At 71.1% G+C, this 56927-nt stretch carries 51 protein-coding genes and 1 riboswitch (2 of these 52 only partly in view); of the genes, 33 read left to right on the top strand and 18 right to left on the bottom strand.

The annotated features are described in order from the left end of the window. Positions 1-1067 carry the end of an efflux RND transporter permease subunit gene (locus ACGFNH_RS01725; RefSeq protein ID WP_393650975.1) on the top strand. 2155 nt of this gene lie to the left of the window's left edge, so the window shows 1067 of its 3222 coding nt (coding positions 2156-3222); its start codon lies off the left edge, out of view; its stop codon occupies positions 1065-1067. 272 nt (positions 1068-1339) lie between these two features. Here ACGFNH_RS01725 and nadA read toward each other — a convergent pair whose 3' ends face one another. After that, positions 1340-2518, bottom strand: coding sequence for a quinolinate synthase NadA (gene nadA, locus ACGFNH_RS01720; protein ID WP_393651468.1), 1179 nt, complete (start codon positions 2516-2518; stop codon positions 1340-1342). A gap of 283 nt (positions 2519-2801) precedes the next feature. Here nadA and ACGFNH_RS01715 point away from each other — a divergent pair, with 283 nt between their 5' ends. After that, positions 2802-3158, top strand: a complete 357-nt coding sequence (locus ACGFNH_RS01715) for a HesB/IscA family protein (RefSeq protein WP_393650974.1) — start codon at positions 2802-2804, stop codon at positions 3156-3158. Between the two features lie 154 nt (positions 3159-3312). On the opposite strand, the gene ACGFNH_RS01710 is transcribed toward ACGFNH_RS01715, so the two are convergent. After that, positions 3313-4953 carry a hypothetical protein gene (locus tag ACGFNH_RS01710; protein ID WP_393650973.1) on the bottom strand — a complete coding sequence of 547 codons (1641 nt, stop codon included), beginning with the start codon at positions 4951-4953 and terminating at the stop codon, positions 3313-3315. 94 nt (positions 4954-5047) lie between these two features. Continuing rightward, on the bottom strand, positions 5048-5263 hold the full coding sequence (locus ACGFNH_RS01705; protein WP_393650972.1) for a hypothetical protein: 216 nt from the start codon (positions 5261-5263) through the stop codon (positions 5048-5050). Positions 5264-5478: 215 nt separating this feature from the next. Here ACGFNH_RS01705 and ACGFNH_RS01700 point away from each other — a divergent pair, with 215 nt between their 5' ends. After that, complete coding sequence (locus tag ACGFNH_RS01700; protein ID WP_393650971.1) at positions 5479-6453, top strand: carbohydrate kinase family protein; 975 nt, start codon at positions 5479-5481, stop codon at positions 6451-6453. Between the two features lie 140 nt (positions 6454-6593). Here the strand turns inward: ACGFNH_RS01700 and ACGFNH_RS01695 are convergent, their stop codons facing one another. After that, a complete protein-coding gene (locus tag ACGFNH_RS01695; RefSeq protein ID WP_393650970.1) occupies positions 6594-8108 on the bottom strand; it encodes a cysteine desulfurase/sulfurtransferase TusA family protein in 1515 nt (504 codons plus the stop codon). A gap of 397 nt (positions 8109-8505) precedes the next feature. Between ACGFNH_RS01695 and coxB the strand changes: the two genes are divergently transcribed. From coxB to ACGFNH_RS01675, 4 genes are all read left to right on the top strand, one after another. Further along, positions 8506-9468: a cytochrome c oxidase subunit II gene (gene coxB / locus ACGFNH_RS01690; RefSeq protein WP_393650969.1), complete on the top strand. Its 963-nt coding sequence runs from the start codon at positions 8506-8508 to the stop codon at positions 9466-9468. Beyond that, positions 9465-11201 carry a cytochrome c oxidase subunit I gene (gene ctaD / locus ACGFNH_RS01685; RefSeq protein ID WP_393650968.1) on the top strand — a complete coding sequence of 579 codons (1737 nt, stop codon included), beginning with the start codon at positions 9465-9467 and terminating at the stop codon, positions 11199-11201. The genes coxB and ctaD overlap by 4 nt, the downstream gene beginning before the upstream one ends. After that, positions 11198-11596: a cytochrome c oxidase subunit 4 gene (locus ACGFNH_RS01680; RefSeq protein WP_393650967.1), complete on the top strand. Its 399-nt coding sequence runs from the start codon at positions 11198-11200 to the stop codon at positions 11594-11596. The genes ctaD and ACGFNH_RS01680 overlap by 4 nt, the downstream gene beginning before the upstream one ends. A gap of 112 nt (positions 11597-11708) precedes the next feature. Beyond that, positions 11709-12941, top strand: coding sequence for an Ig-like domain-containing protein (locus ACGFNH_RS01675; RefSeq protein WP_393650966.1), 1233 nt, complete (start codon positions 11709-11711; stop codon positions 12939-12941). A 79-nt stretch (positions 12942-13020) separates the two neighbouring features. Here the strand turns inward: ACGFNH_RS01675 and ACGFNH_RS01670 are convergent, their stop codons facing one another. Further along, on the bottom strand, positions 13021-13422 hold the full coding sequence (locus ACGFNH_RS01670; RefSeq protein ID WP_393650965.1) for a hypothetical protein: 402 nt from the start codon (positions 13420-13422) through the stop codon (positions 13021-13023). Positions 13423-13557: 135 nt separating this feature from the next. Between ACGFNH_RS01670 and ACGFNH_RS01665 the strand changes: the two genes are divergently transcribed. From ACGFNH_RS01665 to ACGFNH_RS01640, 6 genes are all read left to right on the top strand, one after another. Beyond that, entirely contained in the window at positions 13558-14178 is a 621-nt protein-coding gene (locus tag ACGFNH_RS01665) for a heme-copper oxidase subunit III (RefSeq protein WP_393650964.1), read from the top strand. Positions 14179-14263: 85 nt separating this feature from the next. Then, positions 14264-15073: a c-type cytochrome gene (locus tag ACGFNH_RS01660; RefSeq protein ID WP_393650963.1), complete on the top strand. Its 810-nt coding sequence runs from the start codon at positions 14264-14266 to the stop codon at positions 15071-15073. After that, positions 15070-16137, top strand: a complete 1068-nt coding sequence (locus ACGFNH_RS01655; RefSeq protein ID WP_393650962.1) for a Rieske 2Fe-2S domain-containing protein — start codon at positions 15070-15072, stop codon at positions 16135-16137. Before ACGFNH_RS01660 ends, ACGFNH_RS01655 begins: the two co-directional genes overlap by 4 nt. Beyond that, entirely contained in the window at positions 16134-17759 is a 1626-nt protein-coding gene (locus tag ACGFNH_RS01650; RefSeq protein WP_393650961.1) for a cytochrome bc complex cytochrome b subunit, read from the top strand. The genes ACGFNH_RS01655 and ACGFNH_RS01650 overlap by 4 nt, the downstream gene beginning before the upstream one ends. Positions 17760-18048: 289 nt before the next feature. Then, positions 18049-19116: an anthranilate phosphoribosyltransferase gene (gene trpD, locus ACGFNH_RS01645; protein ID WP_393650960.1), complete on the top strand. Its 1068-nt coding sequence runs from the start codon at positions 18049-18051 to the stop codon at positions 19114-19116. A gap of 153 nt (positions 19117-19269) precedes the next feature. After that, positions 19270-19387, top strand: a riboswitch (SAM riboswitch). Positions 19388-19579: 192 nt separating this feature from the next. Continuing rightward, positions 19580-21055, top strand: a complete 1476-nt coding sequence (locus ACGFNH_RS01640) for an aminotransferase class V-fold PLP-dependent enzyme (RefSeq protein WP_393650959.1) — start codon at positions 19580-19582, stop codon at positions 21053-21055. Positions 21056-22015: 960 nt separating this feature from the next. On the opposite strand, the gene ACGFNH_RS01635 is transcribed toward ACGFNH_RS01640, so the two are convergent. Together ACGFNH_RS01635 and ACGFNH_RS01630 are read right to left on the bottom strand one after the other, a co-directional pair. Further along, a complete protein-coding gene (locus tag ACGFNH_RS01635; protein ID WP_360853313.1) occupies positions 22016-22297 on the bottom strand; it encodes an Lrp/AsnC ligand binding domain-containing protein in 282 nt (93 codons plus the stop codon). Continuing rightward, positions 22294-23103, bottom strand: coding sequence for a rhomboid family intramembrane serine protease (locus ACGFNH_RS01630; RefSeq protein ID WP_393650958.1), 810 nt, complete (start codon positions 23101-23103; stop codon positions 22294-22296). The genes ACGFNH_RS01635 and ACGFNH_RS01630 overlap by 4 nt, the downstream gene beginning before the upstream one ends. 132 nt (positions 23104-23235) lie before the next feature. Between ACGFNH_RS01630 and ACGFNH_RS01625 the strand changes: the two genes are divergently transcribed. From ACGFNH_RS01625 to ACGFNH_RS01605, 5 genes are all read left to right on the top strand, one after another. After that, positions 23236-23421: a hypothetical protein gene (locus ACGFNH_RS01625; RefSeq protein ID WP_393650957.1), complete on the top strand. Its 186-nt coding sequence runs from the start codon at positions 23236-23238 to the stop codon at positions 23419-23421. A gap of 74 nt (positions 23422-23495) precedes the next feature. Continuing rightward, a complete protein-coding gene (locus ACGFNH_RS01620; RefSeq protein WP_393651467.1) occupies positions 23496-24866 on the top strand; it encodes an NYN domain-containing protein in 1371 nt (456 codons plus the stop codon). Between the two features lie 278 nt (positions 24867-25144). Further along, positions 25145-26173, top strand: coding sequence for an NlpC/P60 family protein (locus ACGFNH_RS01615; RefSeq protein WP_393650956.1), 1029 nt, complete (start codon positions 25145-25147; stop codon positions 26171-26173). A 292-nt stretch (positions 26174-26465) separates the two neighbouring features. Beyond that, on the top strand, positions 26466-27521 hold the full coding sequence (locus ACGFNH_RS01610; RefSeq protein ID WP_393650955.1) for an NlpC/P60 family protein: 1056 nt from the start codon (positions 26466-26468) through the stop codon (positions 27519-27521). Between the two features lie 77 nt (positions 27522-27598). Next, positions 27599-28891: a hypothetical protein gene (locus ACGFNH_RS01605; protein WP_393650954.1), complete on the top strand. Its 1293-nt coding sequence runs from the start codon at positions 27599-27601 to the stop codon at positions 28889-28891. 161 nt (positions 28892-29052) lie between these two features. On the opposite strand, the gene ACGFNH_RS01600 is transcribed toward ACGFNH_RS01605, so the two are convergent. Continuing rightward, a complete protein-coding gene (locus ACGFNH_RS01600) occupies positions 29053-30330 on the bottom strand; it encodes a glycosyltransferase 87 family protein (protein ID WP_393650953.1) in 1278 nt (425 codons plus the stop codon). 105 nt (positions 30331-30435) lie between these two features. Between ACGFNH_RS01600 and ACGFNH_RS01595 the strand changes: the two genes are divergently transcribed. Together ACGFNH_RS01595 and ACGFNH_RS01590 are read left to right on the top strand one after the other, a co-directional pair. Next, complete coding sequence (locus tag ACGFNH_RS01595; RefSeq protein WP_393650952.1) at positions 30436-31578, top strand: glycosyltransferase family 4 protein; 1143 nt, start codon at positions 30436-30438, stop codon at positions 31576-31578. Between the two features lie 218 nt (positions 31579-31796). After that, positions 31797-33425: a GMC oxidoreductase gene (locus ACGFNH_RS01590; protein WP_393650951.1), complete on the top strand. Its 1629-nt coding sequence runs from the start codon at positions 31797-31799 to the stop codon at positions 33423-33425. A 153-nt stretch (positions 33426-33578) separates the two neighbouring features. Here the strand turns inward: ACGFNH_RS01590 and ACGFNH_RS01585 are convergent, their stop codons facing one another. Next, positions 33579-35375 (bottom strand): AMP-dependent synthetase/ligase, encoded by a 1797-nt coding sequence (locus ACGFNH_RS01585; protein WP_393650950.1) that lies wholly within the window; start codon positions 35373-35375, stop codon positions 33579-33581. A 260-nt stretch (positions 35376-35635) separates the two neighbouring features. On the opposite strand from ACGFNH_RS01585, the gene ACGFNH_RS01580 reads away from it, so the two are divergent. The 6 genes from ACGFNH_RS01580 to ACGFNH_RS01555 all read left to right on the top strand — a co-directional run bounded on the left by ACGFNH_RS01580 (position 35636) and on the right by ACGFNH_RS01555 (position 41038). Then, positions 35636-36424, top strand: a complete 789-nt coding sequence (locus ACGFNH_RS01580; protein WP_393650949.1) for a metallophosphoesterase — start codon at positions 35636-35638, stop codon at positions 36422-36424. A gap of 172 nt (positions 36425-36596) precedes the next feature. Further along, the gene (locus tag ACGFNH_RS01575; protein WP_393650948.1) at positions 36597-37046 is read left to right on the top strand and encodes an SRPBCC family protein; all 450 of its coding nucleotides are present in this window, start codon (positions 36597-36599) and stop codon (positions 37044-37046) included. Between the two features lie 2 nt (positions 37047-37048). Next, positions 37049-38479, top strand: a complete 1431-nt coding sequence (locus tag ACGFNH_RS01570) for an ArsA-related P-loop ATPase (RefSeq protein ID WP_393650947.1) — start codon at positions 37049-37051, stop codon at positions 38477-38479. A 61-nt stretch (positions 38480-38540) separates the two neighbouring features. After that, on the top strand, positions 38541-39011 hold the full coding sequence (locus ACGFNH_RS01565; protein ID WP_393650946.1) for a DUF5304 domain-containing protein: 471 nt from the start codon (positions 38541-38543) through the stop codon (positions 39009-39011). Between the two features lie 136 nt (positions 39012-39147). Beyond that, complete coding sequence (locus ACGFNH_RS01560; RefSeq protein ID WP_393650945.1) at positions 39148-40089, top strand: ROK family glucokinase; 942 nt, start codon at positions 39148-39150, stop codon at positions 40087-40089. Between the two features lie 151 nt (positions 40090-40240). Continuing rightward, entirely contained in the window at positions 40241-41038 is a 798-nt protein-coding gene (locus tag ACGFNH_RS01555; RefSeq protein WP_393650944.1) for an endonuclease/exonuclease/phosphatase family protein, read from the top strand. A 98-nt stretch (positions 41039-41136) separates the two neighbouring features. On the opposite strand, the gene ACGFNH_RS01550 is transcribed toward ACGFNH_RS01555, so the two are convergent. Then, entirely contained in the window at positions 41137-41880 is a 744-nt protein-coding gene (locus tag ACGFNH_RS01550) for a hypothetical protein (protein ID WP_393650943.1), read from the bottom strand. Beyond that, positions 41873-42658 (bottom strand): alpha/beta hydrolase, encoded by a 786-nt coding sequence (locus tag ACGFNH_RS01545; protein ID WP_393650942.1) that lies wholly within the window; start codon positions 42656-42658, stop codon positions 41873-41875. The genes ACGFNH_RS01550 and ACGFNH_RS01545 overlap by 8 nt, the downstream gene beginning before the upstream one ends. Positions 42659-42840: 182 nt before the next feature. Here ACGFNH_RS01545 and ACGFNH_RS01540 point away from each other — a divergent pair, with 182 nt between their 5' ends. From ACGFNH_RS01540 to ACGFNH_RS01525, 4 genes are all read left to right on the top strand, one after another. After that, positions 42841-43644: a lysophospholipid acyltransferase family protein gene (locus tag ACGFNH_RS01540; RefSeq protein ID WP_393650941.1), complete on the top strand. Its 804-nt coding sequence runs from the start codon at positions 42841-42843 to the stop codon at positions 43642-43644. 25 nt (positions 43645-43669) lie between these two features. Then, positions 43670-44950, top strand: a complete 1281-nt coding sequence (gene macS / locus ACGFNH_RS01535; RefSeq protein ID WP_393650940.1) for a MacS family sensor histidine kinase — start codon at positions 43670-43672, stop codon at positions 44948-44950. Next, a complete protein-coding gene (locus ACGFNH_RS01530) occupies positions 44947-45648 on the top strand; it encodes a response regulator (protein ID WP_393650939.1) in 702 nt (233 codons plus the stop codon). The genes macS and ACGFNH_RS01530 overlap by 4 nt, the downstream gene beginning before the upstream one ends. 233 nt (positions 45649-45881) lie before the next feature. Further along, positions 45882-46910 carry a 6-phosphofructokinase gene (locus tag ACGFNH_RS01525; protein ID WP_393650938.1) on the top strand — a complete coding sequence of 343 codons (1029 nt, stop codon included), beginning with the start codon at positions 45882-45884 and terminating at the stop codon, positions 46908-46910. Between the two features lie 104 nt (positions 46911-47014). Here ACGFNH_RS01525 and ACGFNH_RS01520 read toward each other — a convergent pair whose 3' ends face one another. Continuing rightward, on the bottom strand, positions 47015-49027 hold the full coding sequence (locus ACGFNH_RS01520; protein WP_393650937.1) for an anthranilate synthase family protein: 2013 nt from the start codon (positions 49025-49027) through the stop codon (positions 47015-47017). Positions 49028-49302: 275 nt separating this feature from the next. Here ACGFNH_RS01520 and ACGFNH_RS01515 point away from each other — a divergent pair, with 275 nt between their 5' ends. Continuing rightward, complete coding sequence (locus ACGFNH_RS01515) at positions 49303-50652, top strand: class II 3-deoxy-7-phosphoheptulonate synthase (protein WP_393650936.1); 1350 nt, start codon at positions 49303-49305, stop codon at positions 50650-50652. Between the two features lie 125 nt (positions 50653-50777). After that, positions 50778-51053 carry a bacterioferritin-associated ferredoxin gene (locus tag ACGFNH_RS01510; RefSeq protein WP_393650935.1) on the top strand — a complete coding sequence of 92 codons (276 nt, stop codon included), beginning with the start codon at positions 50778-50780 and terminating at the stop codon, positions 51051-51053. A 13-nt stretch (positions 51054-51066) separates the two neighbouring features. Here the strand turns inward: ACGFNH_RS01510 and bfr are convergent, their stop codons facing one another. Beyond that, positions 51067-51549 carry a bacterioferritin gene (gene bfr / locus ACGFNH_RS01505; RefSeq protein ID WP_393650934.1) on the bottom strand — a complete coding sequence of 161 codons (483 nt, stop codon included), beginning with the start codon at positions 51547-51549 and terminating at the stop codon, positions 51067-51069. A gap of 151 nt (positions 51550-51700) precedes the next feature. On the opposite strand from bfr, the gene ACGFNH_RS01500 reads away from it, so the two are divergent. Then, complete coding sequence (locus tag ACGFNH_RS01500) at positions 51701-52324, top strand: sulfite oxidase-like oxidoreductase (protein ID WP_393650933.1); 624 nt, start codon at positions 51701-51703, stop codon at positions 52322-52324. A 53-nt stretch (positions 52325-52377) separates the two neighbouring features. On the opposite strand, the gene ACGFNH_RS01495 is transcribed toward ACGFNH_RS01500, so the two are convergent. The 5 genes from ACGFNH_RS01495 to ACGFNH_RS01475 all read right to left on the bottom strand — a co-directional run. Next, the gene (locus tag ACGFNH_RS01495; protein WP_393650932.1) at positions 52378-52947 is read right to left on the bottom strand and encodes a DUF4396 domain-containing protein; all 570 of its coding nucleotides are present in this window, start codon (positions 52945-52947) and stop codon (positions 52378-52380) included. Between the two features lie 102 nt (positions 52948-53049). After that, entirely contained in the window at positions 53050-53928 is an 879-nt protein-coding gene (locus tag ACGFNH_RS01490) for a deoxyribonuclease IV (RefSeq protein WP_393650931.1), read from the bottom strand. A gap of 195 nt (positions 53929-54123) precedes the next feature. Continuing rightward, a complete protein-coding gene (gene pknB / locus ACGFNH_RS01485; RefSeq protein WP_393650930.1) occupies positions 54124-56046 on the bottom strand; it encodes a Stk1 family PASTA domain-containing Ser/Thr kinase in 1923 nt (640 codons plus the stop codon). A 167-nt stretch (positions 56047-56213) separates the two neighbouring features. Next, complete coding sequence (locus tag ACGFNH_RS01480) at positions 56214-56660, bottom strand: SRPBCC domain-containing protein (protein ID WP_393650929.1); 447 nt, start codon at positions 56658-56660, stop codon at positions 56214-56216. Positions 56661-56809: 149 nt separating this feature from the next. Beyond that, positions 56810-56927 carry the final stretch of a thiazole synthase gene (locus ACGFNH_RS01475; RefSeq protein ID WP_393651466.1) on the bottom strand. It continues 665 nt past the right edge of the window, so the window shows 118 of its 783 coding nt (coding positions 666-783); its start codon lies off the right edge, out of view — the gene reads right to left on this strand; its stop codon occupies positions 56810-56812.

Raw genomic sequence — 56927 nt, 5'->3', positions numbered from 1 at the left:
TGGCGAAGCTCGACGACGTCACCGATGTGCAGAGCGACCTGGCGCAGAGCGTCCCGCGCATCTCGGTCACCGCGAACGCCAAGGCGGCCGGCCAGGGCTACTCCGACGCCACCCTCGGCCAGGCCGTCACCCAGGCCGTACGCGGCACCACCACCGGCAAGGCGGTGCTCGGCGAGACCGAGCGCGATGTCGTCCTGAAGGCGGAGAAGCCCGCGAGGACCGAGGACCAGCTCAGGAAGCTCGAACTGGCAGGCCCCGCCGGTGCGGTGAAGCTCGGTGAGATCGCCGATGTGAAGACCGTCGACGGGCCCGTCCAGATGACCCGGATCGACGGGTCGCGGGCGGCGACGATCAAGGCCAAGGCGACCGGTGACAACACCGGCGAGGTGAGCACCCAGCTCCAGTCGAAGATCGACAAGCTGAAGCTGCCGGACGGCGCCACCGCGGACATCGGCGGTGTCTCCCAGGACCAGGACGAGGCGTTCTCCTCGCTGGGCCTGGCCATGCTGGCGGCCATCGCGATCGTCTTCATGCTGCTGGTCGCGACCTTCAAGTCGCTGGTGCAGCCGCTGATCCTGCTGATCTCCATCCCGTTCGCGGCGACCGGCGCGATCGGCCTGCTCGTCGCCACGGGCACGCCGATGGGCGTCCCGGCCCTGGTCGGCATGCTGATGCTGATCGGCATCGTGGTGACCAACGCCATCGTGCTGATCGACCTCATCAACCAGTACCGGGCGCAGGGTTACGGCGTCGTCGAGGCCGTCGTCGAGGGCGGCCGCCACCGCCTGCGGCCGATCCTGATGACCGCGCTGGCGACGATCTGCGCGCTGCTGCCGATGGCACTGGCGATCACCGGCGACGGCGGCTTCATCTCCCAGCCGCTGGCGGTCGTGGTCATCGGCGGTCTGGTCACCTCCACGCTGCTCACGCTGCTGCTGGTGCCGACGCTGTACGCGATGGTCGAGCTCCGCAAGGAGCGCCGCCACACCAAGCGCGCCGCCAAGCGCGCGGCGTCGGGCAGTGGCCCGGCGTCGGCGGAGCGGGAGTCGGAGCCGGCGGGGGTCTGACCCCGCGAGGCGTCCGAGACGTCCGAGCCGTCCAACGGGCGGCCCCCACGGCCCGGTTGTGGTCGCGGGGGCCGCCCGCTCGCGTACGGGCCCGGCCGGCGACCCGCATGGTCCGCGGCACCGCCCCGCATCACCCGCCCGCACCGTTCTGAGGGACCGCCCCGCAGCAGGGACCCGGCACCGGTCCGCGGCACCGCCCCGCGGCCCACGCAGAGCCGGGGGCCGCCCCTCGACGGGACGGCCCCCGGGCCTTTCGTGCGCGGTGGTGCCGGCTACGGCAGCGCGAGCATCCGCTCCAGCGCCAGCTTGGCGAACTTCTCGGTCTCCGGGTCGACCTGGATCCGGTTGACCGTCTTGCCGTCCGCCAGCGACTCCAGCGCCCAGACCAGGTGCGGCAGGTCGATGCGGTTCATCGTCGAGCAGAAGCACACCGTGCGGTCGAGGAAGACGATCTCCTTGTCCTCGTCGGCGAAACGGTTCGCCAGGCGCCGTACGAGATTCAGCTCCGTGCCGATCGCCCACTTCGACCCGGCGGGCGCCGCCTCCAGGGCCTTGATGATGTACTCCGTCGAGCCGACGAAGTCCGCGGCCGCGACGACCTCGTTCTTGCACTCCGGGTGCACCAGCACGTTCACACCCGGGATCCGCTCCCGTACGTCCCGCACCGACTCCAGCGAGAACCGCCCGTGCACGGAGCAGTGGCCCCGCCAGAGGATCATCTTCGCGGCCCGCAGCTCCTCGGCGCTCACGCCACCGCCCGGCTTGTGCGGGTTGTAGACGACGCAGTCCTCCAGCGACATCCCCATGTCGCGGACCGCTGTGTTCCGCCCCAGGTGCTGGTCGGGCAGGAAGAGGACCTTCTCGCCCTGCTCGAACGCCCAGTCCAGCGCGCGCTTGGCGTTGGACGAGGTGCAGATCGTCCCGCCGTGCCTGCCGGTGAACGCCTTGATGTCCGCGGAGGAGTTCATGTACGAGACGGGGACGGTCAGTTCGGCCACCCCGGCCTCGGTCAGCACGTCCCAGCACTCGGCGACCTGCTCGGCCGTGGCCATGTCGGCCATCGAGCACCCGGCGGCCAGGTCGGGCAGCACGACCTCCTGGTTGTCGGCGGTCAGGATGTCCGCGGACTCGGCCATGAAATGGACTCCGCAGAACACGATGTACTCGGCCTCAGGACGCGCGGCGGCTTCCCGCGCGAGCTTGAAGGAGTCACCGGTGACGTCCGCGAACTGGATGACCTCGTCGCGCTGGTAGTGGTGGCCGAGGACGAAGACCTTGTCCCCGAGGCGCGCCTTGGCCGCCCGGGCGCGCTCCACCAGGTCCGGGTCGGACGGGGAGGGCAGGTCGCCGGGGCACTCGACACCGCGCTCGCTCTTCGGGTCGGCCTCCCGGCCGAGCAGGAGCAGGGCGAGCGGCGTCGGCTGGACATCGAGGGGTTGGGCGGGGGTCACTGACACGCACCCTTTCTGTGTTCCGCAGACGCACCTTTTCGTCTGATTGACGTTATCCATCATAACTGCTTCGTGTCAGTTTGACGATGGGCATCGTGTCGATGTGACGCATTCACGGGACGCCCGCCCGGGGCCTCCCGGGATCCCCGCACAGCATCGCGACCGTACGGCGGGAGGTGTGCGAGCATGAACGCGGAAGTGAATGTGCCAGGCCCGGAATGAATCCGCGGCCCCGTTGGTTTTTGCCGACGGCAAGCAGTCCGAACAACCCGGGAGAGAGCAGATGTCCGTTCAGGACGAGAAGACCAGCGTGAGCGACGGCATCATTCTGTCCGACGCCGCCGCGGCGAAGGTCAAGAGCCTGCTGGAGCAGGAGGGCCGCGAGGACCTCGCGCTGCGCGTCGCCGTCCAGCCCGGTGGCTGCTCCGGCCTGCGCTACCAGCTCTTCTTCGACGAGCGCTCGCTCGACGGCGATGTCGTGAAGGACTTCGAAGGCGTGAAGGTCGTCACCGACCGGATGAGCGCCCCGTACCTGGGCGGCGCGTCCATCGACTTCGTCGACACCATCGAGAAGCAGGGCTTCACGATCGACAACCCGAACGCGACCGGCTCCTGCGCCTGCGGCGACTCCTTCAACTAGGAGTTCCCTTGCGTCCCGGGTTTCCGTTCGGAGCCCAGGGACAACCGGACGACCGGTAGCCACCGTGCGCGCGACGCACGGGCACGCACGCCGAAGGCGGCGGACCTTCCTCGGTCCGCCGCCTTCGGCGTTGGGGGATATCCGGCAGCGCCGGTCACCGCGTCTCGGGCCCGGCCTTGCCGGATCCCTTCGCCACGGTCTTGCCGCTCGCCGCGTCCATGAGCTCGCGGTCGCCCAGCGGCTTGTCCAGCGTGACCTTCTCCTCGTACTCCTTGGCCATCTTCACGCACACCTGGCCCGGCTTCTTTTCCTTGCCCGTGACCCTGACGACCACCTTGTCGGACAGCGAGGTGTCGGCCTTGGCGGTGTAGGTGTGGCACACCCCGCCCCAGAACCGCAGCGTCACGGTCTTGCCGTCGGCGCTGTACGAGGTGACACGCGGGGACTCACCACTCGGCTTGCCCGGCTCGGACGTCGGCTCGTCACTGCCCGGCGCGGACGGCGACGGCGTGGACTCCTCGATGTACTTGTCCTTCACGGCGGGGTGCGTGACCGTGTACGTCCCCGAGCTCTCCGCGGCACCCGACGGCCGGACCTCGAACATCCACGACGGCACCAGCGTCTCGCGCCCGTCCACGAACTGGACCGCGAGACCGAAGACGGCGTCGCTGACCTCCAGCGGCTTGGCCGGCGCAGCGGGCTTGCCGCCCGGCTTGCCCTTCGGCTCGGTGCACGGAGGCGTCTCCGCCTCACCGGCCTTGTGCGGCACTGCAGAGGCGCATTCGGGGATGCCGACCGTGCCGCCGCTGCCGGCCTTGTTCATCCGCTTCAGCGTGTCCTCGGCCGTGAGCACCGGGTAGTCGGCGCCCTTGGTCAGCTCGGCGAGGTGACCGCTGCCACCGACGATCTGGCCGTCCGCGCCGACCTGCAGGCCGGTCTGCCAGCCGTGCGTGGGCAGGTCGTCCTTCACCGGGTTCGCGTTCACCTCGCGCACGGCACCCGTCGTACGGCTCGCGTCCAGCTTCGCCTCGTTCAGCCCGACCTTCTCCAGTACGGGCCCGACCACCGACTTCGCCCGGTCCTCGGAGACCGGGTCCTTGCCGTGGCCCTCCGTGCCGTCCTGCCCGTCGCCCGGGATGGGAAGGCAGCGCGGGGGAGAGGACTCGGCCGAGCCGGCGTCCTGGCCGTCCTTCGGGCCGCTCATCGGCGGCTCGGCGCAGGAGGGGCCGCCCGGCTTGCCGTACCGCTGGAACGTCCAGGTGCCCGGCGCCTTCTTGCTGACGCTCAGCGTCGGCCCGGAGGCGTCACGGGTCAGCCCGAACTTCCACGACCCGCTGACGTCACGGGGTGCTCCCTTGACGCCCAGCGCGTCGGCCAGCTTCTCGGCCTGGCCCCGTGTCACGCCGCTCCGCGCGTCGTAGACGGGCGCCGAGCCGGGGCCGTCGGGCAGGTCGCCGAGGGCGCGGTAGCGCGAGCCGTTCGGGTTGGGCTCGCCGGGGGCGATCCCGTGGCCGTCCTCGGCGGACGCCTGTCCGTATCCGTCCAGCCGGAGCGGCGGCGGCTCGCCCTCGCCCGCGGCCGATGTGTCGTCGCCTCCGCCGTCCGAAGCGGTCGAGGCCCAGTACGCACCGCCGCCACCGGCCAGCAGCACCGCGACCGCCACCGAGGCGGCCACAAGCCCGGGGCGACGGTGCCTCGGGGCGGGCGTACGGGTCTCGGGGGCCGGTGTGCTCTTCGAGGTGCCCTCGGTCGGGTCCTCTCCGTCCGAGGTGGGGGGAGTGTTCTCGGTGCTCACCGTTCAGCTCCTTCGGCTCCGCTCGACACTTTTCGTGCCGGGTCCCTCATCCGGGGACGCCGATTGGACGGAGCAGGGGAGCGTGTGGTTCCCGTCAGTCGCCGTACTCGGACATTCCGTCCAGCAGATGGGCCGACTCGGATGACACCTTGACCCCTCGGATACGCGACGGTGAGACGTGCTCGGAGGGGGCGGAACGGGCCGTGGACGCCCAGTGCGGGGCCATCCGCGCGCAGTCGCCGCGCAGCTCTGCCAGCGACTCCGGCTCGGCGGAATCCGGCTGGGCGGAGGAATCGGCGTGCTTGATCATGGGCACTCCCGGTCCGAGGGGTCGGCAACGCCGCAGACCCCGACACCATGAACGGTAAGCAGCCCCACCGGACCGAGAAAGGCCTACTATCGGGTAGTTTTGCCACGTCGGAACGGAGCGTGGGGAGCCGGTAGCGTGGATACCGGTCCTTTCACCGCTTCTTCATAGCGCGATCGTCCACTCATCCCTTCACTCGCCGCAGGAGCAGATCCGTCGTGCGCATCGCTGTCACCGGCTCCATCGCCACCGACCATCTGATGACCTTTCCCGGCCGATTCGCCGACCAATTGGTCGCGGACCAGCTGCATACGGTCTCGCTCTCCTTCCTGGTCGACACCCTCGACGTGCGCCGGGGCGGCGTCGGGCCGAACATCTGCTACGGCATGGGCCTGCTGGGCCTGCGCCCCATCCTCGTCGGCGCCGCGGGCGACGACTTCGCCGAGTACCGCGCCTGGCTCGACCGCCACGGCGTCGACACCTCCTCGGTCCACATCTCCGAGATGCTCCACACGGCGCGGTTCGTCTGCACCACCGACACCGACCACAACCAGATCGCGTCCTTCTACACCGGCGCGATGAGCGAGGCCCGCAACATCGAGCTCAAGCCGGTCGCGGACCGCGTCGGCGGGCTCGAACTCGTCCTCATCGGCGCCGACGACCCCGAGGCGATGATCCGCCACACCGAGGAGTGCCGCTCGCGCGGCATTCCCTTCGCCGCGGACCCCTCCCAGCAGCTCGCCCGCATGGAGGGCGACGACATCCGCGTCCTCGTCGAGGGGGCGGCGTACCTCTTCACCAATGAGTACGAGAAGGCCCTGATCGAGACCAAGACCGGCTGGACGGCGGACGAGATCCTCGCCAAGGTCGGCACCCGCGTCACCACGCTCGGCGCCAAGGGCGTGCGCATCGAGCGGCACGGCGAGCAGCCGCTCGAGGTCGGCTGCCCGGAGGAGGAGAGCAAGGCCGACCCCACCGGCGTCGGCGACGCCTTCCGCGCCGGCTTCCTCGCGGGCGTCTCGTGGAAGCTGCCGCTGGAGCGCTCGGCCCAGCTCGGCTGCATGCTGGCGACGCTGGTGATCGAGACCATCGGGACGCAGGAGTACGAGCTGCGGCGCAGCCACTTCATGGATCGCTTCACCAAGGCGTACGGCCACGAGGCGGCCGCCGAGGTCCAGGCGCACCTGTCCTGACGCTCCGGGCCCGCAGGTGAGCTGCGAGTCCACCCGCGCTTTCCGCCCACCCGCCCCTCACAAGGGCGGGTGGGCGGCGCTGTTTCCGGGTGCGCGGGCAGGGGCGGGCGGGCGGGAACGGGGTGGCGGGTTCGGGCGGTTCAGGAGCGGCGGCGCACCAGATAGGCCGTGCCCCGGTCGGCCGGGCGCTCGCCCACGTACTCCTGGTCCCGCATCGCGCACCAGGCGGGGAAGTCCAGCCGCGCCGCCTCGTCGTCGGAGAGGACGGCCACGATCTCGCCGATCCCGATGTCCCCGATCACCTTGGCGAGTTCGATCACCGGGACCGGGCAGCGCTTGCCGAGGGAGTCGACGGTGAGGGCGGGCTTCTCGTCCGCCCGGGCCTCGTCCCGAGCCTCATCCCCGGCCTTTTCCCGGCCCGCGTCCGCGGACCCGGGCGCCGTCCCCTCTCCCGTGCCGGTCTCCGTCGCCGGTCCCCGGCCCTCGCGCGTGACCGCCTCCGGCGACGGTTCCGCGGGCCGTCCCGCCGGGGCACCGAGCTGCTCGCGTACACCCCGCACCGCCTCCGGCAGCACCGCGAGGAAGCGCTCCACCTCCTCCTCCGGCGTACCGGACGGCAGGGACACCCGGACGTTGCCCTCCGAGAGCACCCCCATCGCGCGCAGCACATGGCTCGGCGTCAACGTGCTCGACGTGCACGAGGAGCCCGAGGACACCGAGAAGCCCGCCCGGTCCAGCTCGTGCAGCAGCGTCTCTCCGTCGACATAGAGACAGGAGAAGGTGACGAGGTGCGGCAACCGCCGTACCGGGTCGCCGACGACCTCGACGTCCGGCACCAGTTCGGGCACCCGCCGCCGGATCCGGTCCACCAGCCCGCGCAGCCGCTCCGCCTCCTGGGCCGCTTCCTGCTGTACGGCCCTCAGGGAGGCGGCCGCGGCCACGATCGCCGGGATGTTCTCGAAGCCGGGCGCGCGCCCCGACTCCCGTTCGTCCGCGGGCCCTTGGGCCGCGAACCGCACTCCCTTGCGTACGACGAGCAGGCCGACGCCCGGCGGCCCGCCCCATTTGTGGGCACTCGCGGTCAGGAGCGACCAGTCGCCCGCGACCCGCCCCCACGGCAGCGACTGCGCGGCGTCCACCAGCAGCGGCACGCCTGCCTCCCCGCACGCCCGGGCGACCTCGGCCACCGGTTGCTCGGTGCCCACCTCGTGGTTGGCGGACTGCAGGCAGGCCAGAGCCGTGCCGGGGCGCAGTGCCGCTGCGTACGCCGGCGGGTCGACCCGGCCCGCGCGGTCCACGGGGACCTCGTCGCTCTCGCCGCCGCCCGCCCGGTGCGCCTCGGCGGCGTGCAGGACGGAGGAGTGCTCGACGGCGGACACGACGAGGTGCCGGCCCGTACGGCGCCGGCCGGCCAGAGCGCCGGCGATCCCGCTGTGCACGGCGCGGGTGCCGGAGGGAGCGAAGGCCAGCTCGTCCGGCCGGCAGCCGACGGATTCGGCCGCCGCCTCCCGCGCGGCGTCAAGCAGGAGCCGCGCACGTCGTCCTTCCCGGTACAGCCTGGCCGGGTCGGCCCACCCCTCGTCGAGCGAGGCCATCAGCGCCTGGCGGGCGACGGGATGGAGCGGAGCGGACGACGCCGAATCGAAGTACACCACGTATGAACGCTAACGCGACCCGGCCACCGGGGGTCCTCGACCAGGCGCGGACCGGCCCATGGCGCCCAGGGACAGGGCCCCGGCCGCGTACCGGCGAGCGGCGCGGCGACGGCTCTCCGGAGGGCCGGGAGGCATCACCCCTCCCGGGTGGCGCAGGCTCGCGGATGCGCTGCTCACGCCGTATGCGAAGGCGTGTCAGAAGGCTCGCGTGGGCGCCAGTTCCACCCCTTCGGGGTGCGGCGCGCCGCGTTGGGCACCCTCCCCGCGCGACCCCAAATTGCGTCCAGTAGGGTTTGGTCCGCATAAACATCAAACCCCTGCCCGCGACAGGGCCGGCGACCGACCAGCGAGACGGCCGCAGCCGGCCGCGCGGGCGAGACTCTCGGGAAGGCGCTACGTGAGTCCCAACGGCTCCGACCGCTCGTCGCGGCGCCCGATGCGGCGGAAGCTGCCGCAGGCGCTTGCCGCGGGCATGGTCCTTGCGACCGCCACCGGTTGCACATACAAGGACTTTCCCCGCCTCGGTATGCCAACCCCCGTCACGGAGGAAGCACCGCGGATCCTCTTCCTCTGGCAGGGCTCATGGGCGGCTGCGCTCGCCACGGGCGTACTGGTGTGGGGTCTGATCCTGTGGAGCGTCATCTTCCACAGGAGGTCCAGGACCAAGGTCGAGGTTCCTCCGCAGACGCGGTACAACATGCCGATCGAGGCCCTCTACACCGTGGTCCCGATCATCATCGTCGCGGTGCTCTTCTACTTCACCGCGCGCGATGAGAGCGAGCTGCTGAAGACCTCCAAGAAGCCGGACCACGTCATCAATGTCGTGGGCTACCAGTGGAGCTGGGGCTTCAACTACATGGAGAACGTCGACGGCGATCTCAGCACTCCTGCCAAGGTCCCCGCCGCGGTCAGCACCATCCCGGACAAGAGGCTCGCCGCCGTGCCCAAGGGCGCCGAGGGCGTCTACGACACGGGCACGCCGGGCGAGTGGACGCCGGGCAACCCGAGCCCGGGCCCGACCCTGTGGCTGCCGAAGGGCGAGACGGTCCAGTTCATCCTGACCTCGCGCGACGTCATCCACTCCTTCTGGGTGCTGCCGTTCCTCTTCAAGCAGGACGTCATCCCGGGCCACACCAACGTCTTCCAGGTCACTCCGGACAAGGAAGGCACCTTCCGGGGCAAGTGCGCCGAGCTCTGCGGCGTCGACCACGCACGCATGCTCTTCAACGTCAAGGTCGTCTCTCCCGAGCGGTACCGGGCGCACCTGAAGGACCTGGCGAAGCAGGGCCAGACCGGCTACATCCAGTCCGGAATTCCCCAGACTGATGCCGCCAAGAATGCGGAGACGAACGAAGAATGAGCATCCTCAACGAACCCCAGGGTGCTGCCGAGAGCGGGGCCTACGAGGACGAAATGCCGCCGCACCGCAGGGAGCCCGGCAACGTCGTGGTCAAGTGGCTGACAACCACCGACCACAAGACGATCGGCACGCTCTACCTCGCGACGTCGTTCGTCTTCTTCCTCATCGGCGGCGTGATGGCGCTGCTGATGCGCGCCGAACTCGCCCGTCCCGGCACACAGATCGTGTCGAACGAGCAGTTCAACCAGGCGTTCACGATGCACGGCACCGTGATGCTGCTGATGTTCGCGACGCCGCTGTTCGCCGGATTCGCGAACTGGATCATGCCGCTGCAGATCGGCGCGCCCGATGTGGCGTTCCCGCGGCTGAACATGTTCGCGTACTGGCTCTACCTCTTCGGCTCGCTCATCGCGGTCGGTGGATTCCTCACCCCGCAAGGCGCCGCGGACTTCGGCTGGTTCGCCTACTCCCCGCTCTCGGACGCCGTCCGATCGCCGGGTGTGGGCGCCGACATGTGGATCATGGGCCTGGCCCTCTCCGGCTTCGGCACGATCCTCGGTTCGGTCAACTTCATCACCACCATCATCTGCATGCGCGCCCCCGGCATGACGATGTTCCGGATGCCGATCTTCACCTGGAACGTCCTGCTCACCGGTGTGCTGGTGCTCATCGCGTTCCCGGTGCTGGCGGCCGCGCTGCTCGCGCTGGAGGCGGACCGCAAATTCGGATCGCATATCTTCGACGCGGCCAATGGCGGGGCGTTGTTGTGGCAACACCTCTTCTGGTTCTTCGGCCATCCAGAGGTGTACATCATCGCGTTGCCGTTCTTCGGCATCGTCTCCGAGGTCATCCCGGTCTTCAGCCGTAAGCCGATGTTCGGCTACATCGGTCTGATCGCCGCCACGATCTCGATCGCCGGCCTCTCGGTGACGGTGTGGGCGCACCATATGTACGTCACAGGCGGAGTGCTCCTACCGTTCTTCTCGTTCATGACCTTCCTGATCGCGGTACCGACCGGTGTGAAGTTCTTCAACTGGCTCGGCACCATGTGGAAGGGCAGTCTCAGTTTCGAGACACCGATGCTGTGGTCCGTGGGCTTCCTGATCACCTTCCTCTTCGGTGGTCTGACGGGCGTCATCCTGGCCTCGCCGCCGCTGGACTTCCACGTCTCGGACTCGTACTTCGTCGTCGCCCACTTCCACTACGTGGTGTTCGGCACCGTCGTCTTCGCGATGTTCGCCGGCTTCCACTTCTGGTGGCCGAAGTGGACCGGCAAGATGCTGGACGAGCGGATCGGCAAGATCACCTTCTGGACGCTGTTCATCGGCTTCCACGGCACGTTCCTGGTGCAGCACTGGCTGGGCGCGGAGGGCATGCCGCGGCGTTACGCGGACTACCTCGCCGCGGACGGTTTCACCACGCTGAACACGATCTCGACGATCAGCTCCTTCCTCCTCGGCCTGTCGGTCGTGCCGTTCCTCTACAACGTGTGGAAGACGGCCAAGTACGGCAAGAAGGTCGAGGTCGACGACCCGTGGGGCTACGGCCGCTCACTGGAGTGGGCGACCTCCTGCCCGCCGCCGCGCCACAACTTCCTCACCCTGCCGCGGATCCGTTCCGAATCCCCGGCATTCGATCTGCACCACCCCGAGATCGCGGCGCTGGACGAGCTCCAGTTCCACGCGGGTGAGAAGGAGCTCGCGGGCGGCAAGGGCAAGGAGGCCGGGAAGTGAAGATCCAGGGACGCATGTTCATCTGGCTGGCCGTCTTCATCCTGGCCATGGCCATCGTCTACGGCGTGTGGTCGAAGGAGCCGGTGGGCACCACGGCGCTCTTCCTCGCCTTCGGCCTGTCCGTCATGATCGGCTACTACCTGGCCTTCACGGCTCGCAGGGTGGACACCGGGGCGCAGGACAACAAGGAGGCGGACGTCGCCGACGACGCCGGCGACCTGGGCTTCTTCAGCCCGCACAGCTGGCAGCCGCTCTCCCTGGCCATCGGTGGTGCGCTGGCCTTCCTGGGCATCGTCTTCGGCTGGTGGCTGCTGTACTTCTCGCTGCCCGTCGTCCTGATGGGCCTGTGGGGCTGGGTCTTCGAGTACTACCGGGGCGAGAACCGCACCCAGTAGGCACCCCTCGTACGGACGCACCGGGCCCGGGCAACCCCTCAGGTTGTCCGGGCCTGACCCGTTTGCAGTCACCCGACGCGCCGTTTGGTCCAAGTTTTCTTAGTTTGTGACCATGAGTCACTCCTCTCGAATCCGGACGGCAGCGAGCTGCGCTCTGCTGATAGCCCCGCTGGCGATATTCGCCGGCGCCTGCGACGACGGACACCCGTTGTCGGCCACGCCCTACGACGCGGCCGACCAAATAGCCTTCAACGCGGATGACGGCGGCAAGATAGAACCAGACAAGCCGCTGGAGATATCCGCCAAGGACGACGACGGCAGGATCACCGACGTGACCGCCACGGACGCCGCAGGGCGCTACGTGCGCGGCGAACTCTCCGCCGATGGCACCCGCTGGCGCAGCACCTCACCGCTGGCCGCAGGCGCCCACTACACCGTCCGGGTGAGCACCGAGGATGATGACGGCGCTCCCGGCCGCCGTACGATCGGCTTCGACACCAAGCCCGCCGGCAAGCTGCTGAAGGTCTCTCTCGGCCCGGACAGCGGCACCTACGGCGTGGGCCAGCCCGTCACCGCGGAGCTGAGCCACCCCGTCAAGAGCGCCGAGGAGCGCGCGACCGTCGAGCGCGCGCTGAAGGTCGACTCCCAGCCCCACGTCGAGGGCGGCTGGACCTGGGCCAACGACAAGACGCTGCACTTCCGCCCCCGCGAGTACTGGCCCGCCGGGGCCACGGTCGAGGTGCGCAGCCAGCTCGACGGCATCAAGGTCGGCAAGCGCTACGGCGGCTCGGCCAAACCTCTCAAGATCACCATCGGCGACCGAGTCGAGGCGATCACCGACGCCGGGGCCCACACGCTGACGGTCAAGCGCAACGGCAAGGTCATCCGCACGATTCCGGTGACCACGGGCAAGCCCGGATACGACACGCGCAACGGAGTCAAGGTCGTCCTCGCCAAGGAATCCTTCGTACGGATGACCAGCGCGAGCATCGGCGCCTCGGACTTCTACGACCTTCCGGTCTACTGGGCGACCCGTGTCACCTGGAGCGGCGAGTACCTGCACGCCGCCCCCTGGTCCACCGGGTCGCAGGGTGCCGCCAACGTGAGCCATGGCTGTACGGGCATGAGCACCGAGGCCGCGAAGTGGTTCTTCGACACCGTCAAGGTCGGGGACGTCGTCCAAGTGGTCGGCAGCAACGGCGACATGATGACGCCGTTCGACAACGGCTTCGGCGACTGGAACGTGGACTGGGCGAAGTGGCGCAAGGGCAGTGCCGTGGTCCCCGCAGGGAGCCATGTGGACAGCACCCCGGCCGACTCCGCCCGCCTGCGGCCCACGGTCTGAGGCCGGGACCGGGAAGGCTCATGACCCTGAGGATTCAGGCTCCGAACCTTCCGGGATCCGGGCTTCGGGCTCCGAGGGTTCAGGCCTCGACGGCGAGGCGTGTCCGCAGAAGTCCGGCCAGCGCCTCCGCGAACTCGACCGGGTCGATCGGGTGCGTGACCGCCGCGTCGGCGCGGCTCCAGGTCGCCAGCCAGGCGTCCTGGGGGCGCCCGATCAGCAGCAGCACGGGCGGGCAGCGGAAGATCTCGTCCTTGATCTGCCGGCAGATGCCCATGCCGCCCGAGGGCGTCGCCTCGCCGTCCAGAACGCAGACATCGATCCCGCCGGCCTCCAGGGCATCCAGGACGGCCGGCTGGGTCGCGCACTCGACGAACTCGACCTCGGGGAGACCGGGAGCGGGGCGTCGCCCCGTCGCCAGCCGTACCTGCTCGCGGGTGCCCGCGTCATCGCTGTAGACCAGCACCGTGGCAGTCGGCTGCATCGTTCCTCCGCGTCGTCGGGGTGGGTCCGTTGGGGCGGAGCCTACTCCGCCGGAGGCCCTGGCGAGGAGGGGTCCGAAGTGCTGACACACCGAACGGTACCCCCCGGAGTGAGGGCGGGATAAGCGACCGACATAATGTCGGTCGTGGCGACAGCAACGACAGTAGACACCGGGCACGCGCACCCGTCGGTCAACCGGCCGAACCTCACCAGCGTCGGAACCATCATCTGGCTGAGTTCCGAGCTGATGTTCTTCGCGGCCCTCTTCGCGATGTACTTCACCCTGCGATCGGTGATGGGAGCCGAGCACTGGAAGGACATGGCAGACGCCCTGAACTTCCCGTTCTCGGCGACGAACACCACGATCCTGGTGCTCTCCTCCCTCACCTGCCAGCTCGGCGTCTTCGCCGCCGAGCGCGGTGATGTGAAGAAGCTGCGCATGTGGTTCGTGACCACCTTCATCATGGGCGCGGTCTTCATCGGCGGTCAGATCTACGAGTACACCGAGCTGGTCAAGCACGAGGGCCTGTCGCTCTCGTCCGACCCCTACGGCTCGGTGTTCTACCTGACCACCGGATTCCACGGCCTGCATGTGACGGGCGGTCTGTTCGCCTTCCTCCTGGTCCTCGGAAGGACGTACGCGGCCAGGCGCTTCACCCACGAACAGGCCACGGCGGCCATCGTCGTGTCCTACTACTGGCACTTCGTCGATGTCGTCTGGATCGGCCTCTTCGCCACGATCTACATGATCAAGTAACGGACCGTCCGGTCCACCGGACTCGCGTTACCGCACAGACATACCCAAAGCATCGACGCAGAAGATCCTGACACCGGGGTAATCCGTGAAAAAGCTCTCCGCACGACGGCGCCATCCGCTGGCGGCGCTCGTCGTCCTACTCTTCGCGCTGGCGGTCACCGGGGGGCTGTACGCAGCGTTCGCGCCCGCGGACAAGGCGCAGGCGCAAGACACCGCCCAGTCCCTTGCCATCGAGGAGGGCAAGAAGCTCTACGCCGTCGGCTGCGCGAGTTGCCACGGCACCGGCGGTCAGGGCAGCTCTGACGGCCCGAGCCTGGTCGGCGTGGGCTCCGCCGCCGTCGACTTCCAGGTCGGCACCGGCCGTATGCCGGCGCAGCAGCCCGGCGCGCAGGCGCCGGAGAAGCCGAAGGTCTACTCGCAGGCCGAGATCGATCAGCTCGCCGCGTACGTCGCCTCACTGGGGGCGGGTCCGATCACTCCCACCAAGGAGCAGTACGACCCGAGCGGCGCGGACATCGCCAACGGCGGCCAGCTCTTCCGGACCAACTGCGCGCAGTGCCACAACTTCACCGGCAAGGGCGGCGCCCTGACCGGAGGCAAGTACGCCCCGGAGCTGGAAGGCGTCGATTCCAAGCACATCTACGAGGCCATGCAGTCGGGCCCGCAGCAGATGCCGTCCTTCCCGGACACGACGATGCCGGAGCAGGACAAGCGGGACATCATCGCGTACCTCAAGGCAGTCGGTGAGGACGACTCCCCCTCTCCCGGTGGCTTCGAGCTGGGCGGGCTCGGCCCGGTCAGTGAGGGCCTGTTCGGCTGGATCTTCGGCCTGGGCGTGATGATCGCCGCCGCCGTCTGGGTCGCCGCGCACACCGCAAAGGCCAAGAAGTCATGAGCGAGACTGGATCCAACAAAGACGTGTCCGAAGAACACCTGCCGAGTGAGCAGGCAAAGGCCGGGGCCGGCACGCTGGCCCCCGCGGACGACCCGTTCGCCGACCCCGGGCTGCCGCCCCACCAGCCGCGCATCCAGGACATCGACGAACGGGCCGCCAGGCGGTCCGAGCGCACCGTCGCGCTGCTCTTCACGGTGTCCATGCTGGCCACGATCGCGTTCATCGCGTCGTATGTGGCCATCGGGATCGAAGACATCGTGTACGTGTGGCCGATCGGTCACATCAGCGCGCTGAACTTCGCTCTCGGCACCACCCTCGGTGTGGCCCTGTTCTGCATCGGCGCCGGCGCGGTCCACTGGGCCCGCACGCTGATGTCGGACGCGGAGACCGCGGACGAGCGCCACCCGATCGAGGCGCCGCCCGAGGTCAAGGCCAAGGTGATGTCGGACTTCCGGCAGGGCGCCAAGGAGTCGGCCATCGGCCGGCGCAAGCTGATCCGCAACACGATGTTCGGCGCGCTGGCCATGGTGCCGCTCTCCGGTGTGGTGCTGCTGCGCGACCTCGGCCCGCTGCCCGAGGACAAGCTCCGCCACACGCTGTGGTCCAAGGGCAAGCTGCTCATCAACCAGAACACCGATGAGCCGCTGCGTCCCGAGGACGTGGTCGTCGGTTCGCTCACCTTCGCCAAGCCCGAGGGCCTGGAGGAGGACGCGCACGACTACCAGAGCCAGATCGCCAAGGCGGCGCTGATGATCGTCCGGCTGCAGCCGGAGAACATCAAGGACAAGCGCGAGCTCGACTGGTCCCACGAGGGCATCGTGGCGTACTCGAAGATCTGCACCCACGTCGGTTGCCCGATCAGCCTGTACGAGCAGCAGACGCACCACGTGCTCTGCCCCTGCCACCAGTCGACCTTCGACCTCGCGGACGGCGGCCGAGTGATCTTCGGCCCTGCCGGTCACGCGCTGCCTCAGCTGCGGATCGGTGTGAACAAGGACGGTTACCTCGAGGCGCTCAGCGACTTCGAAGAGCCGGTCGGCCCGAGCTTCTGGGAGCGCGGATGAGTACGGCAACCGACAAGCGCCGTCCGGCGCCCCGTGGTGAGCGGCTTGCGGACTGGGCGGACGGCCGGCTGGGGATCTACGGCCTGGCCAAGTCGAACATGCGCAAGATCTTCCCGGACCACTGGTCGTTCATGCTGGGCGAGGTCGCGCTCTACAGTTTCATCATCGTGATTCTGACCGGTGTCTATCTGACGCTGTTCTTCCATCCGGCGATGAACGAGGTGGAGTATCACGGCAGTTATGTGCCGTTGCAGGGTGTGCGGATGTCGGAGGCGTATGCCTCGACGCTGGACATCAGTTTCGATGTCCGGGGTGGTCTGCTGATCCGGCAGATTCACCACTGGGGTGCGCTGATCTTCATCGCGGCGATGTTCGTGCACATGATGCGGGTGTTCTTCACGGGGGCGTTCCGCAAGCCGCGTGAGGTCAACTGGCTGTTCGGGTTCCTGCTGCTGGTGCTGGGCATGTTCACCGGGTTCACCGGTTACTCGCTGCCGGACGACCTGTTGTCGGGTACGGGTGTGCGGTTCATGGAGGGTGCGATTCTCTCCGTGCCGATCGTGGGCACGTATCTGTCGTTCTTCCTCTTCGGTGGTGAGTTCCCGGGGTCGGATTTCGTGCCGCGGTTCTTCTCGGTGCATGTGTTGCTGTTGCCCGGTTTGATGCTGGGTCTGCTGGTGGCGCATTTGATCCTGGTCTTCTACCACAAGCACACGCAGTTCCCGGGTCCGGGGAAGAAGAACACCAATGTGGTGGGTATGCCGCTGTTGCCGGTGTACATGGCCAAGGCGGGCGGCTTCTTCTTCCTGGTGTTCGGTCTGACCGCGGTGATCGCGGCCATTGCGAGCATCAACCCGATCTGGGCCCTGGGGCCCTACGTTGCGGACCAGGTGTCCACCGGCGCCCAGCCCGACTGGTACATGGGCTTCTCCGAGGGCCTCATCCGTCTGATGCCCGGTTGGGAGATCAACTTCGCGGGCCATACGCTCGCGCTGGGTGTGTTCATCCCGCTGATGATCTTCCCGCTGGTGCTGGTGGCCATCGCCGTCTGGCCGTTCATCGAGTCCTGGGTGACCGGGGACAAGCGTGAGCACCACATCCTGGACCGCCCGCGCAACGCCCCGACCCGTACGGCCTTCGGTGCGGCCTGGCTGAGCGTGTACTTCATCCTGCTCGTCGGCGGTGGCAACGACATCTGGGCCACGCACTTCCATCTGTCGATCAACGCCATCACCTGGTTCGGCCGGATCGGCTTCTTCGTGCTGCCGGTGCTCACCTTCATCGCGACGAAGCGGATCTGCCTGGGTCTGCAGCGGCGTGACCGGGACAAGGTGCTGCACGGCCGGGAGACCGGCATCATCAAGCGGCTGCCGCACGGTGAGTTCATCGAGGTCCACGAGCCGCTGTCGCAGCAGCAGCTCCACACCCTCACGCAGCACGATCAGTACACGCCGCTCGAACTCGGCCCCGAGGTCGACGAGAACGGTGTACGGCGGAAGATCAAGCGCACGCAGAAGCTGCGCGCGCGGATGTCGCGGGGCTTCTACGGCCGGGACAGCCAGATTGCCAAGCCGAGCGCCGAGGAGTACCGCGAGATCACCGAGGGCCACGGTCACCACTGACCCGACCCGCCGGTGCGCCGGACTCCGCCGGAGCCTGACGAGGGCCCCGGGCCCGCCCCTTCGGGGAGCGGACCCGGGGCCCTCGGGCGTGCGAGCCCGTCGCCGTACGGTCCGCGGGCACTGGGAGAGCGGACCGTCGGGGCTCACGGAGCGGGCTTCGGCCGTCGCCGGGCCCCTCGCTGTCCGGACTGCGGGCTCGGCCGCCGCCCGGGAGCGCCACGCCGATAGGCTTGCCGCAAGGCCGCAGGTGGCGGCCGTCCCCTGCTCATCCGACATCCAGGAGCGGACCATGGACCGTGTGACCCCAGCCGGAGCTGACAGCCCCGCGGCGGCCCGCACCTGGCCGGATGTCCTGACCTCTCTCCTCGCGGGACAGAACCTGACGGCCGAGGACACGGCCTGGGCCATGGACCGGATCATGCGCGGCGAGGCCACGGATGTGCAGATCGCCGGCTTCGCCGTCGCCCTGCGCGCCAAGGGCGAGACGGTCGAGGAGGTCTCCGGCCTCGTCCGGACGATGTACGAGCACGCCAACGTCATCGATGTCCCGGGGCCGAACGTGGACATCGTCGGCACCGGCGGCGACCGGGCGAAGACCGTGAACATCTCGACGATGTCGGCGATCGTCGTGGCCGGTACGGGCGCGCGGGTCGTCAAGCACGGCAACCGCGCCGCCTCGTCGGCGAGCGGAGCCTCCGACGTCCTGGAGAAGCTGGGCGTCAACCTCGATCTGTCACCGGAGCGGGTGGCCGAGGTCGCCGGGGAGGCGGGCATCACCTTCTGCTTCGCGGTGAAGTTCCACCCCGCACTGCGCCATGTGGCCCCCGCGCGGCGGGAGTTGGGGATCCCCACCACGTTCAACTTCCTCGGTCCGCTGACCAATCCGGCCCGGGTGCGGGCCCAGGCCACCGGTGTGGCCGACCCGCGCATGGCGCCCATCATGGCGGGCGTCCTCGCCGAACGCGGCTCGTCGGCGCTCGTCTTCCGCGGGGACGACGGGCTGGACGAGCTGACCACCACGGCCACCTCGCAGGTGTGGGTCGTCCGGGACGGGACCGTACGGCAGGAGACCTTCGACCCTCGCGACATCGGGATCGAACTGGTACCGGTGGAGGCTCTGCGCGGCGCCGACGCCTCGTACAACGCCGATGTCGCCAGGCGGCTGCTGGCGGGCGAGACCGGGCCCGTACGGGACGCGGTGCTGCTCAACTCGGCAGCGGCGCTGGTCGCCCTGAACCCGCAGGACGCGCCGCTCACGGACCAGATCGCGACCGCGCTGGAGCGGGCCGCCGAGTCGGTCGACTCGGGTGCGGCGCGGCGGACACTGGACCGCTGGGTCGGGGCCACCAACGGCTGAGCGCCACAAGGACTTCGACGGGTCCGGTACGCGGTGCGGGGCGCCCCGCCGCCACGGACCGCACTTCGGCGCCACAGGCCGCTGAGGCAGGCCGCTGTCCACGTATCGGACAGCGGCCTGCGCGGTGATGACCTTGTGGCATGATGCTCGGCAGGTCACGAGTGACAGCGACACAGGCCCCGGCCCGCTGTCCGGCAACCCTCCGTCCGTGGCGGGGTGCCCCGGGTGATGACCAGGCCGCAGGCAGCGAGGTCTGCGGCAAGCGCGGATCCCTCGCCAGGGATCCTGGGTCGTCGAGGGAGATCTTCCGTGAATCAGCGAATGCGCTAGGGCCTGCGGCCCTGATCCCACAGCCTCCGTGCGGTGTTCGTCCGCGCGTCGAGGCGCATCCCGTACGCCTTCGCCTCTCTGCGCGATGCGTGCGTCCTTGAGAAGCCTTCACTTTTCACCGGGAGATTCCGCCATGTCCGTGCGCCCTGCTGCCGCCACCGCCACCGCCACCCTCACCGCCACCGCCGCTGAGACCGTCACCGCCCCGTCCTCCGACGACGCCGCCTCGGGGGCGGCCTCCGACGCCTGTTGTGCCGTGCCCACCGTGGGCGCCCCGCTGCCCGTGCTCGGCCGCGACGTCCTCGTACCGCTCGTCACCGGCGGCGAAGTCACGTACGCCGCCCTCGACTACGCGGCGAGCGCGCCCGCGCTGCAGCGTGTGTGGGACGACGTCGCCGCCTTCGCCCCGTACTACGGCAGCGTCCACCGCGGCGCCGGCTATCTGTCGCAGCTCTCCACCGATCTCTTCGAGAACAGCCGCACCGCCGTCGCCGAGTTCCTCGGCTGCCGCCAGGACGACCAGGTCGTCTTCACCCGCTCCACCACCGATTCGCTCAACCTCCTGGCGTCCGTACTCCCGCAGGGCACGCGGGTGTTCGTCTTCGAGACCGAGCACCACGCGTCACTGCTGCCCTGGCAGCAGGCACCGGGCGTCGAGGTCGAGGTCCTCGACGCGCCGCGCACACCCTGGCAGGCCGTCGAGACGCTGGAGCGGGCGCTCGCGAGCAGGGAGCCGTACGGTCCCGCGCTGGTGTGCGTGACGGGGGCGTCGAACGTCACCGGCGAGCTGTGGCCCGTACGGGAGCTGACCGCCGCCGCGCACTCCCACGGCGCGCGCATCGTGCTCGACGCCGCGCAGCTCGCACCCCACCACCCCGTGGACATCGCGGAGTCGGACGTGGACTGGGTGGCCTTCTCCGGGCACAAGCTGTACGCCCCGTTCGGCTCGGGCGTCCTCGCCGGACGCGCCGACTGGCTGCGCGACGCCGACCCGTACCTCGCGGGCGGCGGAGCGAGCCGTACGGTCGCCCGGCGCCCGGACGGCGGTGTGGACGTGGAGTGGCACACCACGGCGGCGCGGCACGAGGCCGGTTCGCCCAACGTCATCGGGGTCTACGCCATCGCCTCGGCCTGCAAGGCGCTCACCGAGGCGGGCTTCGACGCGCTGGTGGAACGCGAGCAGGCGCTGGTCACGCGCGTACGGGAGGGGCTGGCGGAGGTGCCGGAGGTGAAGGTGCTGTCGCTGTTCGGCGACGACGCCCCCCGGGTCGGCGTCCTCTCCTTCGTCGTCGACGGCTGGAACAGCTCGCACTTCGCCGCGGCGCTGTCCGCGGAGTACGGCATCGGCGTACGGGACGGGCTCTTCTGCGCGCACCCGCTGGTCAGGACGCTGCTGGGCAGCCATGCGGACGAGCCGGGCGAGTGCGGGGCGCCGGAGGCGGCACCGGGGGAGAAGTCGCTCAACGCGATCCGCGTCAGCTTCGGCGCGGGCACGCCGGACGAGCACGTGGACCGCTTCGTCGCGGCGGTGAAGGAACTGGTCGCGAACGGCGCCCAGTGGACCTACCGCACGGAGGACGGCCGCTGCGTCCCGGACCGCGACGCGTAAGCGCGCGGCCGGGGGCGCGGCGGGGGCGGGGCGCCGCGGACGCAACGGTGGCCCGCCGTGTGCCAGGCGTATGTGCTGAGAGTGTCAGGGTGTCCAGTCGCAGGGGCCGAGCACCCGGTGTGGCGGGCGGGCCGTGCTCCGGGCGGCCTGGGCCGGGGACGGGTGTGCCGCCGGGCGCAGCCCGGACGCCGACGGGTCGGTGCCCAGGGGGTCGTCGGACGCGTGCGGGCGAGCCGCGCTGCGACGGCCTCGACGGCCCGTTTCGGCCCGGGACGCCCAAGGTTCGGTCGAGGTGGACAGGACGGTGGGCAGGTGGCTGCTCGGCCTCGCGGCCCGGCGAGACCCGCTCCAACGGGCTGCTGTTCGCGGTGAGTTGACGGCCACGCACTCCGCGGCGCGGCGGGCCGCGCCACGGAAGTCGGTCGACGGCGGTCAGGAGCATGCCGGCCCTCGTCCGCCGGGCGGGGTCGGATGTCAACGAGCCCTCGCCCGCGGCCGGTTGGTCACCGCCACGGTTCGCAGCGTGCGTTGTCCGCCGCTGCGGCAGGTCTCCGCCAGGGGCGGGACCGGGGGCAACGGCCAGGCGGGACGGGTGGGTGCAACGGCGGCGACCGCGGGCGGCCACCGGACCGGACCGGGACGGCCACGGACCTCCCGACACGGCGACGCGGCACTCAGCATCCCGCCGTATCGGAGTGGGCGGGGCGGCACGGAACCGGCTCACGTCCCCGACGTGCAGGCGGAACGGGACCGCGGCGCGCAGAGGCGCAGGGCCCCCAACTCTCAAGGGCAGGGGACGAAGGGAAAGGGGGCGTACCAAGGGGCCCGTACCCCGAAGTCGAGCGGAGCCCACGGAAACTCCCCAGGCTTTCCGAGCCCCGAGCCCCGAGCCTCCGAGCCCGAACCCCGGATCGGCACCGGCCCGCAGCGCGAGGCGGCGAGGGCCGGAGCCCGCAGCCGTTACGCGTCGAGGCCGATCGCGAACGCCGCTTCCAGGTCGTGCTGGGAGTACGTCCGGAACGCCACATGCGTGTCCGTGACCTCGACACCCGGGATCTTGCTGATCCGCCCCGGGATGATGTCCGCCAGGTCGTCGTGCTCGCCGACGCGGACCATCGCCACCAGGTCGTAGTTCCCCGTGACCGAGTAGACCTCGCTGACGTTCTCCAGGGCGGCGATCGTCTCGGCGATCTCGGGAATCCGGTCCACGCTGGTCTTGATGAGCACGATCGCGGTGATCACGGCTGGCTCTCTCCCTCGGTCGCCCTGGCTGCGCTGCTCACTCTAGCCTCACCGTCCGCGCTCCCCTGCCGCGTGGCGCTGCCCCCGCTCGCCCCGCGTCCGTAACGCGCCCACGCGTAGAGGAAGCCCAGGCAGAAGCCGATCAGGTGCGCCAGGTAGGCCACGCCCGGCTTCGTCGTGACGGCACGGGCGGCAAGCCACTGCAGCACGAACCAGAAGATCAGCACCATCCAGGCGGGGAAGCGCAGCGGGAGGAAGAAGAGAAAGGGGAAGAGGCTGGTGACCCGGGCCGTCGGCAGCAGATAGAGGAACGCGCCCAGCACTCCGGAGATCGCACCCGAGGCCCCGACCAGCGACTGGGTCGAGCCGGGGTGTGCCGCCGCGAAGCCGGCCAGTGCCAGATAGCCGACTCCGAGATAGAAGAGCGTGAATTCGGCCCGCCCCATGCGCTCCTCCGCCATCCCGCCGAAGACGAAGAGGAACAGCAGATTGCCCAGCAGGTGCAGCCAGGTGCCGTGCACGAACAGAGCCGTCAACGGGGTGAGCAGGGCGCGGGCGGAGCCGGCCAGCAGGTCGTGGGGGACGACGCCCCACCGTTCGAAGTGCGCCGCCTGGGCCGCGAGTAGATCGGCCCCCCTCCCGTACACGGGGTTCAGGCCGGCGGAGGGGCCCGCGACGAAGATCACGAAGCAGAGGACGATCAGCGTGTACGTCACGACCGGCTCGCGCCCGTGCCGTGCCCGGGGAAGGAACCTTCGGGCCGCAGCCACCCGGACCCGTTGCGCCGTGATCGCCTTGCTGATCATGAACAGAGCATGGCGCAACCCGACCAAACTACCCAGAGTGCCTCGCCGTGCCCCCGTTCGCCGCCCGGTCCCGGCGCCCCCTCCCCGCCAGGTCGTAGGGTGACGGAAAGCACCCGGAGAAGGACGACATCCATGGGCGTTTCCCAGCAGGCGGCCGAAACCCGCCGGCGCCGCACCCCCGGCGGCGACCCCACGCGTTTCGGCGTCACCCGTACGACCCGGGCGGTCGGGTACGTTCACCTCGGCCCGGCCGGTGACGCCGGGGCCGAGGAGCGTGACGTCGTCGGTGGGACCATCGTTACGGTGTCCTGCCGCTGATGCGACGCGGTGGACCGGACCGAGCTGGTGGACCGCTCGGGCGAGAGCGCCTGAGAACGGAGCGGTGACAGGTGGTGGAGCGTAGCGAGGGCGGCGCTGCCGGGGCCGACGAGGCCGCCGGTGGCGCCGGTGCCGCCGAGGTGCTCGACCGCCCGCTGCCCGAGGGCGTACGGCGGAAGGTGATCGCCCTCGTCGCGGACGCCTTCGGCGATCTCACCGTGGCGGAACTCCCGACGCAGTTGCGGCAGTACGCCCGCTTCACCCCCACCCGGCGTGCGAAGTTCGCGGGCAATGCCATGGCGTCCGCGCTGGAGAGCCACACGCTCTTCCGGCAGCGGGTCGCCGAGCTGGTCCGCGAGGCGCAGCCGGAGCTGGCCGAGGCGCTGGACGCCGGATCCGTACCGGCGGCCGCCGATCCGCTGGACATGGCGGCCGCGGCGTACGTGCTGCGTCCGCCCGGTTGGGTGAAGCTGGTCGCCGCCGCCGGCGAGGAAGTGCAGCGCGCTCAGGCCGAGAAGGCCGAGGAGGACACGGCCCGGGAGTTGCAGCGGCTGCGCGAGGAGCTGACCGCCGCGCGCTCGGCCGCCCGCGACGAGACCGAGCAGATGCGCACCGAGCTGGAGGCGGTCCGCAAGGACGCCGACCGGCTGCATCGCAAGCTGCGCAGCGCGGAGAACGACGTACGGCGCGGGGAGGCGGCGCTGCGCAAGGCCGCGGCCGAGCTCGACTCCGTACGGGAAGCCGCCGGGGCGGAGAAGTCCGCCGCGGAGACCGAGGCGCGGCGGCTGAAGACGCGGCTGGCCGAGACGGAGTCCGCGCTCGAGGCGAGCAGGAGGGCCGCGCGCGAGGGCCGCAGCGTCGAGGACATGCGGGTGCGGTTGCTGCTGGACACGGTGCTGGACGCGGCGCAGGGACTGCGCCGCGAGCTGGCGCTGCCGCCCGCGCCCATGCATCCGGCCGACACCGTCGAAGCGGTCGAGCCGGGCCGGATGACGCCCAAGGACGTGGCCAGCCGTGCCCTGTCGGACACCGACCCCGCGCTGCTGGACCAGCTCCTCGCCCTGCCTCAGGCCCACTTGGTGGTGGACGGCTACAACGTCACCAAGACCGGCTATCCCACGATGCCGCTGGAGAAGCAGCGGCTGCGGCTGCTCGGTGGGCTCGCGGTGCTCGCGGCGCAGACCGGTGCCGAGATGACGTGCGTCTTCGACGGGGCGGAACTGGCCGCACCGGTACTGCTCGCGCCGCCGCGCGGAGTTCGGGTGCTGTTCAGCAAACCGGGGCAAACCGCGGACGAGTTGATCCGCCGGCTCGTACGGGCCGAACCGCCGGGCCGTCCGGTCGTCGTGGTGTCGACCGACCGCGAGGTCGCCGACGGGGTCGCACGCGCGGGCGCGCGTCCCGTTGCATCCGCTCTGCTGCTCAAACGGCTTTCGCGTACCTGAGCAACTCCTGGGCCTATTGCCCGAATTGGGGGCAGCGGTGCGTCAGGTACCCGTTACTGCCAGTGTGAAGTATGTAAAGAATGCGCGGCGTACCAGACTTTTTTCGGGTGAGGATTTGAAGCGATCACAGGAAGGTCACTAAGGTCTGGGCTCGAACCTCCGCGCGGTTGATCGTCCATCCGGGATGACCGTGGGGGAACCGCCGAGTCCGGGGCACGCGTCATCGCTCCACTCCCCACTCACCCGGCAGGCGGCTGAGGAAGAAGGAGCTCGCCTCCGTGGCGTCCCACCGTCGACCCAAGCAGCCGAGCCGCACGCGCGTGACCGTGCTCACCGCGACCGCCGCTGCGGCTGTCGCCCTGACCTCCCAGGCCGCGCAGGCCGACCCGAAGCCGACCAAAAAAGAGGTCAAGGCCAAGGTCGACAAGCTCTACGAAGAGGCCGAGAACGCGACCGAGAAGTTCAACGGCGTCAAGGAGAAGCAGGACAAGCTCGAGAAGCAGGTCGGCGAACTCCAGGACAAGGTCGCCCGCGGCCAGGGCGAGCTCAACGAGCTCCGCAACGGCCTGGGTTCGATGGCCACCGCTCAGTACCGCACCGGCGGCATCGACCCGTCCGTGCAGCTTCTCCTCTCCTCCGACCCGGACACCTACCTCGACAAGGCGTCCACCCTCGACCAGCTCAGCACCAAGCAGGCCGAGGCGCTCCGCAAGATCGCGGACAAGCAGCGCACGCTCAAGCAGCAGCGCCAGGAGGCCTCCACGAAGCTCGAGGAGCTGGCGGAGACCCGTAAGACGCTCGGGGACAACAAGAAGCAGATCCAGGGCAAGCTCTCCAAGGCCCAGTCCCTGCTCAACTCCCTGACGGCCAAGGAGCGTGCGGCGCTCGCCGCCGCGGAGGCCGAGCGCGCCAACCGTGCCAGCAGCCGCGTGGACCTCGGCAACGCCCTGCCGTCCTCGCAGCGCGCCGGGGCCGCGTTCTCCGCCGCCCAGTCCAAGATGGGCGCCCCGTACGTCTGGGGCGCGACAGGACCGAGCTCCTTCGACTGCTCCGGTCTCACCTCGTGGGCCTACTCGCAGGCCGGTGTCTCCCTGCCGCGCACCTCGCAGTCGCAGGCCAACGCCGGTACGCGGATCTCCAGCCAGAGCGCCCTGAAGAAGGGCGACCTGGTGCTCTTCTACGGCGACCTGCACCACATAGGTCTCTACGCCGGCAACGGCCAGATCCTGCACGCCCCCAAGCCGGGTGCCAGCGTGCGCTACGAGTCGATCAACAACATGCCCTTCCAGTTCGGGGTCCGCGTCTGACCCCAGGGCGAATCCCCGGCGGACGGCCGGTGGTTCACTCCCTCCGGCCGGCGTCGCTCCGCACCTCGGTGCACGGAGTCCGCACACCGCCCATCCGGGGGAATTGGCGCCCTCTCGAAGTCTCCACGCCCCGCCGGTGACCTGCGTTCTCCGGCGGGGCGTCACTTTCCGTACCCCTTCCCGGTTTTGAACGCTGCGCGATCATGCGGTTACTCTCTGCCCCGCAGTCGTCGGCCCCAGCTCCGCCCACCGGGCGGTGGGGGCCAATCAGCGGAAGGGAGAGCGGCCGCCAGTGGCGTCCCATCGCCGTCCCCCACGGTCCGGTTCCGACCGGGCCACCCGGGTCTCCGTCCTGTCCGCCGCCGCGGCCACCGCCGCCGCGGCCACCGCCGCCGCGGCGCTCTCCGCCGGATCCGCCGACGCGGACCCGCGCGACACCCCGATGGATGTGACGTCGCGGGTGGACCGCCTCTACGAGGAGGCGGAGCGCGCCACGGAGCGGTTCAACGCTGCGGACGAGCACCATGACCGGCTGAGCCGGCAGACCGAGCAGCTGCGCGACCGGGCCGCCCGCGGCCAGGAGCGGGTCAACCGCCTGCGGGACGGGCTCGCGGCGCTCGCCGGAGCCCAGTACCGCTCTGGCGGCATCGACCCCGCCCTCTCCCTGATCCTGTCCGAGGACCCGCAGAGCTATCTCGACAAGGCGTCCACGCTCGACCGGATCGGCAACCGCCAGACCGGCCGGCTGCGCGCCCTCCAGGAGGCGCAGCGCGTCCTGCGGCAGGAACGCCAGGAGGCGAGCCGGAAGCTCGCCGAGCTGGAGCGCTCCCGCGCCGATGTCGCCCGCAGCAAGAAGTCCGTGGAGCGCAAGCTCGCGGTGGCGCGGACGCTGCTCAACTCCCTGCCCCCCGACGCGCGGGCGGCGTACGCCAGGGCCTCGCGCGCCGGCGGCCGCGCCGACGCGCTCCCGGGCGGTGCCTGGGGGGACGCGGCGCCCCTGTCCTCCCGCGCCGCCGCGGCCGTGGCGGCCGCCCGGCGCGCGGTCGGCGCACCGTACATCTGGGGCATGGCCGGGCCCGGCGGCTTCGACTGCTCGGGACTGACCTACTGGTCGTACGCCCAGGCGGGGATGGCCATCCCGCGCACCTCGCAGGGGCAGCGCTTCGCCGGGCAGCAGGTGCCGCTGAGCCAGGCGAGGCCCGGCGATCTGGTCACCTACCGCAACGACGCCAGCCATGTCGGGATGTACGTCGGCAACGGGCAGGTGGTGCACGCGCCTTACCCGGGCGCTCGGGTGCGCTACGACCCCGTCGGCATGATCCCCGGCGCCACGGTGACCCGTATCTGAGCCCCGTCACCGACTTCCCTGTCCGATACCGCCCGCTCGGGAGCGGGCAGCCGCGCCGGGCTCGTACGATCGAGGGCGTGGCAGGGCAGGGAAGCGGGGCGAGGCGGCGGGCCGCACGGTGCGTGGCGCTGGTCATGGCCCTGCTGTCGGGGCCCGTGGCGCTGGCCGGTTGCGGATCCGGCACCACCGACTCCCGCGCCCCCGACGACCGCACCATCCAGCGCATGCTCGACCGCCGGGCCGAGGCGCTGCTGGACCGCGACGGGCGCGGGTTCCTCTCCGCCGTCGACCCCCGCGCCACCGCCTACCGCGCACAGCAGCGCAAGATCTTCCGCAACCTTGCCGACGTACCGCTGGACGGCTGGCGCTACCGGCTCGTCCGCACCGGCGGGTTCCGCCCCGCGGCGGGCGACGGGCACCGGGTCGCGGCCGAAGTCCGGCTGGACTACCGCCTGGAGGGCTACGACACGGCGCCCGTGGAGTCCGTTCAGCGGCTGACCCTCACCGAGCGCGACGGCCGCTGGTACGTCGCCGCCGAGGACTCGCGCTCCGCCGACGGCAAGGCCCGTGCGCGTCCGCTGTGGGAGCAGGGCCGGGTCACCGTCGTCCGCGGCAGAAGCAGCCTGCTGCTGGGTGCCGGCCAGGACGAGCGGCTGCTGCGGCGCGTGGCACGCACCGCCGACGGGGCGGTGCCCGCGGTCGACGACGCGTGGCGGGGGCGGTGGGCGCGGCGCGTGGTGGTCCTCGTCCCCGGGTCGGTGAAGGGGATGGGCGCGCTGCTGGGTGCGCCCGTCACCGCGTACCGGGGGATAGCGGCGGTGACCACGGGCGAGGCGGGCGGCGACGGGCGCGCGCCGGCGGACCGCGTGATCGTCAACCCCGACGCGTACGGGCTGCTCGGCGCCACCGGGCAGGGCGTGGTGCTCACCCACGAGACCGCTCATGTGGCGACGCGGGAGGACACCTCGGCGGCCACCCCGCTGTGGCTGTCGGAGGGCTTCGCCGACTGGGTCGGCTACCGCGGCACGGGCCGCACGGTGCAGGAGATCGCCTCTGAGTTGAGCCGGGACGCGGCCGAGGGCCGTCTGCCCCGGGAACTGCCCGGCGACGACGACTTCGGCTTCGGCGGGGGAGGCGGCCGGCTCGCGGCGGCGTACGAGGGCGGATGGCTGGCCTGCCGGATGGTCGCCGACCGGTGGGGCGAGGAGAAACTGCGGCAGTTCTACCGGGCCGTGGGCGCGCAGAAGACGCGCGAGGGGGCGGTGGAAAGGGCGCTGCACGACGTGCTGGGGATCGGTTCCGAGGCGTTCACTGTGCGTTGGCGCGCGTACGTCGCGAAGGAGCTGAGCTCGGGCGGGCGCACGGCGTAGGCGGCACGCGGCCGGGCGGCAGCGTCGGCGGAGGCGGGCCGCGTGATCCGTACGTGCAGCCGGTCGGTCGGTCAGGCCGGTCAGGCGGTAACCGGTCAGGCGGTAACCGGTCAGGCCGGTCGGCCGGTCGACCGGTCAGCCGGTCACGCCGGGTCGACGGGTCAGCCGGGGAGCTTCTCGGAGGCGTCCGCATCGGCCGGACGCGGGACCGCTGCTCCGCCGCCGGACGTTCGCAGCCGGGGTTCGGTCACCGTCTGCCGCCAGAGGCGTCGGCAGCAGACCAGGGTCGCTACGACGAGCAGCCCGTTGCGGACCGCCAGAACGGCGATGCCCAGCGGATCGCTGACGACCACGTGCGGGAACCAGATGGGGAACGCGAGTTGCGTGACGGCCGTGGCCGCGAGCACCAGCAGCGCGGTCGGACCCTGACGGCTGCCCCGCAGCGTCAGGCACACCGCCGCCAGACCGAGCAGCCAGAGCAGGTACTGCGGGCTGATGACGCGGCTCGTCGTGGTGAACAGCAGCACGGCCGCGAGCGCCGCGTCGTACGGTGCGCACGCTCCGGCATGGGTCGCCCGGCGGCGCCAGACCAGCATCCAGATCAGAGCGAGGACGGTGAGGACGAGCGCGAGACGGCTCACCTCGGGCACGTACGGTCCGAGGAACTCCACGGAGCCGTAGTGGAGCAGCACCCGGCCCTCCCAGCCGAAGTACCGCGCCACATGGAAGACCAGTGCGCCCAGCGACTCGATCTCCGTGCCGCGGTCGCGCTGGGAGGTGAGGAACGCGAGGGCCCCGGGCATCGCCGCGGAGAAGAGGACGGCCACGGTCGCCGCCGTCACCGCGGCCGCCGTCCAGCAGGCCCGGGTGACGGGTCCGCGCCGGACCCCGATCAGCAGCAGGACCGGCCAGACCTTGAGCAGCGCGCCGAGGGCCGCGAGCGCCCCCGCCGCGCGCGGACGGCGCGGCAGGGCGAGGAGCGCTGCCACCGCGACGGCCGTCACCATCACGTCGTAACGGGCGTACGCGGTGGGGCCGAGCAGCGGCACCCCGGCCACCCAGACCCAGGCTCCGGCCGGTTGGCGACCAGGTGCCCGGCCGGCGCGCAGCAGCAGCGCCAGTACCGCGGCGTCGGTCAGCCAGGCCAGCACGAAGAACGCCGAGGCGTAGCCGAGGAACGGCAGCAGCGCGGGGGAGAGGATCGCGAGGGCGGCAGCGGGCGGGTACTGCCATGTCACGTCGTTCACCGGGAAGCTGCCGGTGCGCAGCACCTCGAACCAGCCGCGGTAGATCACCGAGACGTCACTGGTCAGGTCGGGGCCCGGGAGCACCAGCACCTGGAACGCGTAGAGCAGTACGACAGCCCGGGTCACCGCCCAGACCGCCACCGGTGCGACGAGCGCCTGCCGCCGGCCCGGGACCACGGTCGCCTGCTCCATGGAGCTCGTCCCGTTCTGTCGTATTACGCACTGTTCGGTGCATCATGGCGTACGGGACGGGCCGCGGGCGGTCGACCCGCGCGGACCCGCTACTGTCGGCATGCGATGGACAAGACCCTGATCGTCACCAACGACTTCCCGCCCCGGCCGGGCGGCATCCAGGCGTTCCTGCACAACATCGCGTTGCGTCTGGACCCGGCGCGGGTCGTCGTCTACGCCTCCACCTGGAAGCGGGACCGCGAGGGCCTGGAGGCCATGGCCCGCTTCGACGCCGAGCAGCCCTTCACGGTCGTCCGCGACCGTACGACCATGCTGCTGCCCACCCCGCGCGTGACCCGGCGGGCGACGGCGCTGCTGCGCGAGCACGACTGCACCTCGGTCTGGTTCGGGGCGGCGGCACCGCTGGGGCTGATGGCCCCGGCGCTGCGGAAGGCGGGCGCGCGGCGGCTGGTCGCGACGACGCACGGGCACGAGGCCGGATGGGCGCAACTGCCCGTGGCGCGCCAACTGCTGGGGCGCATCGGCGAGTCCACCGACACCATCACCTACCTCGGCGAGTACACCCGCTCGCGGATCGCCGCGGCGCTCACGCCGGAGGCCGCCGGGCGCATGGTCCAACTCCCGCCCGGCGTCGACGAGAAGACCTTCCATCCCGCCTCCGGCGGCGACGAGATCCGGGCCCGGCTGGGACTGGCAGGGCGCCCCGTCGTCGTCTGCGTCTCGCGGCTGGTGCCGCGCAAGGGGCAGGACACTCTGATCCGGGCGATGCCGCGGGTGCTCGCGGCGGTGCCGGACGCCGTGCTGCTGATCGTCGGCGGCGGCCCGTACGCCAAGGACCTGGAGCGGCTCGCCGAGGAGACGGGAGTGGCCGGCTCCGTACGCTTCACCGGGCCGGTCCCGTGGGAGGAACTGCCCGCGCACTACGGGGCCGGGGACGTCTTCGCCATGCCGTGCCGTACGCGCCGCGGCGGCCTCGACGTGGAGGGCCTCGGCATCGTCTACCTGGAGGCGTCCGCGACCGGACTGCCGGTGGTGGCCGGGGACTCGGGCGGTGCGCCGGACGCGGTGCTCGACGGCGAGACGGGATGGGTGGTGCGCGGCGGCTCGGCCGAGGAGACGGCCGAGCGGGTCACCGCGCTCCTGCAGGACGCCGGATTGCGCCGCCGCATGGGCGAGCGGGGCCGCGCCTGGGTGGAGGAGCGCTGGCGCTGGGACATCCTCGCGGAGCGGCTGACGGCTCTGCTGTAGGGCTGGGCTGCTGCGGGGTTGCGCTGCTGCGGGGCTGGGCTGCTGCGGGGCGCGGCGGGTGCCGCCGGCCCCCGCCCCGTCGGACCGATGCGGTGGGCGCCCGTGCGGCTGGGCCGGTGCCACGGGACTCCCTGCTGACGTCGGGTATTCGACCGTGCTCGAAAACGGTCATGTGCACGGCTATGGGCGATTCACGGTTTCCCGCTCATCATGCGCGCATGACCCCATACCTGACGCGCCGTCACTTTCTCGGCCTCGCCGCCCTCCAGACGGCCGCCGCCCTCGGGCTCACCCGTATCGCCGCCCCCGCCGCGGCACTTCCCTCCCGGCCCGCCGCACCGACCGACTACGCCCCGGCCGTGGTGGTCGGCTCCGGCTACGGCGCCGCCGTGGCCGCGCTCCGGCTCGGCGAGGCCGGAGTGCGCACCCTGGTCCTGGAGATGGGGCGGCTCTGGCACGAACCCGCCCCCGACGGACGGATCTTCTGTTCCACCCGGTCCCCGGACCGCCGGTCCATGTGGTTCCGCACCCGCACCGAGGCGCCGCTGGCCACCTTCCTCTGGCTGGACGTCGTCAACCGCGACATCGACCCGTACCCCGGCGTCCTGGACCGGGTGCGGTTCGACGCCATGTCCGTGTACGTCGGCCGCGGTGTCGGCGGAGGCTCGCTCGTCAACGGCGGCATGGCGGTGACCCCGTCGCGCGCGTACTTCTCCGAGGTCCTTCCGCATGTGGACGCGGCGGAGATGTACGACACCTACTTCCCGCTCGCGGAGCGCACGCTGGGCGTCAACACCGTGCCGCCCGACTGGTTCGAGTCCACGCCCTGGTACCGCTTCGCCCGGGTCTCGCGCACCCACGCCCACCGCACGGGCCTGCGGACGACGTTCGTGCCCAACGTCTACGACTTCGCGTACATGCGGCGCGAGGACGCCGGCGAGGTCACCCGGTCCGCGCTCGACGGCGAGGTCATCTACGGGAACAACCACGGCAAGCGCACCCTCGACCGGACCTATCTGGCCGACGCCCTCGGCACGGGCCGCGTCACCATCGAGACCCTCTGCCGTGTGAAGGCGATCCGCCGCGAGCCGGACGGCCGCTACGTCCTGACCGCCGAGCGGATCGACGAGACCGGCCAGGTGATCGAGACCCGCGAGATCGGCTGCCGCCATCTGTTCCTCGGCGCCGGGAGCCTCGGCACCACCGAACTGCTCCTGCGCGCCCGCGAGACCGGCACCCTGCCCGGTCTCGACCCGCGCATCGGCACCGGCTGGGGCACCAACGGCAACATCATGACGGCGCGGGCCAACCACATCTGGGACACCACGGGCGCCCAGCAGTCGACGATCCCGACCCTGGCCATCGACGACTGGAGCAACCCGGACAACCCCGTGTTCGCGGAGATCGCACCGCTGCCGATGGGGTTCGAGCACTGGATCAGCCTCTACCTCGCGATCACCCGGAGCCGCGAGCGCGCGACGTTCACCTACGACTCCGCCACCGACCGCGCCCTGCTGAACTGGAGACGGGAGCAGAACGAGCCCTCGGTCGCCGCTGCCAAAAAGCTCTTCGATCGCATCAACTGGCGGAACGCCACCGTCTACCGTCACGATCTCTTCGGCGGGAACCGGGCCTTCGCCGACGACTTCTGCTATCACCCGCTGGGCGGCTGCGTCCTCGGGGAGGCGACCGACGACTACGGGCGGGTGCGCGGCCACCCCGGTCTCTATGTCACGGACGGATCGCTCATCCCCGGATCGATCGGCGTCAATCCGTTCGTGACGATCACCGCTCTCGCCGAACGCAATCTCGCGCGCGTCCTGGCCGAGGACGGTGTCGGTTCCTGAAGGCGGACGGGATCTCGCGTACGGGCCGGTCCCCGGCGCGCACGGCTGGAACGCGCACGGTCCGCCGGAGCGCATACGGGCCGGTGGAATACGTACGGGCCGGTGGAACCCGTACGGGCGGCGGGGATCCACCGGCCCGTACGGTAACCGCGGTCAGCCGGTGTAGAGGGCCTCGATCTCGTGCGCGAAGTCCTTCGCCACCACATTGCGCTTGAGCTTCAGCGACGGCGTGACGTGCCCGGACTCCTCGGTGAACTGCGCGGGCAGGATGCGGAACTTGCGCACCGACTCCGCCTTCGACACCGCGGCGTTGCCGTCCTCGACCGCCTGCTGGACCGCGGCCAGCAGTTCGGGGTCCGCAGCCAGCTCGGCGGGCGTCACACCGGCCGGCTTGCCGTGGTTCTCCGCCCAGCGGGGCAGGAATTCCTCGTCCAGCGTGATCAGCGCGCCCACGAACGGCCGTCCGTCGCCGACGACCATGCACTCGGAGATCAGCGCGTGGGCGCGGATCCGGTCCTCGATCACGGCCGGGGCGACGTTCTTGCCGCCCGCGGTCACGATGATCTCCTTCTTCCGGCCGGTGATCGCGAGGTAGCCGTCCTCGTCGAGCGTGCCGATGTCACCGGTGTGGAACCAGCCGTCCGACATGGCCTCTGCCGTCGCGGCCTCGTTGCCCCAGTAGCCCGCGAACAGGTGCTCGCCGTGCAGCAGCACCTCGCCGTCGTCGGCGATCCGCACCACCGAACCGGGCAGCGGCTGGCCGACCGTGCCGATCTTCTGCCGGTCCCAGGGGTTGAAGGTCGTCGCGGCGCAGGACTCGGTCAGCCCGTAGCCCTCCAGCACCGTGAACCCGATGCCGCGGTAGAAGTGGCCGAGGCGCTCGCCGAGCGGAGCGCCGCCGGAGATCGCGTACTCACCGCGCCCGCCGAGCACCGCCCGCAGCTTGCTGAAGACCAGCCGGTCGAAGACCTTGTGCTTGAACTTCAGGCCCAGCGAGGGGCCGGACGGGGTGTCCAGCGCCCGGCTGTACGCGATAGCGGTGTCCGCCGCCTTGTCGAAGATCTTCCCCTTGCCGTCCGCCTGCGCCTTGGCCCGCGCCGAGTTGTAGACCTTCTCGAAGACGCGGGGCACGCCGAGCACCATCGTCGGCCGGAACGAGGCGAGTTCGTCGGTGAGGTTCGTGATGTCCGCCACGTGGCCGAGCTTGATCGGCGCGAGCACGGACGCGATCTCGACCAGCCGCCCGAAGACGTGCGCGACCGGCAGGAAGAGCAGGACGGACGCGTCGCCGGTGCGGAAGAGCGGACGGAGCCGCTCGACGATGTTGCCGCACTCGGCGAAGAAGTTGTGGTGGGTGAGGACGCAGCCCTTGGGGCGGCCCGTGGTGCCGGAGGTGTAGACGATCGTGGCGGGCGAGTCGGCGTTCGCCATCGCGCTGCGCTCGTCGACCTCGGCGTCCGTGACGTGCGCACCCTCGCTGCGCAGGCGATCGACGGCGCCGCCCTCGATCTGCCAGATGTTCTTCAGCTCCGGCAGCCGGTCGCGCACCGACTCGACGGCCGCCTCGTGGACCGGGGTCTCGCCGAAGCAGCCCACCGCGCCCGAGTCGCCCAGGATCCAGGCGATCTGCTCCGGCGAACTCGTCTCGTACACCGGCACGGTGACCGCGCCCGCGCTCCAGACCGCGAAGTCCAGCAGCGTCCACTCGTACCGCGTGCGCGACATCAGGCCGATGCGGTCCCCCGGCTGCACACCGGCCGCGATCAGGCCTTTGGCGGCGGCGCGCACCTCGCCGAGGAAGGCGGTCGCGGTCACGTCCTCCCAGCGGTCCCCGCGCTTGCGGGCAATCACCGGAACGTCCGGATGCTGCGCGGCATTACGGTGGATCAGATCCGTCAGATTGCCGTCCGCGGGGACCTCGTACAGGGCCGGAAGGCTGAACTCGCGCAAGACTGCTCCTCGTAGGGCGCCGGCGCCACGTCGTCGTGTGGAGGTGCGCCGACTGCGGTCCATGTCAGGCAGGGGGTGTGGACTGCCCGGACGTTACCCATCAGTACTGGGTTCCCGGTAGGGGGGCCGGTCAGATGTTCCATGCGTCACATACCGCTGCGTGTGGCTCAGCGCAGGTTAGTCCAGCTTTCGACGACGCGGAAGTAACCGCAGGTGGGGGCAGTCTCCCGGGATCCGGACCCACGGCGTAGGGTCTGGCCATGCGAGTCCATGTGGTCAGTGACGTGCACGGCAACAGCCGGGACCTCGCGCGGGCGGGGGACGGTGCTGACGCTCTGATCTGCCTCGGTGACCTGGTCCTCTTCCTCGACTACGCCGACCACACCCGCGGCATCTTCGCCGACCTCTTCGGCGCGGAGAACGCCGACCGCATCGTCGAGCTGCGCACTGCGCGGCGCTTCGAGGAGGCCCGCGAGTTCGGGGCGGAGCTCTGGGCCGGAGCCGCCCGGGCCGCCGGCGAGGAGCAGTTCGACCGCAGGTCCGCGATCGAGGAAGCGGTCCGCAAGCAGTACGCCGAGTTGTTCGCCGCCTTCCCACAGCCGACGTACGCCACCTACGGCAACGTCGACATACCGCATCTGTGGGCCGAGTACGCGCAGCAGGGCACCACGGTGCTCGACGGCGAGCGCGTGGAGATCGGCGGCCGCGTCTTCGGCTTCGTGGGCGGCGGTCTGCGCTCCCCGATGCGTACCCCGTACGAGATCGACGACGAGACGTACGCCGCGAAGATCGCCGCGTTGGGAGAGGTGGACGTGGTCTGCACCCACATCCCGCCCGCCGTGCCGGAGCTCTGCTACGACACCGTGGCGCGCCGCTTCGAGCGGGGCAGCTCCGCGCTGCTGGACGCGATCCACACAACACGGCCGCGATACGCCCTTTTCGGTCATGTTCACCAGCCGCTGGCCCAGCGGATGCGGATCGGCATGACCGAGTGCGTGAACGTCGGGCACTTCGCCGCCACCGGCAGGCCGTGGGCCCTCCAGTGGTGAACGCGGCGGGCGCCCCCTCGGCGGCCGCGCGCGACGCGGGCGACCACCGTACGGCGGTGATGGCCCGTGAAAAGGTGACGCAGGGCGTGCTCCTGCCTCCCACCTGTGCGCGGTAGCCTTCAGCCGCAGGCACACAGGCCGCGGACCGAACCGTAGTGGAGGAGCCACGGCGATGGCGGAACACACCAGCTCGAGCATCACGATCGACGCGGCGCCCTCCGAGGTGATGGGGGTGATCGCCGACTTCGACCGCTATCCGGAGTGGACCGGTGAGGTCAAGGAGGCCGAGGTCCTGGCCAAGGACGAGCAGGGAAGGGCCGAGCAGGTCCGGCTGCTGCTGGACGCCGGAGCGATCAAGGACGACCACACGCTGTCGTACACCTGGACCGGCGAGAACGACGTGAGCTGGACGCTGGTCAAGTCCCAGATGCTGCGCGCCCTCGACGGCTCCTACAGCCTGGCGCCGGCGCAGGGCGGCACCCATACCGAGGTGACCTACCAGCTCACCGTGGACGTCAAGATCCCGATGCTCGGGATGATCAAGCGCAAGGCGGAGAAGGTCATCATCGACCGGGCGCTCGCGGGCCTGAAGAAGCGGGTCGAGAGCGAGATCCAGTCCTGAGCGTGCGCACCGTCCTGGTCACGGGCGCCGGTGGTGCCGGGCGCACGACGGTCGCCGCCGCGACCGCCCTGGCCGAGGCACGGAGCGGCCGGCGCGCCCTGCTGCTGACCACCGACCGCTTCGGCTCCGCGGAGGCCGCACTCGGTGCGGCCGTGCTGCGCGGCGGGTCCGACATCGCCACCGTCCCCGCGCCCCGTCGCGACCCCGACGACCGGCCCCCGGTGCCGGGCTCCTCCCGCGCGTGGACCCCGCCCGCCGAGGTGGAACCCGGGCTGTGGGCCGCTCGGCTCGACTCCGGCGAGCACTTCCGTACCGAACTGCTCGCCCTGCAGGAGCGCTGCTCGGCCGTCCTCGGACTGCTCGGGGCCCGCCCGCTGGACCGGGACGAGCTCACCGAACTCCCCGGCGCCCCCCAACTCGCCCTGCTGCACGCCCTGAAGTGCCTCCACGAGGGCGCCGCCGTGAGGGACGGCTCCGGCCGTACGGACAGCCGCGCGGGCTGGGACGTCGTGGTCGTCGACCTGCCGCCGGTGCCGGATGCCGTGTCCCTGATCGCCCTCCCCGAGCAGCTCCGCCGCTATCTGCGCCGGCTGCTGCCGAGCGAACGGCAGGCGGCCCGCGCCCTGCGTCCGGTGCTCGCCCAGCTCGCCGGGGTGCCGATGCCGGCGGAGGTGCTGTACGAGGTCGCGGGCCGTTGCGCCGATGAACTCGCCGCCGCGCAGGCCGTGTTCGACGACTCCGCGACGAGCGTACGTCTGGTGGTCGAGCCCGGCCCGGCCGCGGCCGACACGCTGCGCACCGCCCGCGCCGGGCTCGCGCTGCACGGCATGGCCCTCGACGCCGTGATCGCCAACCGCGTGCTGCCCACCGGGTCCACCGACCCCTGGCTGGCCGGTGCCTCCGGCCGCCAGCAGGCCGCACTCAAGGCGCTGTACGAGGAGCCGTCGGGCGCGGCGGCCGTGTGCGAGCTGCCCCACCTGGGCCGCGAACCGCGCGGTCGCGACGATCTCGGCCCGCTGGCCGAGCGGCTCGCGGCGCGGTCCGCGGGGCCGCTCGCCGGACGGTCCGCCGGACCGGGCGGTGCGAGCGGTTCGCCGGACAGCGCCGTCCGGGAGGCCGCGGGCGAGGGGGCCGAGGGGCCCGAGGGTGCGTTCGGCGCCGCGCCCGCCCTCGGCGCCGTGGAGGACCACCTCGCCGACCAGGGCGTCCTCGTGTGGAGCGTGCCGCTGCCCGGGGCCCGCCGGGACGAGCTGGACCTCGTACGGCGCGGTGACGAACTCGTCCTGGCCGTGGGCCCGTTCCGCCGCATCCTGCCGCTCCCGTCCGCGCTGCGCCGCTGCTCGGTCTCCGGGGCGGGTCTCGCCGACGGGGCGCTGAGGATCCGGTTCACGCCCGATCCGGCCCTCTGGCCGCAGATGCCCGACGGCCGGTGAACGTCGCCCCTTCGTTCGGGTAACGTCGAGATACCTCCCCAGCCGCATGCAGGAGCCCGCGATGAGCGATGCCACCGAGCGCCCCGGCGCCGACACAGCCGACGCACCCGACGCCGACGCCTGGGCGACGGCCTGCGCCGAGGACCTCGCCGCCGAGCGCGCGCGGCGGCGCGCGCAGTACGGGGCGCCGACCGGCAGCGCCGCGGAGGAACTGCGCAAGCTGGCCGACGCGGTCGCCGAGAAGCTCTCCTCGATCCAGGTCCCGATCGCCGGTGCCGCCGCGGCCGGTGCCGTACAGCAGCTCCTCGCGCAGGCGAAGGCCGCCGTCGAGCCGGTCGTCGAGCGGAACCCCCAGGTCTTCGACCACCTCGCCGCGGCCGGATCGGAACTGCTGGCCGCCTACCGTGCCGTCGTCGAGGGGCAGGAGCGCCGCTGGACCCGGGGCACGGACACCCCGCAGGGCCCCCAGGGCACCACCGGCCCCGACGACCCCGAGGGCCCCTCCGGCACCGAGCGCATCGACCTCGACTGAACGGTCGGAGCACCGATCGACGCAGCGGACGGCCCTCCCACGAGGGCCGTCTCGCCGATCGGCGCGAGAATCCTCCACCCAGTGCCCTCCGGTACGGTTGGTCGCGGCGGGGATCGACCGAATAACTGAGGGACACATGGGACTCACCATCGGCGTCGACATCGGCGGCACGAAGATCGCGGCCGGCGTGGTCGACGAAGAGGGCTCGATTCTCGAGACGTGCACGGTACCGACCCCGCCCACGCCCGAAGGAGTCGTCGACGCCATCGCGGACGCGGTGCGCCGGGTCAGCACCGGCCACCAGGTCGAGGCCGTGGGCATCGGCGCCGCGGGCTACGTGGACGACAAGCGCGCCACCGTTCTCTTCGCGCCCAACATCAACTGGCGTCATGAGGCGCTGAAGGACAAGGTCGAGCAGCGCGTCAGCCTCCCGGTCGTCGTCGAGAACGACGCCAACGCCGCGGCCTGGGGCGAGTACAGGTTCGGCGCGGGCCAGGGCCACGACGACGTCATCTGCATCACCCTCGGCACGGGTCTCGGCGGCGGCATCATCATCGGCAACAAACTGCGCCGCGGACGCTTCGGCGTCGCGGGCGAGTTCGGCCACATCCGCGTCGTACCGGACGGCCTGCTGTGCGGTTGCGGCAGCCAGGGCTGCTGGGAGCAGTACGCGTCGGGGCGCGCCCTCGTCCGGTACGCCAAGCAGCGCGCCCTTGCGACCCCGGAGAACGCCGAGCTCCTGCTCGGCCTGGGCGACGGCACGCCCGCCGGAGTCGAGGGCAAGCACGTCAGCGAGGCCGCGCGTCTCGGCTGCCCGGTGGCGGTCGACTCCTTCCGGGAGCTGGCCCGCTGGGCGGGTGCCGGCCTGGCCGATCTGGCCTCGCTCTTCGACCCGTCGGCGTTCATCGTCGGCGGCGGCGTCTCCGACGAGGGCGACCTCGTGCTCGACCCGATCCGCAAGTCCTTCCGCCGCTGGCTGGTCGGCGGGCAGTACCGGCCGCACGCCCAGGTGCTCGCCGCCCAGCTCGGCGGCAGGGCCGGACTGGTGGGCGCGGCCGACCTGGCCCGCCAGGGCTGATCATCCGCGCAGCGGCCGCCCGGATCACGGTCGTACGCACCGCCGGTGCGGCCGTGACCCCGGCACCGCCGCGGGCACCGCTCCTCCCCGCACCGGCGCGGAACTTTCCGCGCCGGTGCGCTTTCCGGGCGGAACGGGGTAGGGAGGGCGCATGAGTTCCTCCGTGCTGCCGGATCTCCCTGCCTCCCGCACCGAGCCGGACGGCTCCGCCCTGATCCGCGTACTCAGCTACAACATCCGCTCGATGCGCGACGACCGGACTGCGCTCGCCCGTGTCATCCGCGCCTGCGCCCCCGACATCGTGTGCGTCCAGGAGGCCCCGCGGTTCTTCCGCTGGCGCAAGCGGGCCGCCTGGCTCGCCCGGGAGTCGGGGCTGGTCCACGTCACTGGCGGGGCGACCGCCGCCGGGCCGATGATCCTGAGCTCACTGCGCGCCCATGTGCAGGGCGCGGAGGACATCCTGCTGCCGCGTACGCCCGGCCTGCACCAACGCGGCTTCGCCACCGCCGTCCTGCGGTTCGGCACCGCCCGCCTCGGCGTCCTCTCGTGCCATCTGAGCATGCGGGCGGACGAGCGCTTCGCACAGGGCGGGCTGCTGCTGGAACGCCTGGCGGATCTCGGTGTGCCCCATGCGATCGCGGCGGGTGACCTCAACGACCGGCCCGGCGGGCGTACGTTCCGCAGGCTCGCCGCCGAACTTCAGGACGGCTGGTCGGTCGAGCCGTGGGGCGGGGAGCACACCACCCGCCCGGGTGACCCGCCACAGCGCATCGACGCGATCTTCGCCACGCGCGGTACGGAGGTGCTGGGGTGCGGCGTGCCGCTCGGGCTGCCCGGCGTCACCGAGGCGGACCTGCGGGCCGCGACCGATCACCTGCCGGTGCTGGCCGCGGTCCGCGTCCCCGCCACTTCTGCCGGACGGACCGCTCTCGGGCGGACCACCTCCTGAAGGGACCGGCCTTCCGAGGGGCCGGGCGCTGACGGACTACGCACCGACGGACCGCACACGGACGGACCGCACACCGACAGCCGGGGGCGGTGTGCGGATCAGACGACCGCGCCGCGCCCCGGATCGTCATCGTCGTCCTCATCGCTGTCACCCATACGAATGACGAGCGTGGCGAAGCCGCCGATGAAACCGCCCACCCCGAGAGTGGTGATCCACCACGTCATGTTCCACTGCAGCAGCACGGCGAGCAGCAGCAGCAACGGGCCGCCGGTGACCGCGAGCCAGGCGAACTTGGCCGTGGTGTCCGCCTCGGGGAGCGGCGGCGGCTCCGGCGGGACGAAGTGCCCCTCGTCGCTGCCGTCGGGGTCGTCGTCGGACGGTTCGACCGCCGACCAGTCGCGCGGTCCGATGGCCGGGTGGATCGTGACGCTGGAACCCAGCGGCCGGTCCGTGCCCGGTCCGGCGGCATCCCCGGTCTCCCCGGTCTCCTTCCCGGCCCCGGTCCCGGCCGGGGTCCCGGCGTCCTCGCTGTCCCCGTCCGCGTCGCCGTCCCGGTCCGTTCCGGCGTCCGTACTCGCCCCGGAGGCACGACCCGTACGGTCCGGGCCGGAGTCACCCGTGTCCGCGTCGGACCGGCCGGAGGCGGAGGAGCCCGCACCCGCGCCCTCCTTGACGGAGGAGCGCGCACCCGTTCTGCCCGCGTCGCCCCCGGAATCCGGGGACGAATCGAGGTCGGGCGGTTCCTCGCCGTAGGCCGCCACAATCGCCGCCCAGGCGGCGTCCTCGTCGAGCGGTTCGCGACCGTCCTCGTCGCGCCCCGGTCCGGCGTCCCGCTCAGCCACCGCTCGCCGTCTCCTTGCTCTTCGCACCCGCGCCGGGCGCGAGCCGCCCGATGAACTCGTAGGAGTCCTGGAAGATCCGCTCGGCGTCGTGGTCCAGCGTCGCCACGTGGTAGCTCTCCTCCAGCACCGTCTCGGTGACGTCCGTCGACGAGACCCGGCTGAGGATACGGGCGGAGTCGGCGGGCGGCACGACGTGGTCCTGCGGGCTGCGCAGCAGCAGCAACGGCTGGGTGACCTGCGGCAGCTCGGAGTCCACGAGACGGAAGAACCGGCGCAGAGAATGCGCCGCGTGGAGTGGCACGCGGTCGTAACCGATCTCGTCCACACCCTCCTTCGCCACATCGTTCGCCAGGCCCTTGGTGGACCGCACCAGATAACGCACGACGGGCAGCGCATGCGCGGCAAGACCGTGCACCTTGTTCGCCGGGTTCACGACCACGACGCCGCTGATCGCGTCGCCGTGCTTCGCGGCCAGGCGCAGCGCGAGCGCCCCGCCCATCGAGAGACCGAGGACGAAGACCTGCCGGCACTGCTCGGTCAGCAGACGCAGCTCGCGGTCCACCTCGGCATACCAGTCCGGCCAGCCGGTGAGCTGCATGTCCTGCCAGCGTGTGCCGTGCCCGGGCAGCAGGGGCAGTGAGACGGTCAGGCCGCGCTCGGCCAGGAACTCGGCCCAGGGACGCAGCGACTGCGGTGAGCCGGTGAAACCGTGGCACAGGAGGACGCCGACCTCTCCGCCTTCATGGCGGAACGGCTGGGCTCCGGGGAGGACCGGCACCTTCGGTCTCCGTTCGTCGTGGTGGGATCGTGGATGTCCGGTGTGAGTCTCGGTGTGGTCTTCACCGTACGCGACGGGGCCGACACCGGGTAGGTCCGGCGGGCGCCCCGAGGGCCGGGACCTGCGCCGCGGCAGGTCGCAGCAGGTTAAGGTCTGTTCGTCGGAACACAGGAGGTTCTCGGTTGCTGTACGGCGCAATGAAGCTGTCCGTGGGGGGCACGCTGAAGCTTGCCTTCCGACCCTGGGTGGAGGGGCTGGAGAACGTCCCCGCCGAGGGTGCGGCGATCCTTGCCAGCAACCATCTCTCGTTCTCCGACTCCTTCTTCCTCCCCGCGGTGCTCGACCGCAAGGTCACTTTCATCGCCAAGTCCGAGTACTTCACCTCGCCCGGTGTGAAGGGCAAGCTCACCGCGGCCTTCTTCAAGGGCGTGGGCCAGCTCCCGGTGGACCGCTCGGGCGGGCGCGGTGCGGGGGAGGCGGCGATCAAGAGCGGCATCGCGGTGCTGGAGCGCGGCGAGTTGTTCGGCATCTACCCGGAGGGCACCCGGTCGCCCGACGGCCGCCTCTACCGCGGCAAGCCCGGCGGCCTGGCACGCGTCGCGCTCGCGACCGGCGCCCCGGTGATCCCCGTCGCGATGATCGACACCGAGAAGGTCCAGCCGCCCGGTCAGGTCGTGCCGAAGATGATCAGGCCCGGCATCCGTATCGGGAAGCCCCTGGACTTCACGCGGTACATGGGGATGGAGCACGACCGATTCATCCTCCGCTCGGTGACCGACGAGGTCATGTACGAGATCATGAAGCTTTCCGGCCAGGAGTACGTCGACATCTACGCGACCGCGGCCAAGCGCCGGATCGCCGAGGCCGCCAAGCGGCAGGCTGAGGATGCGAAGCGGCAGGCCGAGGAGGAGAAGGCGGCCGAGGCCGGCGAGGACGCGGCCAAGGGCGACGACGGGGCCGAGGGCGGCAGGAGCGCCGGGGCCTAGCCGCCACGGGGAGGGAGTCGGGGGCATGGCGCAGCAGAAGCGCGAGCCGCGCACGGGACGCAAAGTCCTGCGCATGTCGGTCGAGTTGCCGCTCTGGCGCGCCCTGACCGGGTACCGCATCCTCACCTCCGCCTACGCGGTCACCCTCTTCGTCATCGCCCGCGAGCAGTACGCCCACCCGCTCGGCGCCGCGGCCTACATGGCCCTGCTGGTGGTGTGGATGCTGCTGACCTGGAACCGGGTCACCTCGCCGGAGCGGTGCACCAAGCGCTTCCTCATCGCCGATCTCACCATCGCCCTGACCGGCATACTCCTCACGCCCCTGATCGACACCCACGCCCGTATCGCCGACGGTGCCGCGACCCTGCCGTCGATCTGGACGGCCGGGGCCGTGCTGGGCTTCGCGATCAAGGGGGGCTGGCGCTGGGCGGCCGTGGCCTCGGCGCTCGTGGCGGTCGCCAATGTCGTCGAGCGCGGCGGCTTCGCCCGCGACACCGTCCACAACGTCCTGCTGGTGTGGGTCGCGAGCGTCGCGATCGGCTACGTCGTCGAGGTGGCGCGGGCCAGTGAGCGCACCCTCGCCCGCGCTCTTCAGGTCGACGCCGCCACCCGCGAACGCGAGCGGCTCGCCCGCGACATCCACGACAGCGTCCTCCAGGTGCTGGCGATGGTGCAGCGGCGCGGTGCGGAGATCGGCGGCGAGGCGTCCGAACTCGGCAGGCTGGCGGGGGAACAGGAGGTCGCGCTTCGCACCCTGGTCGCCGGCGGACTGGTCCCGGGAGCGCGCAGCGCCGTGGAAGCCACCGGTGCCGAGGAGCAGGACGGCCCGCTCTCTCCGGGCACGGACAGGGTTCCGGGGGAGGGCGACCCGCGGGACGAGAGCGGTGTGTGCGATGTCCGCGCGCTGCTCGCCCCCTATGCCGGAGCCCGGACGTCCCTGGCCCAGCCCGGGGCGCCGGTCCTCCTCCCGGCCGCGGTGGCCGGGGAGTTGGCGGCCGCTGTCGGTGCCGCCCTGGACAATGTGCGCAAGCACGCGGGCGATGACGCACAGGCGTGGATTCTGCTGGAGGACGAGGCGGACGCGGTGCTGGTGACCGTACGGGACGACGGCCCGGGCATAGCGGAGGGCCGGCTCGCGGCGGCCGAGCGCGAAGGCCGCCTCGGTGTCGCGTTGTCCATCCGCGGCAGGCTGCGGGAGCTGGGCGGGACCGCCGAGTTGGTGTCGGTCCACGGCCAGGGCACGGAGGTCGAGTTGAGGGTTCCGAGGGAGCCGGCGGCTTCCCGGGGGAGCGAGGCGAAGCGATGAGTGACGAGGAGGAGACGACGGCCGGGGCCGCAGGCGGCACGGCGGTCAGGGTGATGGTGGTCGACGACCACCCGATGTGGCGCGACGCGGTGGCGCGTGACCTGGCCGCCGCCGGGTTCGAGGTGGTGGCGACCGCGGGCGACGGCCCGCAGGCGGTGCGCAGGGCCCTGGCCGCCGCACCCGACGTGCTGGTCCTCGACCTCAACCTGCCCGGGAAGCCGGGAGTTCAGGTCTGCAAGGAGCTCGTCGGCGCCAACCCGGCCCTGAGCGTGCTCGTCCTGTCCGCAAGCGGTGAGCACGCCGATGTGCTGGAGGCGGTCAAGTCCGGTGCCACCGGCTATCTCCTGAAGTCCGCCAGCACCGAGGAACTCCTGGACGCGGTGGGCAGAACGGCCGTCGGCGACCCCGTCTTCACCCCCGGCCTCGCGGGCCTCGTGCTCGGTGAGTACCGGCGGCTGGCCTCCGACTCGGCCCCCTCCGCACCGGACGAGCCGGGTGCGCCCCGGCTCACCGACCGGGAGACCGAGGTGTTGCGCCTGGTCGCCAAGGGGCTCTCGTACAAGCAGATCGCCGAGCGCCTGGTCATCTCGCACCGCACCGTGCAGAACCACGTCCAGAACACCCTGGGGAAGCTGCAGCTCCACAATCGCGTCGAGCTGGTGCGGTACGCCATCGAGCGCGGTCTGGACGACGACTGAGGCGACTGACTGAGGCGACCGGACTCCGCTCCCTGGGGACCTGGCGACTCCCTGGGACCTGGCGACACTCCTGTCACATGCGTCTCCCGCGTCTCACCTCTCGTACGAGTGATACCCCGTCCACATGGTCACGCTGAATTCACCGGATTCGTCGGTTCGCCCCATCCCGTCATGAGCCGGATCACCGTTAGCGTGTGCCGCGACCGGGTCTTCGAGGGAGAAAGGGAGGATCCATGAAGGTCGGAGTTCTGACCGGTGGCGGCGACTGCCCCGGACTCAACGCGGTCATCCGCGGCATCGTCCGCAAGGGTGTCCAGGAATACGGCTACGACTTCATCGGGTTCCGCGACGGCTGGCGCGGCCCTCTCGAAGCCGACACCGTCCAGCTCGACATCCCGGCCGTGCGCGGCATCCTGCCCCGCGGCGGCACCATCATCGGATCGTCGCGCACCAATCCGCTCAAGGTCGAGGACGGCATCCGCCGCATCAAGGAGAACCTCAAGAAGTACGAGGTCGACGCCTTGATCGCGATCGGCGGCGAGGACACCCTCGGCGTCGCGGCGCGCCTCTCCGACGAGTACGGCATCAACTGCGTCGGCGTGCCCAAGACGATCGACAACGATCTCTCGGCCACCGACTACACCTTCGGCTTCGACACGGCCGTCAACATCGCGACCGAGGCCATCGACCGCCTGCACACCACGGCCGAATCCCATATGCGGGTGCTCGTGGTGGAGGTCATGGGACGGCACGCGGGCTGGATCGCCGTGCACTCGGGCCTGGCCGGCGGCGCCAACGCCATCCTCATCCCCGAGCAGCGCTTCGACCTCGACGAGGTCTGCGCATGGGTCGAGTCCCGCTTCAAGATCCGCTACGCACCGATCGTCGTGATCGCCGAGGGCGCCATGCCCAAGGACGGCGACATGGTGCTCAAGGACGGAACCCTGGACTCGTTCGGGCACGTCAGGCTCTCCGGCATCGGCGAGTGGCTGGCCAAGGAGATCGAGCGCCGGACCGGCAAGGAGGCCCGGACGACCGTACTGGGGCATGTGCAGCGCGGCGGCACCCCGAGCGCCTTCGACCGCTGGCTGGCCACGCGGTTCGGACTGCACGCGATCGACGCCGTGCGCGACCGGGACTTCGGGAAGATGGTCGCGCTGCGCGGCACGGACATCGTCCGGGTCCCGATCGCCGATGCCACGGCGAAGCTCAAGACCGTCGATCCAGCGCTCTACGAGGAGATCGGCGTCTTCTTCGGCTGACGGCGCCCGGCCCTCTCCGCGGCCCTTTCGCCCCGCTCCGGTCACCCCGGAGGACCGGACGCCTCCGGTCCTCCGGTGCGGTGTGTCCCACCCGTCGTGCAGCCTCAGACCAGGACGGCCGCCAGCAGCGCCGCGGTGATCGACGCGCCCTCCAGCGTCAGCACCGACTCCGGGTGGAACTGCACCCCCGCGAAGCCGGGACCGCGCAGCGCGTGCACATCGCCTGAGACCGGATCCCGGCTCAACTCGATGCGGTGCATGGCCAGTTCGGCTTCCGCGGACCCGTCGCAGCGCGCGGTGAAGGTGTTGTAGAAGCCCACGACCTCCTCGCGCCCGAAGAAGTCGATCCGCTCCTGCGCTCCCTGGTACGGGACGTCCTTGCGGACGATGTCCATCCCCAGCTCGGCCGCGATCAGTTCGTGCCCCAGGCACACCCCCAGCAAGAAGCTGCGGCCCGAAGGGCCCGGATGAGGGGCGGCGGCCGGGTGACGCGCGGGACCGTGCCCGTGCTTGCGCACCAGCTCGGCCGTCAGCCCGCGCAGAAAGCGCATCTTCGGATCCGCCGTGTCCCCCGGGTCGCCGGGACCGGGCCCGAGCACCACCGGCCCCGGGTGGGAGAGCGCCGCCTCCCGCAACCCCGGCTCGTCGTAGCGCCGCACCGTCACCTCCAGCCCGGTGGTGCGCAGCAGGTGCGCGAGCATCGCCGTGAAGGTGTCCTCGGCGTCGATCACCAGCGCGTGCCCCGCCGGGCCCACGGCGTCGAGGGCGGGGGAGGCGTCCTCCTCGACCGGCTGCTGCATCCGCAGCCAGAACGGCGCGAGATCGGCCCGCCGGGCGTCCAGCGCGGCGCGCACGCGGGGGTCGTCCGCCAGCCGCGGGCGCGGCCCGTCCGCCGCGCGCGGGGGCGCCTTCCGCACCCCGAGCGCGGTCAGCACCCCGGCGGCCTTGGCGTGCGTCTCGGCCACTTCGCCGTACGGGTCGGAGTGGCGTACGAGCGTGGCGCCGACCGGCACACGCAGCTTTCCGCCCGCGTCGATGTCGGCGGTCCTGATGAGGATCGGGGAGTCCAGGGTCTGCGTCCCGCTCGCATCGCGCCCGAGGAGCGCCAGGGCACCCGCGTAGTAGCCGCGCCCGTGCGGCTCGTGGCGCTCGATGACCCGGCAGGCGTTCTGGACCGGCGAGCCGGTGACGGTCGCCGCGAACATCGTCTCGCGCAGCACGTCCCGTACGTCCATGGCGCTGCGGCCGCGCAGCTCGTACTCGGTGTGGGCGAGGTGGGCCATCTCCTTCAGCCGGGGGCCGACGACGACGCCGCCCAGATGGGCCACGGTGCACATCATCTTCAGCTCCTCGTCCACCACCATGGACAGTTCCTCCACCTCCTTCCGGTCGTGCAGGAACGCCAGCAGTCCGTCGACGGCGGGCCCTTCGGCGGGGTACCGGTACGTCCCGCTGATGGGGTTCATCACCACCGTCCCGCCCGACATCCGGACGTGGACCTCCGGGCTGGCCCCGACGAGCGTCCGCCCGCCGGCTCCGTCTCCACCGCTGCCGCCGGTGTGCACGATGTACGTCCAGTACGCGCCGCGCTCGCCCTCCAGCAGACGCCGGAAGAGGGCCAGGGCGTCGGCGGGGCCGTAGCCGGGGATCTCGCCCTGGAAGCTGCGGCGGATCACGAAGTTCGCGCCCTCGCCGCGGCCGATCTCCTCCTCGACGACCCGGCCGACGATCGCCGCGTACTCCTCGTCGTCCACGTCGAATGCTCCGCCCTGGACGCTCACTTCATGGGCGGGCAGCGCCTCCCGTACGGCGTCCAGCGGCAGCTCGTAGGACTCCTCGGGCCGCAGCACGGTCAGCGGCGTCCCGTCGTCGCGTACGTCGAAGCCGCGCTCGCGGATCTGCCGGAACGGGACGAGGGCCAGCGCGTCGGTCACGGGGCGGCCCGGCGCGCCCTCGCCGAGCGGGATGGCGGCCAGCCGGTCCACGTCCGAGACCGGGCCGATCAGCACCTCGACGACATCGTCGGGACGGCCGGGCGTACGTCGGTGGATCAGGGCGAAGGGCGGGTGGCCGTCGCGGGTGAGGCGGCGCAGGAGCCCGGGGATGTCGGCATGCATCGTGAGCTGTTCCTTATGGATTCGGATCGGTTCATGACCGGATTCGGAGGAACGGCTCGCGGAAACGCCGAAGGCCGCCCCTCGGGGCGGCCTTCGCGGTGGTCTCGTGGGGAACGCGCGATCAGTGGGCCGCCTCGAAAGCGGTCCACCACCAGTACAGGTTCGAGTGCGCGAACATGCTGTGCACCCTAGCCGACGTCTCGGTCCTCGTGCCCGTTGTCTCATTTTGTGGGCGCCGGACCGGGCACTCCTGCGGACCCCGTAATGTTGACAAGGTGACCGTGAACGCTGAATCCCGTGCCGGTGGCAACACCTGGCGAGACCTTCCCGCGGCGCAGCAGCCCGAGTGGCCCGATGCCGAGGCTCTGCGCGATGTGATCGCGGACCTCGAGTCGTATCCGCCCCTCGTCTTCGCCGGCGAGTGCGACGAGCTGCGCGCCCGCCTGGGAGCCGTCGCCCGGGGCGAGGCGTTCCTCTTGCAGGGCGGCGACTGCGCCGAGGCCTTCGACGCCGTGGGCGCCGACCAGATCCGCAACAAGCTGAAGACCCTGCTGCAGATGGGCGCCGTGCTGACCTACGCCGGCTCCGTGCCGGTCGTGAAGGTCGGCCGGATCGCCGGTCAGTACAGCAAGCCGCGCTCGAAGCCGACCGAGACGCGCGACGGGGTGACCCTGCCCACGTACCGCGGCGACTCGGTCAACGGCTTCGAATTCACCCCCGAGGCCCGCACCCCGGACCCCGAGCGGCTGAAGCGGATGTACCACGCCTCCTCCGCCACGCTGAATCTCGTACGGGCCTTCACCACCGGTGGCTACGCCGATCTGCGCCAGGTGCACGCCTGGAACCAGGACTTCGTGAAGTCGTCCCCGTCCGGCCAGCGCTACGAGGCCCTGGCCCGCGAGATCGACCGGGCGATGAACTTCATGAACGCCTGCGGGGTGGACCCGGAGGAGTTCAAGACGGTCGAGTTCTACTCGTCCCACGAGGCGCTGGTCCTCGACTACGAGTCGGCCATGACCCGTACCGACTCGCGCACCGGTAACCTCTACGACGTCTCAGGCCACATGGTCTGGATCGGCGAGCGGACCCGGCAGCTGGACGGGGCGCACATCGAGTTCGCCTCGCGCATCCGCAACCCCATCGGCGTGAAGCTCGGCCCGACGACGACGCCCGAGGACGCGCTCACGCTGATCGAGCGGCTCGACCCGGACCGCGAGCCGGGCCGGCTGACCTTCATCACCCGCATGGGCGCGGACCGGATCCGCGACCGGCTTCCCGAGCTGGTCGAGAAGGTCACCGCCTCCGGCGCGCAGGTGGTCTGGGTCTGCGACCCGATGCACGGCAACACCTTCGAGGCGGCGTCCGGCCACAAGACGCGGCGCTTCGACGATGTGCTGGACGAGGTCAAGGGCTTCTTCGAGGTCCACAAGAGCCTGGGCACCCACCCGGGCGGCATCCACGTCGAGCTGACCGGTGACGACGTCACCGAGTGCGTGGGCGGCGGCGACGAGATCTTCGTCGACGATCTGCACCAGCGTTACGAGACGGCGTGCGACCCGCGGCTCAACCGCAGCCAGTCGCTCGACCTGGCCTTCCTGGTCGCGGAGATGTACCGGGACCAGTGACCGGTCGCTGATCGCAGCAGCAACGCCGTGGGGCGCGGATCACAGAGATCCGCGCCCCACGGCGTTGTAAGGCTTCCCTAAGCCGGGTAAGGTAAGGGTTACCTTATTGATCACTGGGAGACCGTGTGTACGTCTGCTCATGCTTCGGTATCACCGAGAAGCAGGTGCGCGAGCATGTGGGATCCGGCGCCTGCACCCCCCGTCAGATTGCCGGAGCCTGCAAGGCCGGCACCGACTGCGGCTCGTGCGTCCGCCGCATTCAGGCACTGCTGGGCCGCGATGGCTGCCCGCGGCGTGAACTGGTCGACCAGGGTGAGCCCGCCGCGCTGTCCGTCGACCCGGCGGTGGCCGCCGAAGCGGCGCGTCCCGTCGCCGGTGTGCTGGCGGCCGACGCCGCCTGATCGGTACGCCCGATCAGCTGCTCTCGGGCTGCTCGACGAGCTGGGCGATGTAGAGCGCCTCACCGAGCTTCTCCACCAGTTCCAGTTGGGTGTCGAGGTAGTCGATGTGGTGCTCCTCGTCGGCGAGGATCGACTCGAAGATGTTGGCCGATGTGATGTCGCCCTTGGACCGCATGACTTCGATCCCGCGCTTGAGGCGGTCGATCGCCTCGACCTCGACCTGCCGGTCGGCCTGGAACATCTCGGTGATCGTCTGCCCCACCCGTACATGGAACAGCCGCTGGTAGTTCGGCAGCCCCTCGAGGAAGATGATCCGGTCCGTCAGGACCTCGGCGTGCCGCATCTCGTCGAACGATTCGGCACGGGTGTACTTCGCGAGCTTCGTCCAGCCGTAGTTCTCCTGCAGCTTGGCGTGCAGGAAGTACTGATTGATCGCGGTCAGCTCGGCGGTCAGTTGCTCGTTCAGGAACTCGATGACCTCGGGGTCGCCCTGCATCGCAGCGGCTCCTTCCAGAGAAGTACGGCGCAATGCGCGCATCCTCGCACCGCCCGCCCGTGTGATCCAGTAAGTGCATGCTTAGTACGAGTTGCGCTGCCCGGTATTGGCCTGGTCACGACCACCCTTCGCGGTCTGTCACCATGGAGTCATGGGTCAGCCGGAAAGCCACGAAGGGGCACAGGTCCAGCTTCCTCCGGGGCAGCGGCTGCAGCGCGGCTGGCCGGTCACGCACTACGGTCCGGTCCCCAAGTTCAAGCCGGACCGCTGGGAGTTCCGGGTTTTCGGCGCCACCGCCGACGGCGAGAAGCACTGCTGGACCCATGAGAAGTTCACGGCCCTGCCGTACACGACGGTCGTGGCCGACCTCCACTGCGTCACGAAATTCAGCATGGTGGGGGCCGAATGGGGCGGCATCGCCGCTGCCACGATCCTCGATCTCGCACCGCCCGCCGACGACGTCACCCATGTGATGGTGTGGGCCGAGTACGGATTCAGCTCCAACCTCCGGCTCTCCGACTTCGCCTCCGAGCGCACGATTTTCGCCACCCACAAGGGCGGTGAGCTGCTGACCGCCGAGCACGGCTTCCCGGTGCGGCTGATCGTGCCTCACCTGTACGCCTGGAAGGGCCCCAAGTGGGTCCGCGGTGTCGAGTACATGACGGCGGACCGCCGCGGCTTCTGGGAGGAGCGCGGCTACCACAACGTCGGGGACCCCTGGGGCGAGCAGCGCTACTCGTACCAGGAGGGCCCGGGCGACGGCCCGGAGTTCTAGACCGCCTTCCGGCTCGGTGGTGATACGGCCGGCCGGCGCTTCTGCGGCCGTGGCTAGTGGTGGTATTCGTGCATCACCGCATGGCCCTTGCCGCGGCCGATCATCCACTTGTTGACGGGTGTGGTGATCAGGAACGCGATGAGGAAGCCGAGGGCCAGCGCGCCCCAGAAGAGGCCGTCGGACAGCTCCGCCTCCATGGCCCCCGGCGTCACCGCGATGATGCCGTTGTCGACCAGCTCCATGACCGCGATCGAGACGGTGTCGGCGGCCAGGGCCACCTTCAGGGCGCTCTTCCAGTCGAGGCCCGCGCGCAGCACGGCGAAGAGCGTGAGCGAGTAGCCGAAGAGAAACGCCAGCACGATCGCGAGGGCCATGGTCGGGGCGTTGTGCCAGGCCAGGGCGGTGCCGATGGCCATGCCGACGATCTCGCCGATGGCGCACCCGGTGAGGCAGTGCACGGTGGCCCGCGCGGCCGTCGGCCAGTCGGCGGCGGCCTGGTGGTGGCCACCTTGCTCGTCATGTGCGTTCTGCTCGGCGGTGACGCCTTCCTCGCCGTGGATGTCCCTTTCGGCGTGGACCCCCGGCTCGCCGTGGACGTGGTGCTCGCCGTTTACGTGCTCCATCGCTGAGCTCCCCGGTGCTGAGTGACCGTCTCTGTCACCCGTACCCAGCAATATACCCCCCAGGGGTATTCCCCTTCATGCCGGATCGCGACGCGCCCCGGCTCAGACGTCGCGCATCTCCTTCAGCCGGGCCACGTCCGCCGCATGACCGGACTTGCCGCCCGGGGTCTCGATCACCAGCGGCACGCCCTCGGTCGCCGGGTGCCCGAAGAGGTCGCCGAACGGGTCGGCACCGATGTGACCGGTGCCGATGTTCTCGTGCCGGTCCTTGTGGGCACCCACGACGTCCTTGGAGTCGTTGGCGTGGATCAGCCGGAGACGGCCCGGGCCGACCGTCCCGACCAGTTCGTCGAGCATGGTCTTCGCTCCGCCGGGCGCGGCCAGGTCGTGCCCGGCCGCGAAGGCATGGCAGGTGTCCAGGCAGACGCCGAGGCGCGGATGCCGGTCGAGCACATCGAAGTACGGGCCGAGATCGGCGACGAGCGAGCACAGGGAGAATCCCTGGCCCGCCGTCGGCTCCAGGAGCAGCCAGGGATCCTCGTCGTGGGTCAGCTCGTCGAGCAGCGGCAGCATCAGCTCCCGTACCTGTGCGAGGGCGGTCGTACGGCTCCGGCCGCCGGTGGCCGAGCCGGTGTGGACGACGACGCCGAGTGCGCCGATGTCCCGGCCCCGGCGGAGCGAGTGCCGCAGCGATGCCACCGACAGCTCGGCCGTGGCCGCGGTGTGCGACCCGAAGTTGATCAGATACGGGGCGTGGACGTACGCCGGGACGCCCTCATCGGCACATGCGGTCCGGAACTCCTCGTCCTGACGCGGATTGCCCGCGGGCGTGGCCCAGCCGCGCGGATTCGCCACGAAGACCTGCACGGTCTCCGCGCCGATCTCGCGGGCGTAGGCCAGACCGGTGGCGGCGAGACCGCCGGCGACCGGGACATGACTGCCGACGGGGTTACGGGAACGGGGGATGGGGCTGCTGCTCACACCGTCCAGGATCCCATGGCGTCCGCATGTGCCTCACCGGGCGCGAGCCGTACCGCTCGGTCGCGACGGACCCGGGCGGCCGTACGGCATCACTGCACGCCGGCCGCCGTACGTGTCACCGCGCACGGGCCGCCGTACGTGTCACCGCGCACGGGCCGCCGTACGCGTCACCGCGCACGGCGCCGCCGAACCGCCTCACCTCACGCGGATCGTGATCTCGCTGCCCTTGGGTGCCTCGTCCCCGCCGTCCACCGACTGGTCGAAGACGGTGTCCCCGAAGAAGAACCGCGCGACCTCGACCTTGAAGCCCGCTTCCACCAACTGCCGCTTGGCGTCGGCCTCCTTGGTGCCCTCGACGTCCGGCACCTCCACCATCTCCTGGCCCTTGGAGACGGTGAGCGTGACCGTGTCGCCCTGCGCGAGCTGCTTGCCCTCGCCCGGCGACTGGACGGCGACCTCGCCCTTGTCCTGCTCGGAGAAGACGCGCGTGGGGGCCACCTTCACCTTCAGCCCGTTCTCGCGCAGTTCGTTCGTCGCGTCCTCGAGCCGGTCTCCGACCACGTCCGGCGCCTCGACGGGCTCGCCCTTGCTGACGGTGATCGCGACGGCGGATCCGGGCTTGCGCTTCACACCGGAGCCCGGCTCCGTACGGAGGACCGTGCCCCGCGGTGCCTGGTCGTTGAACTCCCGGCTGACGATGCCCGGAGCCAGGCCCAGCTTCCGCAGCTCCGACTTGGCCTTCGCCAGCGGCATGCCCTCCAGGCTCGGGATCTTCACGACCTCGGGTCCCTTGGAGACGACGAGGGTGACCGGGCCGTTGCCGCGGATGCGCTTGCCGGGCGCCGGGTCCGTGTCGATGACCTTGCCCCGGTCGACGTTGGTGCTGAATGCCTCGGTCGCACGGACGTCGAGCCCCGCGTCCTGGAGCTTCTGCTCCGCCTCGTCCCGCGGCATCGCCAGGACCCCGGGGACGCGCGTGAACTGACCGGAGTTGATGTACCAGACGCCCGCGCCGATCCCCAGTGCCAGCAGCACGGCCGTCACGAGGGCAAGCACACCGCGCCGCGGCGGGCGCCGCCTCGCCCGGCCCGCGCTCGCGCCCCTGCCCGGCCCGGACGGGGCCCCCGGCTCCATCTCCAGCAGGCTGGTCCGGTTCATCGCGTCATCGGCGCTCGTCGCCCCGGCAACGCGCGGGATGACGCTCGTACGGTTCTCCGAACCGGCGGCGTCGTCCGCCACGGCCTGCGGCGGTACGGCGTCGAGCTGCTCGTCGGTGAGTGTGGCGCGGACGTCCCGGGTGGCCGCGAGCAGTGCCACCGCGTCGGCGGGGCGCAGCTCCGGGCTGCGGGCGGTGGCCGCCGCCATCAGACCGTCGAGCTGGGGGGCCAGCCCGGGCACGGCCGTGGACGGCGGGGCGATGTCCTCGTGCAGATGCTGGTAGAGCACCTGGGCGGGGGTGTCGCCGCTGTGCGGACGCGAGCCGGTGAGCATCTCGTAGAACACGACCCCGCAGGCGTAGATGTCGGCGCGGGTGTCGGAGGTGCCGTGCTCGATCTGCTCCGGTGCGAGATAGGACACAGTGCCGAGCAGTGATCCGGAGGAAGCGGTGGTGTTGGTGTCCACGGCCCGTACGAGCCCGAAGTCGGCGACCTTGACCCGGCCGTCGTCGCCGATGAGGACGTTCTCCGGCTTCATGTCGCGGTGGACGAGCCCGGCGCGGTGGGCGGCGCCGAGGGCCGCGAGGACCGGCTCCAGGATGTCGAGGGCGGCGCGCGGCTGGAGGGCTCCGCGCTCGCGCAGCACGTCGCGCAGCGTGCACCCGGCGACGTACTCCATCGCCAGATAGACGTAGTGGCCGTCGGTGCCCTGGTCGTAGACGCCCACGATGTTGGGATGGGCGAGCCGGGCCACCGACTTGGCCTCGCGAATGAAGCGGTCCACGAACGCGGCGTCGGAGGCGAGGCCAGGGTGCATCACCTTGAGGGCCAGCACCCGGTCGAGACGGGTGTCCACGGCCCGGTAGACCGTGGCCATGCCGCCGACGGCGATCCGTGCGTCCACGCGGTAGCGGCCGTCGAGCACCTGCCCGACGAGCGGGTCCTGGAGGGTCGTATCCACGATCACGCAGTCTACGAGCCATCGCGGACACACCGGTCCACCAGGACCCCTAGGGTGCGGACTGCAGCCGAACGGTGACAGCCGGCCCCGGACGGCGGTGCCGGGGGCGCGATGGGGCGGCTCAGCCGTGGGACGCCTGGGGGACGCGTTCGCGGCGGGGGAGTGGCTCAGCCGTGGGACGCGGCGGCGATGGCGGCTAGCTCCTCCAGCGCCGCCGTCCACGCCATGCGCGCGTACTCCGCGTGCCGCGCCTTGCCCTCGTCGGTCATGTCGAGCGCCTCGATCCCCGTCTCGGCGACGGTGACGCGGGTGCCCGCACCCTCGCTCGCGAGCGTGAACTCGACCAGGGTCGCGTCGCCCCGCTCCGGCGGCTGGTCGGGGTCGGCGGCCAGGAGGAAGACGAACCGGGTGGGTGCCTCGACCAGCTCCACCCGCGCGTGGAACTCCCCGTGCTCGTCCCAGCGGAAGCGCAGCGCCCCGCGCGGGCGCAGGTCCACCTCGGCGCCTCCGAAGGCGTACCAGGTCCGGATGTGCTCCGCGGTGGTCAGCACGCGCCAGACCCGCTCCACGGGGGCGGGGACGTACGCCTCGCGCTCGATCAGGTCGACGCTCACAGGGCACCTCCGGTCTCCGGCCTCGGTTTCCACGCTAGCCGTCCGGGGGCGGCCCGGCCCGCATCGCGGGCGCGAGCGTTCCGGGCCCGCCGGGCTCTCCGCGGCCGGTACGGACGGGCCACCGGTGCCGTCCCACGCGCCCGGTCCGGTTAGAACGCGGGCCGCTCCGGGTCCAGCGCCGCGACCCCCTCCGTCGGCGAGGACGCCTCGGCGAAGTGGCGCCGGGGGATGCGGCCCGCGCGATGCGCCAGCCTGCCCGCCTCGACC

Origin of the sequence: Streptomyces sp. NPDC048639 (genome assembly GCF_043199075.1) — a bacterium.
Classification (GTDB): domain Bacteria; phylum Actinomycetota; class Actinomycetes; order Streptomycetales; family Streptomycetaceae; genus Streptomyces.
The sequence above is the reverse complement of the archived record's forward strand: the minus strand, read 5'-3'. Positions and strand labels throughout refer to the sequence as shown.

What these genes read in the sequence shown, in the direction of transcription:
- ACGFNH_RS01595 (WP_393650952.1), top strand. Translation starts at nt 30,436, where the DNA reads ATGGACAAGACCCTGATCGTCACCAACGACTTCCCGCCCCGGCCGGGC.
- ACGFNH_RS01705 (WP_393650972.1), bottom strand. Translation starts at nt 5,263, where the DNA reads ATGATCAAGCACGCCGATTCCTCCGCCCAGCCGGATTCCGCCGAGCCG.
- ACGFNH_RS01630 (WP_393650958.1), bottom strand. Translation starts at nt 23,103, where the DNA reads ATGATCAGCAAGGCGATCACGGCGCAACGGGTCCGGGTGGCTGCGGCC.
- ACGFNH_RS01640 (WP_393650959.1), top strand. Translation starts at nt 19,580, where the DNA reads ATGTCCGTGCGCCCTGCTGCCGCCACCGCCACCGCCACCCTCACCGCC.
- ACGFNH_RS01520 (WP_393650937.1), bottom strand. Translation starts at nt 49,027, where the DNA reads ATGCATGCCGACATCCCCGGGCTCCTGCGCCGCCTCACCCGCGACGGC.
- ACGFNH_RS01495 (WP_393650932.1), bottom strand. Translation starts at nt 52,947, where the DNA reads ATGGAGCACGTAAACGGCGAGCACCACGTCCACGGCGAGCCGGGGGTC.
- ACGFNH_RS01675 (WP_393650966.1), top strand. Translation starts at nt 11,709, where the DNA reads ATGAGTCACTCCTCTCGAATCCGGACGGCAGCGAGCTGCGCTCTGCTG.
- macS (WP_393650940.1), top strand. Translation starts at nt 43,670, where the DNA reads ATGGCGCAGCAGAAGCGCGAGCCGCGCACGGGACGCAAAGTCCTGCGC.
- ACGFNH_RS01575 (WP_393650948.1), top strand. Translation starts at nt 36,597, where the DNA reads ATGGCGGAACACACCAGCTCGAGCATCACGATCGACGCGGCGCCCTCC.
- bfr (WP_393650934.1), bottom strand. Translation starts at nt 51,549, where the DNA reads ATGCAGGGCGACCCCGAGGTCATCGAGTTCCTGAACGAGCAACTGACC.
- ACGFNH_RS01715 (WP_393650974.1), top strand. Translation starts at nt 2,802, where the DNA reads ATGTCCGTTCAGGACGAGAAGACCAGCGTGAGCGACGGCATCATTCTG.
- ACGFNH_RS01555 (WP_393650944.1), top strand. Translation starts at nt 40,241, where the DNA reads ATGAGTTCCTCCGTGCTGCCGGATCTCCCTGCCTCCCGCACCGAGCCG.
- ACGFNH_RS01530 (WP_393650939.1), top strand. Translation starts at nt 44,947, where the DNA reads ATGAGTGACGAGGAGGAGACGACGGCCGGGGCCGCAGGCGGCACGGCG.
- ACGFNH_RS01565 (WP_393650946.1), top strand. Translation starts at nt 38,541, where the DNA reads ATGAGCGATGCCACCGAGCGCCCCGGCGCCGACACAGCCGACGCACCC.
- ACGFNH_RS01590 (WP_393650951.1), top strand. Translation starts at nt 31,797, where the DNA reads ATGACCCCATACCTGACGCGCCGTCACTTTCTCGGCCTCGCCGCCCTC.
- ACGFNH_RS01655 (WP_393650962.1), top strand. Translation starts at nt 15,070, where the DNA reads ATGAGCGAGACTGGATCCAACAAAGACGTGTCCGAAGAACACCTGCCG.
- ACGFNH_RS01580 (WP_393650949.1), top strand. Translation starts at nt 35,636, where the DNA reads ATGCGAGTCCATGTGGTCAGTGACGTGCACGGCAACAGCCGGGACCTC.
- ACGFNH_RS01600 (WP_393650953.1), bottom strand. Translation starts at nt 30,330, where the DNA reads ATGGAGCAGGCGACCGTGGTCCCGGGCCGGCGGCAGGCGCTCGTCGCA.
- ACGFNH_RS01650 (WP_393650961.1), top strand. Translation starts at nt 16,134, where the DNA reads ATGAGTACGGCAACCGACAAGCGCCGTCCGGCGCCCCGTGGTGAGCGG.
- ACGFNH_RS01525 (WP_393650938.1), top strand. Translation starts at nt 45,882, where the DNA reads ATGAAGGTCGGAGTTCTGACCGGTGGCGGCGACTGCCCCGGACTCAAC.
- ACGFNH_RS01665 (WP_393650964.1), top strand. Translation starts at nt 13,558, where the DNA reads ATGTCGGTCGTGGCGACAGCAACGACAGTAGACACCGGGCACGCGCAC.
- trpD (WP_393650960.1), top strand. Translation starts at nt 18,049, where the DNA reads ATGGACCGTGTGACCCCAGCCGGAGCTGACAGCCCCGCGGCGGCCCGC.
- ACGFNH_RS01500 (WP_393650933.1), top strand. Translation starts at nt 51,701, where the DNA reads ATGGGTCAGCCGGAAAGCCACGAAGGGGCACAGGTCCAGCTTCCTCCG.
- ctaD (WP_393650968.1), top strand. Translation starts at nt 9,465, where the DNA reads ATGAGCATCCTCAACGAACCCCAGGGTGCTGCCGAGAGCGGGGCCTAC.
- ACGFNH_RS01670 (WP_393650965.1), bottom strand. Translation starts at nt 13,422, where the DNA reads ATGCAGCCGACTGCCACGGTGCTGGTCTACAGCGATGACGCGGGCACC.
- ACGFNH_RS01560 (WP_393650945.1), top strand. Translation starts at nt 39,148, where the DNA reads ATGGGACTCACCATCGGCGTCGACATCGGCGGCACGAAGATCGCGGCC.
- ACGFNH_RS01625 (WP_393650957.1), top strand. Translation starts at nt 23,236, where the DNA reads ATGGGCGTTTCCCAGCAGGCGGCCGAAACCCGCCGGCGCCGCACCCCC.